At 74.6% G+C, this 55,374-nt stretch carries 51 protein-coding genes and 1 riboswitch (1 of these 52 cut by a window edge); of the genes, 30 read left to right on the forward strand and 21 right to left on the reverse strand.

Annotated elements, in window-relative coordinates; genetic code table 11:
- Window positions 1-186: 186 nt before the first annotated feature.
- A complete protein-coding gene (locus ACFXDE_RS13255) occupies window positions 187-687 on the reverse strand; it encodes a DUF4265 domain-containing protein (RefSeq protein ID WP_380493749.1) in 501 nt (166 codons plus the stop codon).
- Window positions 688-824: 137 nt separating this feature from the next.
- On the opposite strand from ACFXDE_RS13255, the gene ACFXDE_RS13260 reads away from it, so the two are divergent.
- Window positions 825-1,130 carry a hypothetical protein gene (locus tag ACFXDE_RS13260; protein WP_380493751.1) on the forward strand — a complete coding sequence of 102 codons (306 nt, stop codon included), beginning with the start codon at window positions 825-827 and terminating at the stop codon, window positions 1,128-1,130.
- A gap of 83 nt (window positions 1,131-1,213) precedes the next feature.
- Here ACFXDE_RS13260 and ACFXDE_RS13265 read toward each other — a convergent pair whose 3' ends face one another.
- Complete coding sequence (locus ACFXDE_RS13265; RefSeq protein WP_380493753.1) at window positions 1,214-2,689, reverse strand: FAD-dependent monooxygenase; 1,476 nt, start codon at window positions 2,687-2,689, stop codon at window positions 1,214-1,216.
- A complete protein-coding gene (locus ACFXDE_RS13270) occupies window positions 2,686-3,333 on the reverse strand; it encodes a PadR family transcriptional regulator (RefSeq protein WP_380493755.1) in 648 nt (215 codons plus the stop codon). The genes ACFXDE_RS13265 and ACFXDE_RS13270 overlap by 4 nt, the downstream gene beginning before the upstream one ends.
- 154 nt (window positions 3,334-3,487) lie before the next feature.
- Here ACFXDE_RS13270 and ACFXDE_RS13275 point away from each other — a divergent pair, with 154 nt between their 5' ends.
- The 3 genes from ACFXDE_RS13275 (at window position 3,488) to ACFXDE_RS13285 (ending at window position 6,389) form a co-directional block, all read left to right on the forward strand.
- On the forward strand, window positions 3,488-4,429 hold the full coding sequence (locus ACFXDE_RS13275) for a TIGR01777 family oxidoreductase (RefSeq protein WP_380493757.1): 942 nt from the start codon (window positions 3,488-3,490) through the stop codon (window positions 4,427-4,429).
- A 142-nt stretch (window positions 4,430-4,571) separates the two neighbouring features.
- Window positions 4,572-5,078, forward strand: coding sequence for a DUF664 domain-containing protein (locus ACFXDE_RS13280; protein WP_380493759.1), 507 nt, complete (start codon window positions 4,572-4,574; stop codon window positions 5,076-5,078).
- 57 nt (window positions 5,079-5,135) lie between these two features.
- Window positions 5,136-6,389 (forward strand): threonine/serine exporter family protein, encoded by a 1,254-nt coding sequence (locus tag ACFXDE_RS13285; protein ID WP_380493761.1) that lies wholly within the window; start codon window positions 5,136-5,138, stop codon window positions 6,387-6,389.
- Between the two features lie 69 nt (window positions 6,390-6,458).
- Here ACFXDE_RS13285 and ACFXDE_RS13290 read toward each other — a convergent pair whose 3' ends face one another.
- Window positions 6,459-7,172, reverse strand: a complete 714-nt coding sequence (locus ACFXDE_RS13290; protein ID WP_380493763.1) for an IclR family transcriptional regulator — start codon at window positions 7,170-7,172, stop codon at window positions 6,459-6,461.
- Between the two features lie 198 nt (window positions 7,173-7,370).
- A riboswitch (SAM riboswitch) is annotated at window positions 7,371-7,513 on the reverse strand.
- 113 nt (window positions 7,514-7,626) lie between these two features.
- Between ACFXDE_RS13290 and ACFXDE_RS13295 the strand changes: the two genes are divergently transcribed.
- The 4 genes from ACFXDE_RS13295 to ACFXDE_RS13310 all read left to right on the forward strand — a co-directional run bounded on the left by ACFXDE_RS13295 (window position 7,627) and on the right by ACFXDE_RS13310 (window position 9,757).
- Window positions 7,627-7,923: a hypothetical protein gene (locus ACFXDE_RS13295; protein ID WP_380493765.1), complete on the forward strand. Its 297-nt coding sequence runs from the start codon at window positions 7,627-7,629 to the stop codon at window positions 7,921-7,923.
- Window positions 7,924-8,142: 219 nt separating this feature from the next.
- Window positions 8,143-8,559: a hypothetical protein gene (locus ACFXDE_RS13300; RefSeq protein WP_380493767.1), complete on the forward strand. Its 417-nt coding sequence runs from the start codon at window positions 8,143-8,145 to the stop codon at window positions 8,557-8,559.
- Between the two features lie 5 nt (window positions 8,560-8,564).
- Window positions 8,565-9,239: a hypothetical protein gene (locus ACFXDE_RS13305; protein ID WP_380493769.1), complete on the forward strand. Its 675-nt coding sequence runs from the start codon at window positions 8,565-8,567 to the stop codon at window positions 9,237-9,239.
- A gap of 26 nt (window positions 9,240-9,265) precedes the next feature.
- Window positions 9,266-9,757 carry a hypothetical protein gene (locus tag ACFXDE_RS13310; RefSeq protein ID WP_380446430.1) on the forward strand — a complete coding sequence of 164 codons (492 nt, stop codon included), beginning with the start codon at window positions 9,266-9,268 and terminating at the stop codon, window positions 9,755-9,757.
- A 61-nt stretch (window positions 9,758-9,818) separates the two neighbouring features.
- Here ACFXDE_RS13310 and ACFXDE_RS13315 read toward each other — a convergent pair whose 3' ends face one another.
- The 3 genes from ACFXDE_RS13315 to ACFXDE_RS13325 all read right to left on the reverse strand — a co-directional run bounded on the left by ACFXDE_RS13315 (window position 9,819) and on the right by ACFXDE_RS13325 (window position 13,954).
- Complete coding sequence (locus tag ACFXDE_RS13315; protein ID WP_380493771.1) at window positions 9,819-11,177, reverse strand: serine/threonine-protein kinase; 1,359 nt, start codon at window positions 11,175-11,177, stop codon at window positions 9,819-9,821.
- A 244-nt stretch (window positions 11,178-11,421) separates the two neighbouring features.
- Window positions 11,422-12,492 (reverse strand): NB-ARC domain-containing protein, encoded by a 1,071-nt coding sequence (locus ACFXDE_RS13320; RefSeq protein WP_380493923.1) that lies wholly within the window; start codon window positions 12,490-12,492, stop codon window positions 11,422-11,424.
- A gap of 61 nt (window positions 12,493-12,553) precedes the next feature.
- Window positions 12,554-13,954: an amidase family protein gene (locus tag ACFXDE_RS13325; RefSeq protein ID WP_380493773.1), complete on the reverse strand. Its 1,401-nt coding sequence runs from the start codon at window positions 13,952-13,954 to the stop codon at window positions 12,554-12,556.
- A 187-nt stretch (window positions 13,955-14,141) separates the two neighbouring features.
- On the opposite strand from ACFXDE_RS13325, the gene ACFXDE_RS13330 reads away from it, so the two are divergent.
- The gene (locus ACFXDE_RS13330) at window positions 14,142-14,738 is read left to right on the forward strand and encodes a hypothetical protein (RefSeq protein WP_380493774.1); all 597 of its coding nucleotides are present in this window, start codon (window positions 14,142-14,144) and stop codon (window positions 14,736-14,738) included.
- On the opposite strand, the gene ACFXDE_RS13335 is transcribed toward ACFXDE_RS13330, so the two are convergent.
- Genes ACFXDE_RS13335 through ACFXDE_RS13365 form a run of 7 tightly spaced genes read right to left on the reverse strand, consistent with a single transcriptional unit; the run spans window position 14,711 to window position 21,965 of the window.
- The gene (locus ACFXDE_RS13335; RefSeq protein WP_380493776.1) at window positions 14,711-15,955 is read right to left on the reverse strand and encodes an acetyl-CoA carboxylase biotin carboxylase subunit family protein; all 1,245 of its coding nucleotides are present in this window, start codon (window positions 15,953-15,955) and stop codon (window positions 14,711-14,713) included. The genes ACFXDE_RS13330 and ACFXDE_RS13335 overlap by 28 nt on opposite strands.
- On the reverse strand, window positions 15,952-17,295 hold the full coding sequence (locus ACFXDE_RS13340) for an acyl-CoA dehydrogenase family protein (protein ID WP_380493778.1): 1,344 nt from the start codon (window positions 17,293-17,295) through the stop codon (window positions 15,952-15,954). Before ACFXDE_RS13340 ends, ACFXDE_RS13335 begins: the two co-directional genes overlap by 4 nt.
- Window positions 17,283-18,086 carry a tyrosine-protein phosphatase gene (locus tag ACFXDE_RS13345; protein ID WP_380493780.1) on the reverse strand — a complete coding sequence of 268 codons (804 nt, stop codon included), beginning with the start codon at window positions 18,084-18,086 and terminating at the stop codon, window positions 17,283-17,285. The genes ACFXDE_RS13340 and ACFXDE_RS13345 overlap by 13 nt, the downstream gene beginning before the upstream one ends.
- Entirely contained in the window at window positions 18,083-19,459 is a 1,377-nt protein-coding gene (locus tag ACFXDE_RS13350; protein ID WP_380493782.1) for a B12-binding domain-containing radical SAM protein, read from the reverse strand. The genes ACFXDE_RS13345 and ACFXDE_RS13350 overlap by 4 nt, the downstream gene beginning before the upstream one ends.
- Window positions 19,460-19,480: 21 nt before the next feature.
- On the reverse strand, window positions 19,481-20,176 hold the full coding sequence (locus ACFXDE_RS13355) for a hypothetical protein (protein ID WP_380493784.1): 696 nt from the start codon (window positions 20,174-20,176) through the stop codon (window positions 19,481-19,483).
- Window positions 20,177-20,178: 2 nt separating this feature from the next.
- Window positions 20,179-20,805, reverse strand: coding sequence for a 2OG-Fe(II) oxygenase family protein (locus ACFXDE_RS13360; RefSeq protein ID WP_380493786.1), 627 nt, complete (start codon window positions 20,803-20,805; stop codon window positions 20,179-20,181).
- A 41-nt stretch (window positions 20,806-20,846) separates the two neighbouring features.
- On the reverse strand, window positions 20,847-21,965 hold the full coding sequence (locus ACFXDE_RS13365; protein ID WP_380493788.1) for an aminotransferase class I/II-fold pyridoxal phosphate-dependent enzyme: 1,119 nt from the start codon (window positions 21,963-21,965) through the stop codon (window positions 20,847-20,849).
- A 148-nt stretch (window positions 21,966-22,113) separates the two neighbouring features.
- On the opposite strand from ACFXDE_RS13365, the gene ACFXDE_RS13370 reads away from it, so the two are divergent.
- Genes ACFXDE_RS13370 through ACFXDE_RS13405 form a run of 8 tightly spaced genes read left to right on the forward strand, consistent with a single transcriptional unit; the run spans window position 22,114 to window position 32,571 of the window.
- Window positions 22,114-23,598 carry a hypothetical protein gene (locus ACFXDE_RS13370; RefSeq protein ID WP_380493790.1) on the forward strand — a complete coding sequence of 495 codons (1,485 nt, stop codon included), beginning with the start codon at window positions 22,114-22,116 and terminating at the stop codon, window positions 23,596-23,598.
- Entirely contained in the window at window positions 23,591-24,724 is a 1,134-nt protein-coding gene (gene truD / locus ACFXDE_RS13375; RefSeq protein WP_380493792.1) for a tRNA pseudouridine(13) synthase TruD, read from the forward strand. Before ACFXDE_RS13370 ends, truD begins: the two co-directional genes overlap by 8 nt.
- The gene (locus ACFXDE_RS13380) at window positions 24,721-25,365 is read left to right on the forward strand and encodes a 2OG-Fe(II) oxygenase family protein (protein ID WP_380493794.1); all 645 of its coding nucleotides are present in this window, start codon (window positions 24,721-24,723) and stop codon (window positions 25,363-25,365) included. The genes truD and ACFXDE_RS13380 overlap by 4 nt, the downstream gene beginning before the upstream one ends.
- A gap of 11 nt (window positions 25,366-25,376) precedes the next feature.
- Window positions 25,377-26,699 (forward strand): acetyl-CoA carboxylase biotin carboxylase subunit family protein, encoded by a 1,323-nt coding sequence (locus tag ACFXDE_RS13385; protein WP_380493796.1) that lies wholly within the window; start codon window positions 25,377-25,379, stop codon window positions 26,697-26,699.
- Complete coding sequence (locus ACFXDE_RS13390; protein WP_380493798.1) at window positions 26,696-28,039, forward strand: MFS transporter; 1,344 nt, start codon at window positions 26,696-26,698, stop codon at window positions 28,037-28,039. The genes ACFXDE_RS13385 and ACFXDE_RS13390 overlap by 4 nt, the downstream gene beginning before the upstream one ends.
- On the forward strand, window positions 28,036-29,415 hold the full coding sequence (locus ACFXDE_RS13395) for a hypothetical protein (RefSeq protein ID WP_380493800.1): 1,380 nt from the start codon (window positions 28,036-28,038) through the stop codon (window positions 29,413-29,415). Before ACFXDE_RS13390 ends, ACFXDE_RS13395 begins: the two co-directional genes overlap by 4 nt.
- Entirely contained in the window at window positions 29,412-31,409 is a 1,998-nt protein-coding gene (locus ACFXDE_RS13400; protein WP_380493802.1) for a methyltransferase domain-containing protein, read from the forward strand. Before ACFXDE_RS13395 ends, ACFXDE_RS13400 begins: the two co-directional genes overlap by 4 nt.
- Window positions 31,410-31,443: 34 nt before the next feature.
- A complete protein-coding gene (locus ACFXDE_RS13405) occupies window positions 31,444-32,571 on the forward strand; it encodes a glycine amidinotransferase (protein ID WP_380493804.1) in 1,128 nt (375 codons plus the stop codon).
- 26 nt (window positions 32,572-32,597) lie between these two features.
- Here ACFXDE_RS13405 and ACFXDE_RS13410 read toward each other — a convergent pair whose 3' ends face one another.
- Complete coding sequence (locus tag ACFXDE_RS13410) at window positions 32,598-33,332, reverse strand: ArsR/SmtB family transcription factor (protein ID WP_380493805.1); 735 nt, start codon at window positions 33,330-33,332, stop codon at window positions 32,598-32,600.
- Between the two features lie 64 nt (window positions 33,333-33,396).
- Between ACFXDE_RS13410 and ACFXDE_RS13415 the strand changes: the two genes are divergently transcribed.
- On the forward strand, window positions 33,397-34,779 hold the full coding sequence (locus tag ACFXDE_RS13415) for an MFS transporter (protein WP_380493807.1): 1,383 nt from the start codon (window positions 33,397-33,399) through the stop codon (window positions 34,777-34,779).
- Window positions 34,780-35,050: 271 nt separating this feature from the next.
- Here the strand turns inward: ACFXDE_RS13415 and ACFXDE_RS13420 are convergent, their stop codons facing one another.
- A complete protein-coding gene (locus ACFXDE_RS13420) occupies window positions 35,051-35,452 on the reverse strand; it encodes a nuclear transport factor 2 family protein (protein ID WP_380493809.1) in 402 nt (133 codons plus the stop codon).
- 114 nt (window positions 35,453-35,566) lie between these two features.
- On the opposite strand from ACFXDE_RS13420, the gene ACFXDE_RS13425 reads away from it, so the two are divergent.
- From ACFXDE_RS13425 to ACFXDE_RS13440, 4 genes are all read left to right on the forward strand, one after another.
- Window positions 35,567-36,439 carry a LysR family transcriptional regulator gene (locus ACFXDE_RS13425; RefSeq protein ID WP_380493811.1) on the forward strand — a complete coding sequence of 291 codons (873 nt, stop codon included), beginning with the start codon at window positions 35,567-35,569 and terminating at the stop codon, window positions 36,437-36,439.
- Between the two features lie 140 nt (window positions 36,440-36,579).
- The gene (locus ACFXDE_RS13430) at window positions 36,580-37,074 is read left to right on the forward strand and encodes an SRPBCC domain-containing protein (protein WP_380493813.1); all 495 of its coding nucleotides are present in this window, start codon (window positions 36,580-36,582) and stop codon (window positions 37,072-37,074) included.
- A complete protein-coding gene (locus ACFXDE_RS13435) occupies window positions 37,071-37,433 on the forward strand; it encodes an ArsR/SmtB family transcription factor (RefSeq protein ID WP_380493815.1) in 363 nt (120 codons plus the stop codon). Before ACFXDE_RS13430 ends, ACFXDE_RS13435 begins: the two co-directional genes overlap by 4 nt.
- 54 nt (window positions 37,434-37,487) lie before the next feature.
- Window positions 37,488-37,961: an SRPBCC family protein gene (locus ACFXDE_RS13440; protein WP_380493817.1), complete on the forward strand. Its 474-nt coding sequence runs from the start codon at window positions 37,488-37,490 to the stop codon at window positions 37,959-37,961.
- A gap of 94 nt (window positions 37,962-38,055) precedes the next feature.
- Here the strand turns inward: ACFXDE_RS13440 and ACFXDE_RS13445 are convergent, their stop codons facing one another.
- Entirely contained in the window at window positions 38,056-40,398 is a 2,343-nt protein-coding gene (locus ACFXDE_RS13445) for an ATP-binding protein (RefSeq protein WP_380493819.1), read from the reverse strand.
- A 470-nt stretch (window positions 40,399-40,868) separates the two neighbouring features.
- Between ACFXDE_RS13445 and ACFXDE_RS13450 the strand changes: the two genes are divergently transcribed.
- Both ACFXDE_RS13450 and ACFXDE_RS13455 read left to right on the forward strand, forming a co-directional pair.
- Window positions 40,869-42,071 (forward strand): hypothetical protein, encoded by a 1,203-nt coding sequence (locus tag ACFXDE_RS13450; RefSeq protein WP_380493925.1) that lies wholly within the window; start codon window positions 40,869-40,871, stop codon window positions 42,069-42,071.
- Entirely contained in the window at window positions 42,068-43,291 is a 1,224-nt protein-coding gene (locus tag ACFXDE_RS13455) for a glycosyltransferase family 4 protein (RefSeq protein ID WP_380493821.1), read from the forward strand. The genes ACFXDE_RS13450 and ACFXDE_RS13455 overlap by 4 nt, the downstream gene beginning before the upstream one ends.
- Here ACFXDE_RS13455 and ACFXDE_RS13460 read toward each other — a convergent pair.
- Both ACFXDE_RS13460 and ACFXDE_RS13465 read right to left on the reverse strand, forming a co-directional pair.
- Window positions 43,209-43,865 carry a response regulator gene (locus ACFXDE_RS13460; RefSeq protein WP_380493823.1) on the reverse strand — a complete coding sequence of 219 codons (657 nt, stop codon included), beginning with the start codon at window positions 43,863-43,865 and terminating at the stop codon, window positions 43,209-43,211. The genes ACFXDE_RS13455 and ACFXDE_RS13460 overlap by 83 nt on opposite strands.
- Window positions 43,853-45,130 (reverse strand): sensor histidine kinase, encoded by a 1,278-nt coding sequence (locus ACFXDE_RS13465; protein WP_380493825.1) that lies wholly within the window; start codon window positions 45,128-45,130, stop codon window positions 43,853-43,855. The genes ACFXDE_RS13460 and ACFXDE_RS13465 overlap by 13 nt, the downstream gene beginning before the upstream one ends.
- A gap of 217 nt (window positions 45,131-45,347) precedes the next feature.
- Between ACFXDE_RS13465 and ACFXDE_RS13470 the strand changes: the two genes are divergently transcribed.
- The 3 genes from ACFXDE_RS13470 (at window position 45,348) to ACFXDE_RS13480 (ending at window position 48,895) form a co-directional block, all read left to right on the forward strand.
- Entirely contained in the window at window positions 45,348-47,108 is a 1,761-nt protein-coding gene (locus ACFXDE_RS13470; protein WP_380493827.1) for a ricin-type beta-trefoil lectin domain protein, read from the forward strand.
- Between the two features lie 226 nt (window positions 47,109-47,334).
- Window positions 47,335-47,868, forward strand: a complete 534-nt coding sequence (locus ACFXDE_RS13475) for a SixA phosphatase family protein (protein WP_380493829.1) — start codon at window positions 47,335-47,337, stop codon at window positions 47,866-47,868.
- Between the two features lie 253 nt (window positions 47,869-48,121).
- Window positions 48,122-48,895: an SDR family oxidoreductase gene (locus ACFXDE_RS13480; protein ID WP_380493831.1), complete on the forward strand. Its 774-nt coding sequence runs from the start codon at window positions 48,122-48,124 to the stop codon at window positions 48,893-48,895.
- Window positions 48,896-48,959: 64 nt separating this feature from the next.
- Here the strand turns inward: ACFXDE_RS13480 and ACFXDE_RS13485 are convergent, their stop codons facing one another.
- Complete coding sequence (locus tag ACFXDE_RS13485) at window positions 48,960-49,874, reverse strand: VOC family protein (protein WP_380493833.1); 915 nt, start codon at window positions 49,872-49,874, stop codon at window positions 48,960-48,962.
- 836 nt (window positions 49,875-50,710) lie between these two features.
- Here ACFXDE_RS13485 and ACFXDE_RS13490 point away from each other — a divergent pair.
- Genes ACFXDE_RS13490 through ACFXDE_RS13500 form a run of 3 tightly spaced genes read left to right on the forward strand, consistent with a single transcriptional unit; the run spans window position 50,711 to window position 54,653 of the window.
- Window positions 50,711-51,766: a ParB N-terminal domain-containing protein gene (locus ACFXDE_RS13490; RefSeq protein WP_380493835.1), complete on the forward strand. Its 1,056-nt coding sequence runs from the start codon at window positions 50,711-50,713 to the stop codon at window positions 51,764-51,766.
- The gene (locus tag ACFXDE_RS13495) at window positions 51,763-53,001 is read left to right on the forward strand and encodes an NAD(P)/FAD-dependent oxidoreductase (RefSeq protein ID WP_380493837.1); all 1,239 of its coding nucleotides are present in this window, start codon (window positions 51,763-51,765) and stop codon (window positions 52,999-53,001) included. Before ACFXDE_RS13490 ends, ACFXDE_RS13495 begins: the two co-directional genes overlap by 4 nt.
- A complete protein-coding gene (locus ACFXDE_RS13500; protein WP_380493839.1) occupies window positions 52,998-54,653 on the forward strand; it encodes an AMP-binding protein in 1,656 nt (551 codons plus the stop codon). The genes ACFXDE_RS13495 and ACFXDE_RS13500 overlap by 4 nt, the downstream gene beginning before the upstream one ends.
- A 21-nt stretch (window positions 54,654-54,674) precedes the next feature.
- Here the strand turns inward: ACFXDE_RS13500 and ACFXDE_RS13505 are convergent, their stop codons facing one another.
- Window positions 54,675-55,374, reverse strand: the 3' portion of a protein-coding gene (locus ACFXDE_RS13505; protein WP_380448769.1) for a thioesterase II family protein. The gene runs 26 nt beyond the window's last position; 700 of the gene's 726 nt are visible here — the last part of the coding sequence; its start codon lies beyond the right edge, outside the window; its stop codon occupies window positions 54,675-54,677.

Here is a 55,374-nt window from a genome sequence, read left to right on the forward strand (position 1 = left end):
GTGTTGGTGTTTGTGCCGTCCACCAACGACGCGCAGTTTGTTAGTTACGCGATCGTGTTGTTTTGCTTCTCAGCGCCCCTTCCGCTGCGCGGGTGGGGGCCCCACCCCCCGGGCGCGGCCCCCACGGCCTTTCGGAGGTCGGGGCGCAGCACGGTCCGCGCTCCGGCTGCTCGACCGGCCCCGCTGTCAGTCGTCGGCGGCGGCCCCGTCGTGCGCGGCCCAGGCGGCGGTGACGCAGCCTTCCTCCCAGTCCCACCGGCCCTCCGCGTCGCCGCGCTCCAGCAGGGCGCGGATGCCCGGCAGGTCGGCCGAGGGCGGGACGTCCAGCGCGACCATCCCGAACCGCTCGACGCCCTCGCCGGTCGCGCCGAGCCGCTGGAACTCGTCCAGCACGGACTGCCGGGCCCCGGCCGAGCCGCCGTCCTGCAGCACGATCAGCCGGACGGTGCAGTGGTCCGAGGCGTCGACGGTCTCCTCGGCCCAGCGCACGCCGTCGTCGTCGACCTCGACCCGGACGACGTCGCCGCTCGCGACGCCCTGTGCGAACCACGGGGCGTTGGCGACGCGGACCGTCCCGTCGCCGAGGTCCTCCGCCCACAGGCTCTCGACGCCCACCGGCGGCCAGCCGTTCTCGTCCACGTCCAGCGGGTAGTGGACCTTCACGTGGTTCTCGTTGCTGTTCGTCACGTCACCATCATGACCGTGCTCCGCGCGGGGTGAACGGCGCGACATCGGGTCCGCGGCCCCGAGCACCGATCCGAAGGTCGGGCAGGGTGTCGGGACACGATTGGTGCGTGGCCTTCGGCGCCTGGCAGGATCACCGGATGCACCGCTTCCACTTCCGCGGCTTCCGGACCTGGGCCTGGCTCCTGCTCCTGATCTGCGGGGCCGCTTTCGCCTTCGTGCAGGACGACCGGCCGCAGTACACGGGCGCGGCCGTGGGCGCCCTCTGTGCTGCCACCGTCCTGTTCGTCGTGTCCGCCCAGGAGGAGGAGCCGTGGGACGGCGCCCCTCTGACCCTCGGTGACCGTCTGGCCGGCCTCGCGTTCGGCGCGGGACTCTGGCTCCTGGGCGGGTTCCTGTTGCTCGGCTGCGTGCTGGCGGTGCGGTTCCTGGTCGGGCTGCTGTAGCCGACGAACCGCTGTAGCGGACGGACCCACCTGCGGGGGCGGTCGCGGCATCGGCACCGCGACCGCCCCCCGACGGTCGACGATCAGGCAGCTCCGTACCAGTGCTGGAGCGCCTGCCGGAGCCCGTCGGTCCCGTCGTCGTCCTCGGCGGTGCGCAGCCAGGCGGTGTGGCCGTCCGGGCGCAGGAGGACGGCGTCGAGGTCGGGGTGGTCGGGGCAGGTCGCGGTGACGAGGTCCACGCGGTCCGCCCATCCTGCGGCCGCCGCGCGGACGTCCGTTCCTCCCGTCAGGTCGAGCAGGACGCCGCGCCCCGGGGCGAGCAGCTCGCTGAGGCGGGTGCGGCCGTGGCCGGTGGTCAGGGTGAGGTCGGGGGCGAGGCGGCCCAGCCAGGGGTGGCCGGTGTCGGGGCGCGTCTCGTAGCGGGTGTCCAGGCCGGTGACCGTCTCGGCGAGGGCGCGGTTGCCGTCGGGGTGGCGGGCGACGCGGGCGAGCAGGTCGGTGAGCGGGGCGAACCGGTCGCCGGGCGCGCCCAGCTCGCCGAGCAGCACCTGGGCGCGGGTGTTCGCCAGCACGTGTGCTCCGGCGGCGTGGCGTTCGGCGTGGTAGCTGTCCAGCAGGTGGGCCGGGGCGGTGCCGCGGACGGTGGCGGCGAGCTTCCAGCCGAGGTTGAACGCGTCGTCCAGGGCGAGGTTGACGCCGATCGCCCCGGCCGGCGGGTGGATGTGCGCGGCGTCCCCGGCGAGGACGGTCCTGCCCCGGACGTACTCGGCCGCCTGCCGGGCGGCGTCGCCGAAGCGGGTCAGCCAGCGCGGGGCGCGCAGTTCGACGTGACGGCCGAGCGCTTCGTCCACGGCGGTCTGCAGCAGGTCGAGGGTGACCGGGGTGTCCTGGTCGGCGGGCGGCCGGCGGTCGGCGGTGATGATCCGCACGTAGCCCGGGCGGGGTATCGCGAACACGCTGCCGCCGGGGCCGGTGGTCACGCCGAACGGCAGCGCCTGCGGGCCGGCGAGCTCGACGTCGCCGAGGAGGGAGAAGCGGGTCGCCGCCGTGCCGGGGAAGCCGATGCCGGCCCGTTTGCGGACGGTGCTGCGGCCGCCGTCGCACCCGACCAGGTACGCGGCCCGGATGCGGTACTCGCCTCCGTCGGCGGACACGGTGGCGGTGACGGACTCGAAGTCCTGTTCCAGCGTGAGCAGTTCGTGTCCGCGCCGGATGTCGGCGCCCAGGTCGAGGGCATGCTGCTCCAGGACCTCCTCGACCCGGGTCTGCGGGATGCCCAGCGAGTACGGGTGGCCGGTGTGCGCGCCCGCGAGGGTGAGCGTCACGGGCAGGCCGGAGAACGCGGCGTGCGGGACCTGCCGGCCCTCGGCGATCAGCCGTTCGGCGAGGCCGCGCCGGGCCAGCAGGTCCAGGGCGCGGGCGTTGAGGTTGAAGCCGCGGCAATAGTCCGGCCGCCGCGGGTGGCGTTCGAGCACGACCGCGTCGACGCCGGCGAGCCGCAGTTCGCTCGCGAGTAACAGCCCGGCCGGGCCGGCTCCCACGATCAGCACCTCGGTCATCGGGTGGTGGTTCCCTTCTCGTCCGTCGGGTCGGACCAGGTCCAGCCCTGCTCGGTCCGTTCGGCCCGTTCGGCCCCGGGCCAGGCGAGGCTGCCGTCGCGGATCTCGGCGACCGTCCGCCGCGTCCAGGCCAGTTCGGCCTCCCAGGCGTGCAGCGCGCACTCGACCTCGATCATGAACAGCCGGGGGACGCCGCCGGAGCCGACCGTGTCGGCCAGCACCGTGCCCGTCTCCTCGATCCGCCGGGCCAGGTGCTCCGCCCGTTCGGCGAGCGCCTCCGCCGCCCCGTCCGGACCGAGCGCGCCGAGGTAGGACACCGCGGCCATGAACTTCGGGTACTCCGCGACGGGCGTGCGCAGCAGTTCGTCGATCCACTGGACGAACTCGTCCTGGCCCAGGCCGGTGACCGCGTACACGGTGCGTTCCGGCCGCCGGCCGTCGCGCGCCGTCTCGACCGGCTCGATCCAGCCGTGCCGCACGAGCGACTCGACTGTGTCGTACAGCGAGCCGGAGTTGACCTTGAAGCTGCTGTCCTTGTGCCGTTCCCGCAGGGTGGAGGCCATCTCGTACGGGTGCATCGGCTGTTCCTGCAGCAGGCCCAGCACGGCCAGCGCCAGCGTGTTGGAGATCTTTCGTTTCGCCATCGAGGTACTCGCCGATCTCTAGTCGGTCTCGGTTAGCCGGATCCGACTATACGGATCCGGCTAACCGATGTGAACCACCGATCGCGCGAAGCGGGATATTTGAACGCGTTCAATTGAGGCGCTAGGCTCGAAGCCCGAGATGAGGGGGGAACCCATGAAGATCGTCATTCCCGGCGGCTCCGGCGCGCTCGGCACCCTGCTCGACCACCGCCTGACCGCCGCCGGCCACCGTGTCGTCGTCCTCAGCCGCCGGCCCGCCGGGCCCCGTCAGGTCTGGTGGGACGGTCGGCACCTCGGAGCCTGGGCGACCGAGGTCGACGGCAGCGACGTGGTGCTCAACCTCGCCGGGCACAGCGTCAACTGCCGCTACACGGACGAGAACCGGCGGGCCATGATGGACTCCCGGGTGCTCTCCACCCGGGCCGTCGGCCGGGCCGTCGCCGCCGCCCGCCGCCCGCCCGCCGTCTGGCTCCAGATGAGCACCGCGACCGTCTACGCCCACCGCCACGACGCGCCCAACGACGAACTCGACGGCGTGATCGGCGGCGCCGAGCCCGACGCCCCGGCCTCCTGGCGGTACAGCATCGACATCGCCCGCGCGTGGGAGGACGCCCAGGCCGAGGCCGACACCCCGCACACCCGCCGCCTCGCGCTGCGCACGGCCGCCGTCCTCGGGCCGGAGCGCGGCGGGGCGTTCGACTCGCTCTCCTGGCTGGCCCGGCTCGGCGCCGGCGGGCCGATCGCGGGCGGCGCGCAGTACGTGTCCTGGATCCACGAGCGGGACTTCGTCCGCGCCGTCGAGTTCCTCGCCACCCGGGACGACCTCGCCGGCCCGGTCAACCTCGCCGCCCCGCACCCGCTGCCCCAGCGCGAGTTCATGCGCGACCTGCGGGCGGCCTGGGGCATGCCGCTCGCTCTGCCCGCCACGCGCTGGATGGCCGAGCTCGGCGCCTTCGCGCTGCGCTCGGAGACCGAGCTGCTGCTGAAGAGCCGCCGCGTCGTGCCGACCAGACTGCTGGACGCGGGCTTCGCCTTCGAGCACCCGGACTGGCCGCAGGCCGCCCGCGACCTGGTGCGGCGGCTGCGCGGGCGGTGACGGCCTCCGGTGCCCAGGCCGCCCGGGGCTGCCGGGGCCGCCGAGTGGCTGGGAGGTCTACGGCGGGACATGCTCGTCGGAACATGCTCGTCGGGGCGGCCGAGCCCCGGACGACCCCGATCGGGAGGCGACAGTGACGGGTGTGACCAGCGCCGATCTCCTCGTGGACGCGTTCGGCCGGATCCGGGAGGAGGTCGCCGGCGTCGTCGACGGCCTCTCCCCCGAGCAGCTCGCGTTCCGGGTGCGGGATCCGGCCAACTCGATCGCCTGGCTGGTCTGGCACCTCACCAGGATCCAGGACGACCACGTCGCCGACGCGGCCGACCGCGAGCAGGTGTGGACCGCGGACGGCTGGGCGGAGCGCTTCGCCCTCCCGTTCGCCGCGGCGGCCACCGGCTACGGGCACCGGCCCGCCCAGGTCGCCGAGGTCACCGCCACCGCCGAGCTGCTGCTGGGCTACCACGAGGCCGTCCACGCCCGGACGGTCGACTTCGTGCGCAGGCTCAACGGCCCGTCCCTCGCGCGCGTCGTCGACGAGTCGTGGAACCCTCCGGTCACCCTGGGGGTGCGACTGGTCAGCGTGATCTCCGACGACCTCCAGCACGTCGGCCAGGCGACCTACGTACGCGGGCTCCTGGGCGGGGGCTGACCGCCCGGAAGAAGGGCACGGTCGGACCGAATCGGGCGGGATGGGACGATACGTGCCATGTCACGCACGTCTCCCCCGGTCCGGGGCACCGCCGCCCCGCCCGACCCGCTCCGCCGCCTCCTGCTCGAACTGGGCGACGCCCTCCTGGGCGGTGGTCTGCCCGTCCACGACGTCGAGGAGGAACTCCACGGCCTGGGGCGGGCGCTGGGGGCGCCCGGGGTGCAGGTCGCCGCCCTGACCAACGGGCTGTTCGTCTCCCTGGGCCCGGACGACGCCACCGCGTTCCGGCCCGTCGGCGCCGCACTGCGCTTCGAGCAGACGGCCGACGTCCTCCACCTGGTGCACCGGCTGCGCGCCGGCGGGCTCGACGGGCCGCGGGCGCTCGCCGAGCTGGACGCGATCCGCCGGGCGCCGGCCCGCTGGCCGACGTGGGTGGCGGACCTCGGGGCGCTGCCGGTCGGGGTCGGGGTCTGCATGTTCCTGCAGCCGGCCGCCGCGAACGTGCTGGCGGCCGGGGCCGGCTCGCTGGTCGTCGCGGGACTGACCGTGCTCGCCCGGCGCCTGCCCTCCCTGCGGCCGCTGCTGCCCGTCACGGCCGGGTTCCTCGTCGCGCTGCTCGTCCTGGCGCTCGCGCAGGCCTCGCTGCTGGACGGCCCGCTGCGGACGATCGTCGCCACGCTGGCGATCCTGCTGCCGGGCGGGCTGCTGGTCACCGGCCTGTCGGAGATCGCCGCGGGCTCGGCCAGCGCCGGGACGGCCCGGCTGGTGTCCGGCGCGGTGCAGCTCGCGCTGTTCCTCGCCGGGGTGGCCGCCGCCACCACCGCGATCGGCATGCCCGCCTCGGCGCTGGCCAACGTGCAGGTGGCCAAGCCGAGTTGGTGGGTGATCGGGCTCGGCCTCGCGATCGCCGTCGCGGGCGTCGTGATCAACGTGAACACCCCGCCGAGCGCCGTTCCGTGGATCGTCGCGGTGATCGCGGTGAGCGTCACCGTCCAGGTCGTCATCGGCTCGGAGCACGGCGCGGCGATCGGCGGCCTGGCCGGGGCGGTCTCCGCCGCGGTCGCCGCCACCCTCGTGCACTGGCTGCCGGGCGGCCCGCTCTGGCAGGTGCTCTACCTGCCGGCGTTCTGGATCGTCGTGCCGGGCTCCTTCGGCCTGCTGAACACCGCCCAGATCGAGGTGGGCAACGGGGCCCAGTCGGTGCTGGCGGCCGTCTCGGCGGTCTTCGGGGTGTCGATCGGCACCCTGATCGGCTCGGTGATCAGCCGCATTCCCCGTCCGGCGCTCCTCACGCCGGCGCCTCGGACCTGAGCCGACGCCCCGGGCCTGGGGCCTCGGGCCTGAGCCGACGCCTCAGGCCCGGGGCCGGGGCCGGGCCGGTCACGGGTGGCGCAGCGCCTCGGTGAGGTGGTTCGCCGCCTCGATGACGGCCTGGGACAGGCGCGCGCCCGGATGCCGGGTGAGCCGTTCGATCGGGCCGGAGACGGTGACCGCGGCCACCACCCGGTTGGACGGCCCGCGCACCGGCGCCGACACGGACGCGACCCCGAGCTCGCGCTCGCCGATGGACTGCGCCCAGCCCCGCCGCCGTACGCCGCTGAGGGCCGTGGCCGTGAAGCGCGCCCCCTGGAGCCCCCGGTGGAGGCGCTCCGGCTCCTCCCAGGCGAGCAGGATCTGGGCGGCGGCGCCGACCTTCATCGGGAGCGTGACCCCCACCGGCACCGTGTCGCGCAGACCGGAGAGCCGCTCCGCGACGGCCACGCAGATCCGGACCTCGCCCTGACGGCGGTACAGCTGGGCGCTCTCGCCGGTGACGTCGCGCAGGTGCACGAGCACCGACCCGGCGGCGGCCAGCAGCCGGTCCTCCCCCGCCGCCGCCGACAGCTCGGCGAGCCGGGGGCCGAGGACGAACCGGCCCTGGAGGTCCCTGGTGACCAGCCGGTGGTGTTCCAGCGCGACGGCCAGCCGGTGGGCGGTGGGGCGTGCCAGGCCGGTGGCGGCGGCGAGTCCGGCCAGGGTGACGGGCCCGGACTCCAGGGTGGCGAGGATCGCGGTGGCCTTGTCGAGCACGCCGACGCCGCTCGTGAGCTCCATGGATGGGTACTCCAGTCTCGAATCCGCGGCCGACGGGTGGGTTCGGCACGCGGGGGCTCCCCGCGGGGAGCGCGGGGGTGGTCAGCGAGAACGGGCCGGAGAAGTCGGCCGGATGCCTGCGCCGGGCACGAGACGGGTACGCGGAAGGGCCGGGGCGGGAAGCGCCCGGGCGAAGGACAGCACAGAGAGCACCGTGTCTCCTCATCTTTCCCGCGCCACGTTGGCGACAGGCCGGAGTTGGCACTGATCCCGGACGGCACGGCGCGTACTTCGGACGCCGGGTCGAACGGGGAGTTGCCGGGGCTTCGTAGGGCCGGTCCCTCCACCCCTCTGGATGATTCGCGAGGAACGATACAAGACTCCCCGCCCCGCCCGCCAAACTCCCCCCTCCTCCTTCGTGGGAGCACGGCTCCCGCCGGGCCCGGTCGGCGGGGCTCTGGCATGATCGCCAGCCATGACCGACCTCGCGTTCGACGCCCTGCTCTGCGACCTGGACGGCGTCATCCGCTTCTACGACGGCGACGAGGTGACGCGGCTCGAACGGGCCACCGGCCTCGCCCCGGGCACGACGACGGAGATCGCCTTCGCCCCCGAGCGCGACCTCCCGCTGCTGCTCGGGCGGATCACCCGCGCGCAGTGGGCCGCGTCCATCGCCGAGGCCCTGGCCACCCACGTCCCCGCCCCGCAGGCCGCCGACCTCCACCGGCTCGTGGCGCCCGTCCTGGGCGAGGGTGGCACGGCCGCCCCGTAGAGCGTCCGCCTGACCGTCCGTCACATTCTGTTCTACTCAAGGAAGATCACCGAAACCTCCGTTCCGAATCGGGGCGCTCGCGTCGCGGATCCGGACATCTGTCACGGTTTCGAAGCGGCAGTGCCACGACTTCGCATATCCCTCACCGAGCCGCGACCGGAGCTCTACCGTTTTACCGACGGTCCCCTTCTCGACCGTCCCCGAGCGGAGGGCGAGCACATGAACGGTCGCCAGGGTCCGGTCGTGCGGTCGGGGGTGGTCGCCGTGGCGCTGTGCGCCGCCGCGGCCTGCTCCTCCGGCACGAGCCAGGCCCACGACGGCGTGCAGGACCTCGTGACCGGTACCGGGTTCGACACCGGGCAGCAGCGGATCACCGGGGCCTCGACCACGTTCCCGGTCGGCCAGACCGCCTACGTGGCCTTCATCACCGACGCGGGCGGCGCGGGCGGGACGGTACAACTCGACCTGGTCCGCGGCGGGCAGTCCGAACCCGAGGCACGCAGCCTGCCGGTCACGGTCGCCCAGGGCCGGCACGTCTACACCAAGCAGATCGACCTCGCCATCGCGGGGAGCGTCCAGGTCCAGGCGCTCTACAACGGCGTGGTGGTCAAGTCCCTCTCCCTGAAGGTCGGGTGAGGACCATGACGATCCGACCGGCGCGCAGCGCGGCGCCGCTCCTCGTGACCGTCGCGCTCCTCACCTCCCTCGTCGGCTGCGGCAGCTCCGGCCACGCGGCCGCCCCTCCGCCGAAGTGCGACACCTCCTACGTCTACACGAACGTCAAGGACGGCGGCACGGCGCTGGAGGTCGTCGACGCCCAGATGTCGCAGAACCAGACCGGCTCGACGGAGACCTGGTCGGTGAGCACCACCCGCGAACAGACCCTCTCCATCCAGGAGTCGGAGAGCACGACGGTCAAGGCCCACGTCGCCGTGGCGGGCACCGCGCTCGTCACCGGCGCCTCGGCCTTCGTCCCCGCGGCCGAGGGCCAGGCGAACGCCGTCTTCGACTACGAGCACCGGACCGACTCGTCCGTCTCCCGCACGTCGTCCAAGTCCACCAACACCAAGGTCGCCATCCAGGTGCCGCCCGGCACCACCGCCTACGCCCTGTACGGGGTCGTCATGAAGTGGACGACGGGCACCGTGCGGACCGACGCCTGCGGCGGAAGCACCGGCGGCGGCGAGACGAAGACCTTCATCCTGCCCGAGGCCTACACGTGGTGCAGCTGGTTCGTCGGGCCCGATTCCTTCACCGACGGCAACCAGAGCCCGTGCGAAGTGGTGCCCGGGCAAGGACCGCAGAGCCTCAACTGAACACCACCAGAGAAGGGTTCGGACCCGTGCAGCCCGTCAAGATCAGCGTCCAGTCCGGAGCGCTCGCCGCCATCGGCGTGATCGCGTTCATCGACAGCTTCCTCCCGTGGTACACCGTCTCCGAGAAGTCGGGCGCCACGGGCCTCCTCACCCAGTACGCGGCGAGCGGCAACGCCTGGGACGTGGGCGCCGGCGCCTGGATCCCGATGGTCGCCCTCGTGGCCGTCGGTATCATGGCCGCCCTCCCCGCCATCGGCCGCGGTCTGCCCGCCCGCCAGGGCCACGCCACCAATCTCGTGCTCGCGCTGATCGCCACCGTGATCGTCCTGCTGCGCTGGCTCACCTACCCGTCGATCCCCGTCGGCCAGTCCGCCTTCATCGACGCCGGCGCCGACGTCGGCACCTACCTCGGCGTCCTCCTCGGCCTCGCCGCCACCGGCGCCGCCTACCTCGGCTTCACCGCCAACGGGGGCACCCTGGACAGCTTCACCAAGATCTTCCGCACCCCGCCCGCATAGGCGGTCCTCTCGCAGGCAGGCCGGGGAGTCCTCGACTCCCCGGCCTTTGCGCACACCCGGGTCAGGCCGCGATCGCGCGGGCCGCCCGTCGGGTCTTGATGTCGCGGTAGCAGTACGCCGCGATGGTCAGGACGAACACGGTGAAGTAGGGCCACGTCTCCGAGAGGGCCAGGTGGCGGCCCCAGGTCTGGCTCACGAACACTGCGATCTGTCCGATGACGCCTGCCGCGGCCACGCGCCCCGTCACACGTGTCAGACCGGTGGAGCGCGCTTTGAGTACTGCCGTGTAAATCCAGGTGATCAGAACGGACGAAAGCCCGATTCCCATCCTGAAGGCCGTGAAGAGCAAGAACACCCACAGGCACACCGAGAGGAGTGCCTGCCCCAGGATGATCGACCACGCCGCGACGTCATAGCGGTCCAGCGCCCGCGTCGATCCGGTGTCCGGCCGTGGACGGGGGCTGCTCTCTCTGCGGGTGGGGGCCGGAGGCGGGAGCGGGGCCGTCGCTGCCGTGGAGGGGCGTCGGTCGGTCCGTCCTCCTGAGGGTGCGGGGCTTCCGGCAGGTTCGGAGGTGTCGTCGACGTGCCGTAGCGCCAGGGAGACCTCGGCGGCACTCGCGTACCGCCGGTCGGGGTCCTTCTCCAGCAGCCTCAGCACGAGGTCGTCCCACGCCGAGGGAACCCCCGTGGACACCGAGCTGGGTGCGGGCGGCTCCTGGGTGAGGTGTGCCGTGAGGTGTCCCATGGCGTCGGGGGCCTGGAAGGGGAGGCGGCCGGTGATCATCTCGAAGAGGAGGCAGCCGAGGGCGTACAGGTCGCTGCGCGGTTCCGGGTAGCCGCGTGCCTGCTCGGGCGCCATGTAGGGGGGTGTGCCCACGATGAACCCGGTCCGGGTGAGCCGGTCCCCGGTCGCGTAGGGGTCGGCCGCCCTCGCGATGCCGAAGTCGAGGACCTTCACCGTGCCCGACGGCGTGATGAGGACGTTGGACGGCTTGATGTCCCGGTGCGTGACTCCGGCCGCGTGCGCCGCGGCGAGCGCGTCCGAGATCAGTGCGCCCCATCGGGCCGCGTCGGCGAGGGCGACGGCGCCTCGGCGCAGCATCGTGTCCAGGCCCTCGCCCCGCACCAGCTCCATCACCAGGAACGGGGCCCGTTCGCTCCCCTCGCCGGTCTCGCCGAGGTCGTGGATGGTCACGATGTTCGGGTCCTGCAGTCGGGCGGTGATGCGTGCCTCGCGCAGGAATCGGGCGCGGGCCTCGTCCCCGCGGCTTCCGTCACCCGCGAGCAGGGAGATCACCTTGACCGCGACGCTGCGGCCCAGCGTCTCGTCCAGCGCCTCCCACACCTGCCCCATGCCGCCCTCGCCGAGCTGCCGCACCAGCCGGTAGCGGCCCCCCAGGAGCTGGTCCCGCATCATCATGCCCCGCCCGCTTCGTCCGCCTCGTCGTCGAGGACCGTCCGGCCCTCCGCCGACTCGCCCACGCTCCCCGGCTGCCGGCCCTTGGCCCTCTCGGCCTTTTGGCCCCTGGCCCTGCATCATGCCGTACACGCCGGATTGACGCGGGCGAACGGCCGAAGATCGACCGCTTGGGGGTGAGTGATCGTCACCGGAGGGGTGGGCAGCCTCCGGCGGATCCGCCGCGCGGCGGGAGGTGCCTTTCCGCCTATGGCGTGCCGACGGTCCGGTGGACACGTGGCGGGTGGTCTCCGGTCGAAGGGCGGCACAGGCGGCGTTCCAGGTCGGCGAGGTGCCAGGCCGGTCTCGACCGCAGGCGGGACGCGACGGCCGACACCGCTCCGGGGGCGTACCCGCAGGCCCGGAGGATCCGCCCGGCGGCCTCGGGCTCGGCGGCGACCCGGCCGGTGCCCACCACTCTGGTCAGGAGCAGCAGCGCCTCCTCCTCGGTGAAGGCGCCCAGTCGGTGCGGTTCGGCGTTCTCCAGGCCGGTCATGGTGTGCCGGCCGGTGATCAGCACCAGGCACGTCGGGGAGGCCGGCAGGAGCGCGCGGACCTGGCCGGTGGTGGCGGCGTCGTCCAGCACGACGACGGCCCGCTTGCCGTGCATCCGCTCGCGGAACAGGGCGGCGCGCTCGGCCGGTCCGGTCGGGACGTGCTTCGCGGGGACCTCCAACTGCCGCAGGAACATGCCGAGTACGGCGTCCGGATCGGCCGGTGGGTGCTCGGGGTCGCTGCCGCGCAGGTTGACGTACAGCTGGACGTCGGCGCACCGGCCGTCGCGGACGAGGCGGTGTGCGGCGTGCAGGGCGAGTTGGGTCTTCCCGATCCCGGCCGGGCCCTCGATCGTCGACACCACGGCTGACGCTCTGCCGAAGTGACGTATGAGCGCCGCGAGTTCGCGCTCGCGACCGGTGAACGTGGCGAGATCGGCGGGCAGTTGCCGCAGGACGCCGACCGGTCCGCCGGCCCGCGCGTCGGAGTGCACCCGCGTGCAGGCCGCCCGCCAGCGGGCCGCGTCGGCCTCCCCCACGCCGAGTGCCCGGACCACGGCCAGGACGAGGTCCTGGTCGAGCCGGCGGCGGTCCGGCTTGAAGACGTCGGCGACGGTGCTGTGGGAGACGGGCTGCGGCGGGCGCAGCAGCGGCCCGACCCGCTTGGCCAGCGTCCGGAGGGACGGCCCGCCCGCCCAGAGCCGCAGCCGTTCCAACGCCCGGATGAACTCGGCCAGATCGGCGGCCCCGGCCGGATCCGGCCCGCCCGTCCGCTCCTCCCGCATCACGGGGCGAGTGTAGGCGCCCGGTCCGACATCCGGGAGCGGGTGGGACCGGGGATGGCCTTCATCGGGCCTCCCCGTGACGACCGGTCGGATCGTGCCCGGTCGCCGGGTCCGCCGCCTCGGGCCGCAGGAGACCGTCGATCCGCGCCGCCACCGCGAGCAGGTCCCGGTCGGCCGTCCGCCGCCCGATGAGCTGGACGCCGACGGGGGCGGAGCCGGTGACCGGGAGCGGGACCGTCAGTGAGGGCAGGCCCGCGGTGGCCGCCGGCGAGGTGTTGCGGATCAGGGTGGGGAACGTCGGCACGTCACGGCCGTTGAGGGGCAGGGACTCCTCGTACCGGTGCAGCGGCCGGGCGCACACCGGTACGGTCGGGCTCAGGAGCGCGTCCAGGCCGTGGGCGGTGACGAGTTCGTCGTACGCGGCCTGCATCGCCTGCCGCTCCGCAAGCGCGCCGCGCAGGACGGCGGGGCCCGGGTACCCGGGGGCGGTGGGCAGTGCGGTGGCCTTGAGCGTCTCCGCGATGACCGGGTCGGCGACCGCGTCGAGCACGTCGGCGGGTGTGAGCCCGGTGCGGTGCCCGTCGAGGTAGCGGCCGAGCGCGGCGCCGAACTCGCCGAAGACGAGCGGGAACCCGACCCGGGAGTCGTACGCGACCAGGTGTGCCGTGTCCACCGGGACCCACTCCACTCCCGCCGCCGTCAGGCGGTCGACGGCCGCCTCCCAGGCGGTGCGGACCGGGCCCTCCAGGTCCTCGGTGAACACGTGCCTCGGCAGGCCGAACCGGAGCGGGCGGCCCGGGTCCCGCGGGATTCCGCTCTCCCCGGTGACGAGGGTGTCCAGCGCGATGAGCCGGTCCAGGCTGCGGGCCAGCAGCCCGGGGGTGTCCCGGGTGGTGGACAGCGGCGTGGCACCCGCCGAGGGGTAGCGCCCGGCACTGGGGCGCAGGCCGTAGATGCCGTTGAGCGCCGCCGGGATGGTGACGGAACCGCCGGTGTCCGTGCCGAGCCCGGCCTCGGCGACCCCCGCGGCCACCGCGGCCGCCGTCCCGCCGCTGCTGCCGCCCGCGAACAGGGCCGGGTCGGTGGCGTTGCCGACGGCGCCGAAGGTGTGGTTGCACGAGGTGGCCCCCAGGGAGAGCTCGTGCATGTTCGCCTTTCCCAGGACGATCGCCCCCGCGGCACGCAGCGCCGCGACGACGGGCGCGTCGGCCCCGGGGACGAAGCCGGCGAGCGCGGGTGTGCCCGCGGTGTTGGGCAGGCCGGCGACGTGGATGTTGTCCTTGACGACCAGGCACCAGGGCTCCCGGCTCCCGTGCGCGTCATGGCGGGCCGCCTCCGCGAGCGCCTTCCCGGCGTCCAGGGTGACGAACGCGTTGAGGTGCCCGACGGCGGCGGCCCGGCCGAGCGCGGCGGACACGACCTCGTGCGCGCGGCGCCGGCCCGCGGCTCCCGGTTCGGCCATGGCGTCGTCTCCTTCGTGCTCGCACGTGTCGAAGGCCGTGCTACCCCGCTCAAGCCGCGGTCATGCCCGGGACCACCCGGTGGCTCAGCACGCTCCGTACCACGGCGCGCACCGGTGCACGCGGGGAGCGCTGGTTCCACCGAGGCCTTTCGGTCCGAAATGGTCGAGGCCTTGGGACAATGGAGGCATGACGAATGATCAGTTGATGCGACAGCAGGACGAACTCCAGGTCGAGGCGGACGAGGTGAACAAGGATCTGGGGCTGGACGAGCTGCTCGGGCGGCTCGGGGATCCGGTGCGGGTGGGGAGTGCGGCGCTGGGGCTGATGGTGCGCCGGGACCTGGACGTCACGGTGGTGTGCCCCCGGCTCGACACGGGTGTGCACGAGGCGGTGGCCGCGATCGGGGCGCGGCTGGCGATGCACGAGCGGGTGCGGCAGGTGCGGTTCCGCAATGACACCGGCGCCTGGAACACCGATCCCGGCTACCCGGACGGGCTGTACCTCGGACTGGACTACCGGTCGCCGCGGAGCCACAAGTGGTCCCTGGACATCTGGTTCGTCGACGAGCCCGAGCGCCAGCCGGACCTGGCGCACCTGCGGACGCTGCCGCAGCGGCTCACCGCCGAGGCCCGGGAGGCGATCCTGCTGATCAAGCACGCGTGGGCGGAGAGCCCCGAGTACGGCCGGAGCGTGCGCAGCTGGGACGTCTACCGGTCGGTGCTGGACGACGGGGTGCGCACGGTGGCCGGGTTCGATCAGTGGCGGGCGTCCTCTTCGGCGTAGCCGCTGTCGGCGCGGGTGTCGGTGTAGGCGATCGAGGTGTGCGTCCGGATGAAGTCGAGCCGGGCGCGCACCTCGGCCTCGTCGCGTCCGCCGACGGCGTAGGTGACCAGGCCGGCGCCGGAGTAGCCGGAGGCCTTGAGGAGGTCGCCGGGCTTCGCGGTGGCGCGCCGGCTGATCAGCCAGTCGCGCGGTACCGCCTCGTCGTCGATCGCGGCGAGGCGTCCCGGCCTGCTGTACAGGACGAATTCACCGCCGGCCCGGTGGGTACGCGGGTAGCCGGTGGTGGGGCGTTCGCCGAGGGCCAGGCGAACCATGGCCTCGTAGAGGTTGACGCCGGTGAGGGCCTCGACGACCGGGACGACGCCGGCTCCACCGTTGCGGGCGGCCACCTCGTTGAACACGAGTGCGCCGTCGGCGAGTTCGAAGACTTCGAGGTGGAGCACGGCGTCGGTGACGTCGAAGGCCTTGACCACCCGCCGGGTGAACTCGGTGGCCCGTTCGACCAGGTGCGGGTCGTCGACGGTGACCGAGAGCATCGGCTGGTTGTCGACGTGGGACAGCGTGCTGGTCAGGTAGCGGAAGACGACGCAGGCGAGGAGCTCGCCCCGGTGCACGGCGACGTCCACGTGCAGCATCCCACCGTCGACGAACTCCTCGGCCTGGTGCCCGCCGAGGTCGTGACCGTCCAGCGCGTCCAGCGCGGCCCGCGAGTCCACCAGGTGGATGCCGGCGGACCCGCTGCCGAGCCGGGGCTTGAGCACGATCCGTCCGTGGCGGTCGAGGAGGCCGGCAGCGTCGGCGGCACGGTCGACGGGCAGCCAGTCGCACACCGGCAGGCCGCCCTCGGCGGCGGTCCGCTTCATCTCGGACTTGTCGCGAAAGGGCAGGAGCCGGGCGGTGGACGGGCCGGGGACGCCGAGTCGCTCGCGCAGGCGGGCGCCGGGCAGCAGCAGGTTCTCGCTGAAGGCGAGCAGGTGGTCCAGGCCCGCCTCCTGGTGCACCGCCCGCACGAGCGCGTCACGCAGGGCGGTGTCGGACAGGCGGACGCCGAGGACCTCGGCGCACTCGCCGGGCCGCGCCTGGCCGACCAGGGCCGTCCGGGTGAGCAGGGTGACGCGGTAGCGGTCCGGGTCGAGGACGGGCGAGCCGTCGGGCAGCCTGAACCGGTCGTAGCCGACCCGGTCGAGCAGGAGGACGTTCTCCCGGCGGGCGGTCACGGGGTCCCCTCCGGCGCGGCGGCCGGGACCGCCACGGGCGGAGCGACATGCGAAGCGGTGGGCGGAGCGTCGGCGAGGGCCAGGTCGGCGAGCACATCGGCCCACTCCTCCGCGGGGGCGTGGGGTCGCATGAACATCGTGGCCCGGACGTCCCTGGCGAGGCGTCCGAGCAGGTGCCCGGCGCGGTAACTGCCGCCCCCGCACAGCTGCATGGCGAGGTCGACGGCGTGCAGGGCGGCCCGTTCGACCACCGTGCCGGCCGCGATGCAGGCGCGCATGAGGTCGGGCCCGTGTGCGTCCGCGTCGTGGGCGTCCACGTCGAGCAGCAGGCAGCGCAGGACCCCGCGGGCCGAGACGAGGGCGGTCTCCAGCTCCGCCAGGGCCGCCGTCGCCCCTGCCGCGCCGGTTCGCCGACGGCCGGGTGTGCCGTCGCCCGCGCCGGAGGAGCCCTGGCCGTCCCCGGAGAGGGCGGCGAGGGCCGTCCGGTGCGCGGCCTCGGCGATCCCGAGCGGCACGCCCAGCAGCGGGGCGGCCACCCGCACCTTGCCGCCGAGGGCTCCGGTGCCCGGCCGTTCTCCCCAGCGACCGCGGAAGCCTACCGCCTCCCACGGCAGGCGCACCCGGTCGAACGCCACGGTGCCGCTGCCGGAGCCGCGCAGGCCGTGGCCGTCCCAGCTGTCGTGGACCTCGACTCCCTTGAGGTCGCCGGGGATCAGCACCGAGCCGATCATCGGACCGTCGGGGGTCTCCGCGCGTAGCCGGGTGTAGAAGTGGGTCGCCACGGGCGAGAGGGAGGCCATGGCCTTCCGCCCGGTGACGGTCCAGCCCCCGCCCTCGGGGACGGCGACGGTGGCGGGGAGCCAGGCGCTCGTCCCGGGTTCGGTGACGGTGGAGCAGACGATCATGCGGCGCTCGCCGATCGCCCGGGTCCAGCGGCGCTGCGGGGTGTCCCGGGCGGGCGCTGCCGCAGCGGTGCGGGCGAAGTGCATCGACAGGGCGAGGTGCATGAACACCGCGGTGGCCACGGAGGCGTCGGCCTCGGCGAGCCTGGCCGTGACGACGCCCAGGTCGTGCACCGAGTCCAGGCCGGCTCCGCCGTCCGCGACCGGCACGCAGGCGGCCAGCAGGCCGGCCTCCTCCAGGCGTCGCACGCTCGGCGCGGCGAAGCGGCCGGCCCGGTCGTTCTCGGCGGCCTGGTCGGCGAGGCGGCCGGCCAGGCCGTCGACGACCGCGCACAGGCGCTGCCCGGCGTCGGTGACGGGTCGCGGGTGGGCCGTCAGCGTCGGTGAGTGGGCCGCCGGCGGGGAGACCGTCGGCGGAGGGGCCGTCAGTGGGGACATCGCTGTTCCTGTCCGTGTCGTGGGCGGGGTGTCAGTGGGGGGCACGGCTGTTCCTGTCCGTCCGGTGTCCGGGCGGTCGTGGTCAGCGCCGAGCGCACCGCGTCCAGCGCGTCGGCGATCCGCCGCAGTGCGGGATGCGGGCCGGGGCAGTCCGACCGGTCCGACTCGTCGAAGCGGTCCAGCCGGTCCAGGACGGCGGTGCAGACCCGAGCGGGCGCCTCGTTGACGGTGGCGGCCTCGCGCCAGCGCGCCGGGAGGTGGTGGCGGCCGGCGGCCAGCTGGTGGTTGCTCAGGGCGAAGTCGTCGACGATGGCGGGCCGGTCCACCCCGAGGGCCCGCAACAGCACGGCGACCACGACACCCGTCCGGTCCTTGCCCAGTGAGCAGCCGATGATCACGGGGCCGGCGGCGGGCAGCAGCCGTGCCACGCGTTCGGTGGCCTCCAGGTACCGCGGCAGTGTGCCGAGGTGGCGGCGCAGCTGGTCCTCGGGGGTGTCGCCGTGGTCGCCGGGGGCCCGGTCGCGGACCGGGAGGCGGTGCCACGTCCAGCCGCGGGCGAGCAGGTGATCGGGGCCTCCGTCGCGGTCGACCTCGGGGTCGGTGCGCAGGTCGACGCAGGCGCCCGGGCCGAGGAGCCCGGTGAGTGCCTCGGCGCCGGCCGGTGACAGGGCGGACAGGGCGGAGCTGCGCAGCAGGACGCCGGGGCGCAGCCGAGCGCCGCCGGTGGTGGGCAGCCCGCCGAGGTCGCGCAGGTTGGGCAGGTGGTCGGCGAGCAGCTGCCGGTCGCTCACCGGGGCCGTCCGGCGTCGGCGGCGGGCGGGCGTTCGACGACCCGGAGGCGCTCGGTGGTGGGGATCCGTTCCGTGGCCGGGGTCCGGTAGTCGTCGCCGCCGTAGAGCAGGGCGAGGAATTCGCCCGGCTCGCGGCCGGTGGTGGCGCGGACGGCGTCCGGGTCGACGAAGGTCTGCCGGTTGTAGGCGCTGAGCTGGGCTTCGGTCATGTCGGCGCGCATCAGCTCGTAGGGGGTGTAGAGGGTGGGGCGGACGCGTGCGCCGAGGCCCTTGACGGCGGCCATGGTGTGCCGGGCGCCTTCCGGGGTGGTGCCGGGGAGACCGACGATCACGAAGCAGTTCAGCTCGATCCCGTGGGTGCGGCACCAGCGGGCGACCTCCTCGGTGCGGGTCTCGGCCCGGCGCTTGACTCGGGGCAGTCCCGGTTCGGCGTTCTCCTCGAAGGTCTCGACGCCGACGCTGATCCGGATGCAGCCGGCGGCGGCCATGCGCCCGACGAGTTCCTCGTCGAGGTGGTGCAGGGTGGTCGCGCACTTCCACGGGTAGCGGCGCGGTTCGGCTTCGAGGGCGGTGCACAGGTCGAGGACCCAGGACCGGTTCAGGGTGAAGGTGGGCGCGTAGAAGGCGACGTACTCGAAGGGCAGCCGGGCGAAGCTGTCGCGGATGTAGTCGACGGTGCGCTCGACGGTCAGCCGGCGTTCGCGCAGCCCCTGCATGGGCGGGACGTCGCAGAAGCTGCAGCCGACGGGACAGCCGCGGGCGACCGGGGCGACGAGTTCGAGCCGTTCGGGGATGCCGCAGAACTTGTTCTCGTCGGTGCGGTAGAGGTTCTCGTACGCGGTGTAGGGGATCTCGGAGACGTCCGGCAGGGCCCACTCGTTGGCGGGCAGCCAGGTGCCGGGGGCGCTCGGCCCGTGCCACTCGCCGGTGTGGCGCAGGTGCACGCCCGGCAGGCCGTCGACCGGGGGGCGGCCGTCGCGCGCCCAGTCGAGTGCGGCGGCGGTACCGGCCTCGTAGTCGCCGCTCGCGACGACGGCATCGAGGTCGAGCGTGTGGAAGAAGCCGGGGTTCTGGTAGCCGAGCCGGCCGACGGTGACGAGCAGGGCGTCGGGCAGCAGCGCGCGAGTGTAGTCGGCGGCCCGGCGCACGCCTTCGACGACGTCGTACTCGTTGACGATGACGACGGCCTCGTAGCGGCCCTGGTGGAGGCGGTCGGCCAGTTCCTTCCAGGTCCGGTTGAGCGCGCCGGCGTCGAGCGCGTCCACCTGGTGGCCCTTGGTGCGCAGGTAGGCGGCGACGGTGAAGACCGGCAGGTGGTGGCCGGCGTTGAAGTAGCTGGGGACGTGGGGTGGCCACAGGACCAGTACGCGCACGGTGGAGCTCCTTGTCGGGGTTCAGACCTCGCCGACGGCGTCGAGTTGACGGACCGTCAAAATCGTTGCGGACACGCCGGCCCGGCGCAGGTGCCGGCGCAGCCGGGCGCGGCGCCGGTGGGCGCGGCCCGGTCCGACGGCGATGACGAGGGCGGCGTGGGGGTTGTCGCGGGTGTGCTCGATCGCCGGCCACAGGGAGCGAGCCCGGAACCGGGCGATCTTCCACAGCAGCCGGGGGAAGTCCTGGGTGGCGGACACCGGGTGGCCCGCCTCGGCGCGGGCCCGGACCAGGGCGGGCAAGCCGTCGTGGTGGCCGCGGCGGATCGCCAGGGCGCGGCGCACGGCGCGGGCGGCGCAGGTGCGCGGCCGGACGTCGAGCAGCACGACGAGGTCGGCCCGGGCCATCCGCACGGGGATGGTCGGCAGGTGGTTGCCCTCGATGATCCAGCGGGGGCCGGCGGCGAGTCGGCGCTGCGTCCGTTCCCAGGCCCGCGGGTCGGGGCGGGTCCAGTCGGCTGCCCAGTACAGGTCGTCGAGGTGGTGCAGCGGCAGTCCGGTGGCGCGGGCCAGGCGGGCGGCCAGGGTGGTCTTGCCGGAGCCGGGGCTGCCGAGGACGAGGATCCGGGCGGACCGGTCGACCGTGGCGGGCCACGGCGGGTCCGTGGGGAGGGTCGGGTGGTGGCTCGGCTGGTGGGTTCGCCGGCGGGCCGCGGGCATGATCAACGGAGCCCGTGCAGGACGAGGGAGCGCCGCTCGCGGCCACGGCCGGCCGTCACCGCGCCGACCTGGTGCCAGGACCGGTCGGAGCGGACGAGCAGCGCGGAGGCGCCCAGCTGCGGCACCACGCGGTCGTGGACGGCGGTGGGGTCGTCCCCGTCGAGGATCTCCAGGCAGCCGCCCCAGCCGGCCTGCCAGCCGGGGTTGAAGTACAGGACGTGGCTGAAGAGCTTGTCCGCCCGGTCGGTGTGCGGGCCGAGCCAGTCCGTGTCGGCGTGCCGCACCAGGCGGATCTCGACGGCGGCGGCGACCGGCTGGTCGAGCAGCGCGGCGACCTGGCGGCGGTAGGGCTCACCGGCCAGGTCGGCGACCAGCCCGCGCCAGAGCGCGGGCAGGCCGGCCGGAACGTCCTGGCCGGGGCCGAGGAGCGGACGGGAGTAGTTGCGGTAGGTCTTGTCGCGGCCGGCCCCGGTGGCGTCGAGGCGCACGTAGTCGTCCTGCGGGAAGGTCGCGGCGAGCTCGGCCGCGGTGTCCTCTCCGTACAGCCGGCCGGGCGCGGTGGCGAGCCAGCGGTAGGGCGTGGTGCGGCAGGCGGCGGTGTCGGTCCAGTCGGGAGCGAGCACGGGCATGTCAGCGCTCCCGGCCGATGGCGGTCCTCGGCACGGACATCTCAACCCACCTGCTCGACGGCGGACTTCAGCACCGGAAGGAACCGCTCGATGGTGGCGGTGTCGGCGATGGTGAAGCGCAGCCAGCCGGCCAGGCCGGTGAGGTCGGACAGGTCGCGCACGCGGTAGCCCGCATCGGACAGTGCGCCGGTCGCGCGGCCGGCCGCGGCCGCGGACGGCAGGCGCAGCGACAGGAAGTTGCCCCCGGACGGGGCGACGGGCAGGCCCCAGGACCGCACCTCGGCCGCCGCGCCCGCGCGCACCTCGCGCAGTTCGCGCCAGACCGCCTCGAACCGGTCGTGCTGGTCGATGGCCACCCGGAGGGCCAGCAGGGCCGGTGCCGACACCGCGTGCTCCAGCGGAACGGCGGCCAGCTGGGCCAGCAGCCCGGTCTCGCCGCACAGGACCGCGACGCGGGCGCCGGCCAGGGCGTGCGACTTGGAGAGCGACTGGACCACCAGCACGTTCCCGCCGCGGCGGGCCAGCTGGGCCGTGAGCGGGCCGTCGAAGACCTGGTAACAGCTGTCGATCACCAGCAGGTGTCCGCGCTCGCGCGCCAACTCGGCCAGCCGGTCGAGCTGTTCACCGGTCAGGCGGCCGCCGATCGGGCCGTTGGGCACGCTGACCGCGATCAGCGCGCCACGGCTGGCGGCCGCCGCCTCGATCAGTGCGCCGGCCTGCGCGTCCAGGTCCAGGCCGGTGGTCGCCACCGGCCGGAGCGACAGGCCGAGCAGGTCCGCGGTCTCCGTCCACGCCGCGTAGTTGGGATGCTGGAGGATCACCTCGCCCCGGCCCGCGGTGCGGCGGGCGAAGTAGGCGCAGACCAGGCGCAGCGCGGTGTCCGAGCCGGGCGTGACGAGCAATTCGTCGGAATCGCACTGCACGTACGCGGAAAGTGTGTCGATTGTGGACCTACTGCGCGGATACTGCCGCAACAGGTCCGGCGTGAACTCCCTGGCGACCGCGTCGAGAAGCCTTTCCGCGGCGGGATGGACCAGCTCGTTGCTGCTCAGATTGAGCCGGGCGTCGTGCCCCCGCCGGTCGAAGAACGCATGCCTTACCTTTTCACCGTCGACGACGGTCAATTGTCCCCCAAGTTGCCCGGCCGCATTCACGGCCATCCAACCGGACGCTTCCGTCCGATTCCCAGGCAAGCACAGCTTCACATCCAAGTCAACGCGCCTCCGGATCGCGTAACAGTGGTTCACAATCAGTGTGGCGATGGCCAGTTGACGACGCAGGATCCCTGTTGACGATCACCACGGGCACATGTCAAGCTCCGTTGCCGACCCAACGGGGGGAGTGCTTCAGTTGACCGCACCGCAGGCTCTGCTATCCGTCCGCAATAACGACGCTCTGGTCGCCGACGGAATATCCCGAATCGCCGGGGAAACCCTTGTGTCCGGATTCAAACATTCACTGGTGACGGTGGTGTCCGCGGCCCTGGCGGCCCACGCTCCGGTACGCATCGACAACTGTCCGGACATCGCCGAGACCGAAGTGCTGGCCGAAATCGTCCGGCGGCTCGGCGGACGGGCCGACCGGACCGGCGGCTCCCTCACCGTGGACGCCGACGGTCTGCACACCGCCGAGCTGCCCGCCGACGCGGCGGCGATCCACGGCTCCGTGTACCTCCTGCCCGCGCTGCTGTCCCGGTTCGGGCGGGCGTCGGTCGCCGCCACCGGCGGCTGCCGCATCGGCGACGACCCCGGCGGGCAGCGACCCGTCGAGCAGTACGTCGGCGTGCTGGAACGCTTCGGCGCCCAGGCCGCCGTCCTCGCCGACGGTGGCCTGCGGGTGACCGCCGACAAGTTGATCGGCTGCGAGATCGACCTGCTCGACCACACCGCCGACCGCGCGCTGCGCACCGGCCCGCACTACTCCGGGGCGACCAAGATGGCGGTCCTCACGGCGGCCGTCGCCGAGGGCGTCAGCATCCTGCGCAACCCGTACCCGAAGCCGGACGTCACCGATCTCGTGGACGTCCTGCGGGAGTCGGGCACGGACGTCACCGTGCGCGCCGACGGCGCCCTGGTCATCGCCGGGCGCGGCGGCCGCGGCCTCGACCGGCCGGCCCGCCACGTCCTCGTGCCGGACCTCATCGAGGTCGTCACCTGGGTGTGCGCCGGCACCCTGCTCGGCGCCGGTCCGCTCACCGTACGCGGCACCGGGATGCGACGGGCCGTCACGGCCCTGGCCCCCGAGCTGGAGGTGTTCGACCGGCTGGGCGTCGACCTGAGCCTCGGCCCCGGAGCCGACCGGGGCGCCGACCGCTCCGACGGCGGCGACGTGCTCACCGTGCGCCCGGCGCAGCGGCTGCGCCCGGTGGACGTCACCGTCGCCTCGCACGGCGTGTTCAGCGACAGTCAGCCCTTCCTCGCCCTGCTCGCGGCGCTCGCCGACGGCCCGTCCACCATCACCGAGACCGTCTGGAGCGGCCGTTTCGGCTACGCGCCCGGCCTCGCCGCGCTCGGCGTGCGGCTGCGCCAGGACGACCGCACCCTCACCGTCGACGGCCCCTCGGCCCCGTCGCGCCCGGCACCCCCGGTGCACGCGCCGGACCTCCGGGCGGCGGCCGCCCTCCTCCTCGCGGCCCTCGCCGTGCCCGGCCCCACGGTCGTGACCGGCACCCACCACCTCCGGCGCGGCTACCCCGACCTCCCCGCCGCCCTGCGCCGGCTCGGCGCCCGCGTCCGCCCCGCCGATCTCACCGACCTCACCGGACCCGTCCAGAATGGAGACGCGCGTGCCTGACCAGGCCGTGCTCAAGCAACGCCCGCGCGACTTCCTCGTCCGCGAGGCCATGGTGGTCGAACACACCGGTCCCGCCGACGCGCACTGGCGCTACCTGCTGCTACGCAAGAGCGGCTACACCACCATGGAGGCGATCCGCCTCGTCGCCGCCGAGCTCTCCCTGCCCACCGCCGACGTCACCTACGGCGGACTCAAGGACGAGGACGGCATCACCGAGCAGCTGATCGCCGTGCCCGCCGGGGTCCCGCTGCCTGGGCTCGGCCCCGAGGGCTGGCGCGTCGCCGGCCGCGCCGACGACTGGCTGGACCTGCACCACCACGGCTACGGCGCCGAGCCGCTCGCCATCGGCCGGCTGGAGGGCAACGGCTTCCGCATCACCGTGCGCAACCTCGCCCCCGAACGCGCCGAGCGGCTGGCCGAGTTACGCAAGCACACCATGTTCTTCCTCAACTACTACGACACCCAGCGCTTCGGCGTGCCGGGCGGACCCAAGCGCACCCATCTCGTGGGACGGGCCATGCTCGCCGGCGACTGGGACACCGCCCTGCGCGAACTCGCCGGCCTGCGCGCGCCGGAGAGCCCGCAGGCCGCCCAATGGCGGGGCTCGGCCGAGGAGTTCTTCCGGACCCTCGACCCGCGCAACGCCTCCTTCTACCTCGCCGCACACGCCTCCGCCGGCTGGAACGCCGCACTGCGCCGGGTGGTCGACGACACCTGCGACCCGCACACCGTCACCGTCGAGCTCGACGGCCTGGAGTACCGCTACGCCGACCGGCCGCTCGCGGTGCTCGCGACGGCTCCCGAACTCCCCTACGCCAAATACACGTTCACCGACGGCATCCCGGCGGCCCGGACCTCCGCGCGCCCCACCGTCGTCCAGACCACCGTGTCCCTCTCCCCCGCGGCCCCCGACGAGCTCAACCCCGGACGCAGCCGGATCGGCCTCGGCTTCTTCCTCCCGTCGGGGAGCTACGCCACCGCCGCCGTCCGCCAGTTGCTGGCCCACCAGGCCACGGCCTCCGCCACTACGGCCTCCACCCCCACGGCCATCACCAGCACGGCCACCGCAACCACGGCCGCCACCAGCAGCACGGCCACCGAACCCAAGGCAGGAGAAGTCCGTTGATCAGGACCGAGCAGGAATTCGAGCAGATCACCAAGCCCTTCGCGATCCACCTCGCCCACGGGGTGCTGACCGACGACCGGATCCGCACGCTCTTCGCCACCGCCCCCGTCGACGGCTACGAGCCGGTCAAGGTCACCGACCCCGAGCACGACAAGCAGTACGCGATGAACCTGCTCTACCTCCAGGAGCACAACGAGCCGCGCCCCGCGGCCGCCGGTCTCTCCCCCGCCTGGGCCGAGCTCCTGGCGTCGCTGCGCAGCGAGGAGTTCGTCGGCTGGCTGGAGCGCGGCACCGGACTGCAGCTGCGTGAACTGCCCACCGACATCGCCATCTACACCTACCAGGCGGGCGACTTCATCTCCGTCCACAAGGACAAGCCGTACAAGGCAATCACCGCGATCCTCTACCTCAACCCCGAGTGGCCCGCCGACGGCGGCGGCGCGTACGAGGTGCGCACCAGCCCCGACCCGGCCGTTCCGCCGGTGCGCCGGATCCCGCCGACCGGCGGCCAGTTGCTCGCCTTCCCGCCGTCCGAGACCTCCTGGCACTCGGTGTCCGAGGTCGCCGCCGGTGTCACCCAGACCAGGCTCACCGTGCAGCTGGAGTACTGGCTGGTGGACAACCCCAAGCGCCGCTACTGATCGGACGGCCGATGACTCTCCTGCTGCTCAACCGACGGCCCCTGCTGGACCGCCTCGCGGCCTGGTTCCCCGACTGCGCCGAGGAGTTGGTCGTCGTGACCGACCCGTCGGCGCTCGGGGACGCCGGGCCGGCCGCGTGGTCCGGGCGCTTCCGGCACCTGGAGGTGGTCGACGACTACGCGGCACCGGAGACCGGGGAACTCGTCGAGCGCCTGGTCCGCGCGCACGCCGTCGAGCGCATCCTCACCACGGCCGAGAGCGACGTGCTGCGCGCCGCCCGTCTACGCCACCGCCTCGGCCTGCCGGGCCAGACCGAGGCGAGCGCGCTGGCGTACCGGGACAAGCACGTCATGAAGACCCTGGCCGGCGCGGCGGGCGTGCCGGTCGCCCCGATGCGGATGGTCCACGCCGGCGCCGAGCTCGCGGACTTCGCCGACGAGCACGGCCTTCCCGTGGTCGTCAAGGCCGTCGACGGCGTCGCCTGCCTGGGCCAGCGGGTCCTCACCGACCCGACGTCACTGCGGGAGCCGGCCGGCCCGTGGCCGGCGCCGCTGCTCGCCGAGGCCTGGATCGAGGGCGACACGTTCCACGTCGACGGCGTGATGGCCGGGGGCGCGGTGCTGTTCGGCCGCCCGTCCCGGTACCTGAACAGCCAGTGGCTCACCCACCACGGCAGCGCCCCGCTCGTGAGCGGCATGCTGGCCGCGGACGACCCGCTGTTCGCCCGGCTCCAGCGGGCCGTCCGCGACGTGGTGCGGGCGCTTCCCGGTCCGGAGGGGGCGTGCGCGTTCCACGCCGAGTTCTTCCGCACCGCCGACGACCGGATCGTGCTGTGCGAGATCGCCTGCCGGGCCGGCGGCGGCAGCATCGTCGAGGCGTTCGAGCTCGCCACCGGCGTCAACCTGCACGGCGCCTCCCTGCTCGGCCAGGCCGGACGCACCGCCGACCTCCCCCGACCGGGCACGGTCGTCCGGCACGGGTACGCGACGTGGTACCCGCCCGTCGAGACGGCCACCCTGCGGCGGCTACCGCAACACTGCCCGCTGCCCGGCACCGTCAAGTACGTGCCGAGCGGGCGGGTCGGGCACCGCTACCACGGGCCCGACTCGCCCTCCCACCGCGTCGCCGACCTGTTCTTCCGGCTCCCTGACGACGGCCCGGGCGACCGCCTGGTCGGCGGCCCCGGCAGCACCACGGACGGCGTCCTGGGCAGCACCCCTGGCGACCGGCTGACCGATCGCCTGCGGGAGGTCGACCGCTGGTGGGCCGGCGCGGCGCGGTGGGACTTCGGGAACGCGGCCGAGGCCCCCGTGGACGGGCCGGGGCCGGCGTGAGCGGCGACGCGGCCCGCACGGCGGGCGCGGCGGGCCCGGACGGCGACGCGACGGCCGACGCACTCGTCAGCCCGGCCAGGACCCGCCTCTACCTCGCTGCCCGCAGCATCGACGCCGTGGGCAGCGGTCTGTGGATGCCGATCTCCCTGTTCTTCTTCGTCCAGGCGCAGGGTCTGCCCGTTGAGCAGGTCGGCGCCGCCCTCACTGCGGGAGCGGTGTTCGGCCTGGTCGCCGGCCCCTTCGGCGGCTCCCTGGTCGACCGCTTCGGGCCCGGTCCCGTGGTGCTGGCCAGCAACGTGGTGCGGGCGGTCGGCTTCCTGCTCTACCCGCTGGTCGGGGCGATCTGGCAGGTCGCCCTGATCGCGGCGGCAAACTCGGCGGGCGACCGCGTCTTCTGGACCGCGAACACGCCGCTGCTCGCCCGGCTGGCCGGGGAGCGCAAGCTCGTCGGGGCGCTCGGCACCATGAGCATCGTCCGGATCGCCGGGCTGGGCGTCGGCGCCGGGCTGGCCGGCCTGGTCGGGCGCAGTACCGCCGGGCTGCACGCGCTGGCGTGGGCCAACGGCGTGAGCTTCGCCCTGGCCGCCGTCCTGGTGTGCGCGGTGCTGCGGGTGCGGGGGCCCGGGCCGGGTACTCCGCGAACCGACGACGAGAGCGGTGGCGACACCGCCGGCGGACCGGCGCGGAACTGGCAGACGGTGCTGCGGGACGGTCCGTACCTCGTGCTCTGCCTGATCCAGGTGCTGTTCACGTTCGCGGCCAACAGCCTGACGGTCGCGCTCCCCTTGGTGGCCGTCCGCACCCTGCGGGGGCCGGTGTGGCTGGCCGGCGCGTCCGTCCTGGTCGGCAACATCGTGCTGATGGCCGCGGTGAAGCCGGCGATCGCGTACGGCCGCCGCACCTCCCGCCTGCGCGCGCTGACCGCCGCCGCCGTCCTGTTCGCCGTCACGTTCCTGCTGATGGCACCCGCCCAACTGGCCGGGCCCGCGCTGGTGGTGCCGCTGGTGCTGCTCGTCTCCGCGCTCGGCGTGACCGCCGAGGCGCTGTTCGGGTCGGTGATGAGCGCCGCCGCTTACGAGGCCGCCCCGGCGGGTCTGAAGGGGCGGTACAACGCGCTCTTCCAGACCGCCTACGGCGCGTCCGGCGCGCTCGCACCGGCCGTCTTCACCGCCCTGCTCGCGGTGGGCAACCCGGTGCTGTGGCTGGCCCTGGTCGCCTCCAGCGCGCTCACCGTCCCGGTGCTGCGGGTCGCGGCCGCCCGGCTGCCCGGCGCCCACCTCACCCCGGCACCGCCGTCCATCGTCCCACCGGCCCCCGCCCCACTCCCGGAGAGCACATGAGCGCCAAGAGGAAACACCGGCCGCAGCCCGTCGGGGAGGTGGCGACGAAGGCCCTGCGGGACTACTGGTCCGGCCGCTCGGCCGTCCTGCTGTGGCCGTCCTTCACCCGCACGGCCCGGACGGTGATGGACCAGCTCACCGCCTGCGACGCCACGGTGGCCGGGATCGTCGTCGCGACCGACCCGGCAAAGGACACGCCGGTCGCCCCGGACGTCTTCAGCTGCGCTGAGCGGGGCCTCGACGTGCCGCCGGGCGACTTCTACGCCTGGCTGGCCGACTCGCCGCCGGCACTCGGCTCCTGGCTGGAGACGGTCGACCCCGGCCGCACCTGGACGGCGCTGGGCGACAACTTCCTGGAGACCGGCGACCTGTTCGGCCGCGCCGTGCACGGCTGGCGCCGGCCCGCCTGGTCCGAGTGGGAGGACAAGACCCGGATCGAGACCCTGTGGCAGGCGGCGGGCGTTCCGTCCCCGCGCCACGTCGTGACGGGGGCGGACGACCCGGCGCTGGCCGGTCACGCCCGGGACCTCGACCGGGGCTCGGGGGTCGTCGTCGCGATCGACTCCAGCCTGGCCCACTACGGCAACGCGACCGGGCTGCGGTGGGTCCGCGATCCGCAGGGCGATCCGCAGGCGCTCGCCGACGCGCTCCGCTGGGCGGGCGAGCGCGCCCGGACGGTCCGCGTGGCCGAGTTCGTCGAGGGCACGCCGTGCAGCGTCCTCGGCATGGTCCTGGCGGACGGGGTCGCGGTCTTCGACCCGATCGAGATCGTGACGCTGCGCGACCGGCACAGCGCGCGGCTGACCTTCTGCGGCTCCTCGACCCGTTGGCGGCCGGAGCCGGCAGCAGTCGAGGGGATGCGCGAGCACGTCCGGCGGGCCGGGCGCCGGCTGGCCGCCGACGCCGGCTTCCGCGGGATGTTCAGCGTCGACGGCCTGCTCGGCGAACACGGCTTCCTCGCGACCGAGCTGAACCCGCGCCAGGCCTCCGGCCTGGGCCTGCGGGCGGCCTGGCCCCAGTTCCCGGGCTACCTGTTCCAGCGCGCCGCGCAGGAGGCCGTGCCCGGGGTGGCCGATCTGCCCTGGCAGGACGTGGAGACGACGTTCCGCGACGCCGTCCGCCGATACCCTTCGCACAGTGTGACCATTCCGCTGCCGATCGAAGCGGACGAGGCCCACTGCGCGAAGGTGGTCGCCCGCGGCCTGACGCAGACCGCGTTCTACCGGCCCGACGGGCGGGGCGTCCGCCTCACGAGCCTCGTACCGCTGCCCGCGGACGGCCTCATCGGCCCGGGTGCGGCCGCGCTCGCCGGGCTGCTCGGCCGACCCGAACTCGAAAGCCCCGCCGACCGATCCCCTCTTGGAGGCCCCCGATGACCGGGCTGCCGCACTCCGCGCACGTCGTGATCGTCAACCGCTGGTCGCGCGCGGACTTCGCCGACTACGCGCGCTACGTCGACCACCGAGAGCACCGCGTCGGTTACGTCACCACCGCGGCCGGACGGGCCGCCGTGCCCGCCGGCGCCGCCGAGGTCGTCCAGGTCACCGACCTCGACGACCCGGCTGAGGTGCGGACGGCGGTCGCCGCCCTCGCGGAGCGGCACGGCGCACCGGACCGGATCGTGGCCATGCAGGAACTCGACCTGCTCACCGGCGCGGCCCTGCGGGAGGAGTGGGGCTGTCCGGGACCGCGCACCGACCAGGTGGTCCCGTTCCGGGACAAGTACACGATGGCGACCCGGGTTTCGCAGGCCGGTCTGGCGGTGCCCCGGTTCGAGCGGGTCACGCACGCCGCCCCGGTCCGCGCCTTCGCCGGGGCCGCGGGCTGGCCGGTCGTCCTCAAGCCGCTGGCCGGCCGCGGTGCCAGCGGGGTCCTGCGCCTGGAGAGGCCGGCCGACCTCGACGTCCTCACCCCAGCCGGATCCTTCGAAGAGCCCTACCTGGTCCAGGAGTTCAACCCGCACCCGACCTACCACGTGGACGGCCTCTTCACCGGCGAACGGCTCGCCGACCACCGCGTCTCCCGCTACGTCAACAACTGCCTCGCGTTCCGCGCCGACGGCGTCCCGCTCGGGTCCGTCGAGGAGGACGACCCGCGGCTCCTGCGGAGCGTCGCGGAGTTCACCACCAGGGCGCTGGCGGCGCTGACCGACCGGCCGACCGTGTTCCACCTGGAGCTCTTCGTCGACCGGGCCACCGGGGACTGCACCTTCCTGGAGGCCGCCGCCCGCGCCGGCGGGGCCGAGATCCCGGTCCTGTGGCGCGAGTCGCACCGGGGTGACCTGCTGGCGACGCTGGCCCGGACCCAGCTCGACCTGCCGGTCGCGGAGGTCGAGAGCCTCGACGAGGGCGTGACCGTCGACGAGGACGGAGACGTGGGCGGAGAAGGCGCCGGAGAAGTGGGCGGCTGGCTGATCGTGCCCGCCCCTCGGCTGCGCCCGTGCCGCATCACCGGCAGCAGCTCGATGCTCGACCGCAAGGACGGGCCGTACGCGGAAACGTTCCTGCCTGTCGGCCGCGTCCTGCCGTGGACCGACCCCTACCACCAGCACGTTGGCGGCCGGTTCCGCTTCCGCGGCCCGTCGAGCGACGCCGTCGAGGCGGGCATCCGCGCCACCGCGGCGGACTTCCGGATGACCGTGGCACCCGAGGTGCCGCGAAGCCCCCGCGGCACGGGCCCCGGGACCATCGCCCCCGACGGCTCCGCCGTGGACTTCTTCGCCGCGCTGCCCCCCGGCACCGGGACGGCCGCGGTCGTCCACGGCGCGATCCCCGAGCGCGGCTCCGTCCTGGAACTCGGTGCCGGCGCCGGCCGCGTCACCCACCCGCTCGTCGCGCTGGGCCACCGGGTGGTCGCCGTGGACGAGTCCGCCGAGATGCTCGCCCGCCTGACCGGCACCTCCCCCGGCCCGGCCGGTGGGGCCGGTGGGGCCGGCACGCGCGAGGTCGAAACCGTGCTGGCGCGCATCGAGGACCTCCGGCTCGACCGCACCTTCGACGCCGTCCTGCTCCTCTCCTCGCTCGTCAACTACGTGTCCCGCAAGCCGCTCCTGGACGCCTGCCGCCGCCACGTCGCGCCCCACGGCGCCGTCATCGTCCAACGCACCAACCCGGCCTTCTTCGAGGAGGTCGGCCCGGCCGAATGGGAGAACCGCGGCACCCGCTTCCGCAACTACGACGTCGAACGGCTCGACGACGGCATCGTCTCCTGCACCAAGGAGTACCGCATCGGCGAGCGGACCTGGACCTTCTCCGGCGTCTTCCACCACCTCGGCGACGACGAACTCCCCGACGTCCTCGGCGCCTCCGGGCTGCGCTTCGACCGCTTCCTCGACGAGCGGCGCACCTACGTCCTGGCCCGCCCGGCCTAGCGTGTCTTCATGAAAGGAACCAGGTAACACCTCCATGATCGTGAACTCGTGGAACGAGTGGGACCCGCTGCGCGAGATCGTGGTCGGCTCGGCCGACGGCGCGCACTTCGAACCCACCGAACCCGGCAACCGGCCCACCGTCCGCAACGCCCCCGCGGGCACCCCCTTCCCGACCGGCCCCAAGTCACCGGAGGCCATCGACCGGGCCAACGAGGAACTCGCCGGCCTCGCCGCCCTCCTCGAATCCCGCGGGATCACCGTCCGCCGCCCCGAACCGCACGACTTCGGCACCCCCGTGCGCACCCCCGACTTCGAGGTCCCCAACCAGTACTGCGCGGTCTGCCCCCGAGACGTGATGATCACGGTCGGCCACGAGATCATCGAGGCCACCATGTCCCGCCGCGCCCGCTACTTCGAGTACCGCCCCTTCCGCAAGCTCGTGTACGAGTACTGGAACGCCGACCCGCGCGTCACCTGGACCACCGCTCCCAAACCGTCCATGGACGACGACATGTACCGCCAGGAGTTCTGGGACTGGCCGATCGAGGAACGCCACCGCCGGATGCACTCCTTCGAGTTCTGCATCACCCAGGACGAGGTCGTCTTCGACGCCGCCGACATCAGCCGCTTCGGCCGCGACCTCATCGTCCAGGAGTCGATGACCACCAACCGCACCGGCATCACCTGGCTCAAGCGCCACCTCGAACCCCGCGGCTTCCGCGTCCACCCGGTTCACTTCCCCCTCGACTACTTCCCCTCCCACGTCGACTGCACCTTCGTCCCGCTGCGTCCCGGCCTCGTCCTGACCAACCCGGAACGCCCCCTCCTGGACCGGGACGCACGCCTGTTCCTCGACAACGACTGGGAACTGGTCGACGCCCCGCAGCCCACCACCGGCAACGACGAGATGCCCGACTTCTGCCAGTCCTCGAAGTGGCTCTCGATGAACGTCCTCAGCCTCTCCCCCACCACGGTGGTCTGCGAGGAGCAGGAGAAGCCGCTGCAGGACCTCCTCGACAAACTCGACTTCGAGGTCCTCACCGTCCCGTTCCGCAACGTCTTCGAGTACGGCGGCTCGCTCCACTGCGCCACGTGGGACATCCACCGCGAGGGCGCGCGGGAGGACTACTTCCCCAAAACCACCTACCGGCCGCTGGTCTGACAGCAGCACGCGCTGTGCTGCCGTCACTACCGACGGAACAGCCGGCTCGCCAGCGCCTCCTCCCCGGCCGGGGTCAGGCGCAGGGCGCGGGTGTTGGCGGCCAGGGTGATCCAGCCGGCGGTGGTGAAGGCGTCCAGGAGGTCGGCGCCGAGGCGGCCGACCAGGTGGTGCCGCTGCTCGGTCCAGTCCACGCAGAAGCGCAGCAGCGGACGGCGCCGGTCGTCGGCGAGGTGGCTCTCCGGCACCCCGAGGCCGGTCAGCACCGGTACGGCGGCCGGGCCGAGCCGGTACGGGTGTTCCGCGTCCGCGGGCCCGTCCTGCGGCCCGCCCGCGGGGACGAGTGCGCCGCTGTCCAGCAGTGCCTCGGTGACGGCGACGCCGAACCGCCCGGCGGCGTGGTCGAAGCACACGCGTGCCCGCCGCAGCGCCTCGGCGCGGTTGCCGGCGCGGAGCGTGCGGGCCACGGGCTGGGCCGGGGCGAGGGCGGCCAGGCCCTCCATGAGTTCGGCGATCCGGCGGTCGGCGAGCTCGTAGTAGCGGTGGCGCCCCGCCTGGCGGACGGTGATCAGCCCGGCCGCGCTGAGCCGGTTGAGCTGGGCGCTGGCGGCCTGGGCCGTGACGCCCGCGTGCTCCGCCAGCGCGCCCGCGGGCAGGCTGCGGCCGCCGGCGAGCGCCATCAGGATGCGGGCGCGGGTGCCGTTGGCGAACAGGCCCGCCACGCGGGCGATGTCGGGTTCGCCGGTGCGCGCGGGGGAGGTCATGCGGTCATTGTGCCCCTGGCACGCTTCCACGGGCGTGGAAGCGGTTCGCTGCGATCGTCGGGGCATGAATCGGAGAGTCCTGGCCGTGCCGCTCGCTCCCCCGACGCCCGTCCGCGTACGGCGACGCGTGCTCGCCGCGACGGGAGCCGCCTACGTCGTCGTCCTGCTGGACGCGTCGATCGTGACCGTCGCGCTGCCGGGCGTCTCCGGCAGTCTCGGCGTCGGCGTCGACGGGTTGCAGTGGGTGGTGAACGCCTACACGCTCGCCTTCGCCGCCCTGCTCCTGACCGGCGGCACTCTCGCAGACCGTTGGGGTGCCCAACAGGCCTACGTGGCGGGCCTGTTGCTGTTCACCGTCGCGTCCGCCGGCTGCGGCCTGGCGGCCGCCTTCCCCGCGCTGGCCGCCGGACGGGCGGTGCAGGGCGCGGGCGCGGCCGTCCTCGTCCCGGCCGCGCTCAAGCTGATCGACCAGGCCCATCCGGAGCCCGGACCGCGGGCCCGGGCGATCGGGGTCTGGATGTCGCTCGGCGCCGTCGCGATGGCCGCGGGGCCGCTGGTCGGCGGCGGCCTGATCTCCTGGCTCGGCTGGCGCAGCGTCTTCTTCGTCAACCTGCCGATCGGCCTCGCCGGGGTGTGGCTGGCGCGGAGCGTCACGGGGAGGGCCGTAGAGCCCGTGCCACAACGCCTGGACGTGGCCGGGCAGGTGGCCGCCGCCGTCGCGCTCGGTCTGCCGATCGCCGCCCTCATCCAGGGGCGGGACTGGAGCGCGGTGGCGGTCCTGGCCGTCCTGGCGGTGTCCGCCGCAGCAGCCGTGGCGTTCGTCGTCGCGGAGGTCCGCAGCCCGCACCCGATGCTCCCGCTGTCGCTGTTCCGCAGCCGCGTCTTCGCGGGCTCGGCCGTCGTCTCCGCGGCCTCGGCGCTGGTCTTCTACGGCCTGCTGTTCGTCTGCGGCCTCTACTTCCAGCAGGTGCGCGGCTATTCGCCCCTCCGGGCCGGGCTGGCGCTGCTGCCGCTCACCGCGACCGTCGCGGTCGGAGGCTTCGGCTCCGCCCGGGTGGCGCGGCTGCTCGGCCCGCGCTGGTCCATGTGCGCGGCCTTCGGCGCCTACGCGGCCGGGGCACTGGCCCTGCTCGCCGCCTCCCCCACCTCGCCCTACTGGCAGGCGGCGGCACCGATGGTGGCGATCGGGCTGGCCGGCGGCTTCATCTCCCCGGCCGCCACCGCCCCCGCCCTCGGCACCGTCGACAAGGCCCGCACGGGCATCGCCGCAGCCGCGCTCAGCACCGCCCGTCAATCCGGATCCGCCCTCGGCGTCGCCGCCTTCGGCAGCCTGATCACGACCGCCCACCCCTTCACCGGCGGCCTGCACGCCGTCCTCTACGCGATCGCCGCCGTCTCCGTCACCGCGGCGGCCGTGTGGGCGCGCACCTGGCAGCCGACGGGCTGAGGGGGCCCGGGACCGGAGCCGGTGCAGCACCGCCGCGTTGTCCGCCCAGTGCCGGTTCACCTGGTCGTACTGCTTCGTCATGGCGCTGCGGCCACTCGCGTATGCCTTGAGGGCGGCCGCCCCGGCGGCGGGCAGGGCGTCGAGGCGGTCCGGGACGGGCACGCGCGGCAGCGAGCGCTGCGGCACTGCGACGCTCCGGCGTATCGACGGGAGCCGGGCCGCCACGACGTGTGTCCTGCCCAGGCGACGTGCGAAGTCGCGAAGAGCGCCGTCAGACGAAGAACGCGTTCATGCCCGGCACGTCCGAGACGTAGGTCTCGATCGCGCCGATCCGCTCCCCGTGCAGGAAGCACACCGTGGCCAGGTGCTCGTCGAGCACTCGCCCGTCGCGCTCGGCGGTGTTGTGCAGGGACAGGGCGAGGTTGTCGCGGCTGAGCAGGGTGTGCCGGAAGTCGAAGTGCACGCCGTACGAGGCGATCAGCCGGATCCGCTCGATCACGGCGGCGGCGCCGCGGACGGTGCCGGAGACGGTGTTGTCGCCGGGCAGCGTCCACACGACGTCGTCGGTGAGCAGCGAGCGGATCAGGTCCCAGGCGGCCGTGGTGAGGCCGAGGCGGAAGCGGTCGGCGAGGGCGAGGCGCTGGTCGGCGCCGAGGGCGGTCGGGTCGGACATGGTGGTGAACCTCCGTCGCGGGGCGGGCTGTTGGTGGCGAGCCTCGCCGAGGGCCGCGGGGAACGGAAATGCCGTCCGCGACGGCGGACCATGCGCCGCGCGCATAATGGCGGGATGATCGCGGAAGAGCTGCGCTGGTTCCTGGCCGTCGCCGAGACCGAGCACGTCACCGATGCGGCCGCGCTCGTCGGCACCACCCAGCCGACGCTCTCCCGCGCGATCGTCCGGCTCGAACGGCGCCTCGGCACGCCCCTGTTCGACCGCGACCGCAACCGGCTGCGGCTCAACCAGGCGGGCCGGGTGTACCGGCGGCACGCCCAGCGCGCGCTCGACGAGCTGGAGTCGGCACAGGACCGGATCTCGGCGCTGCTCCCGGCGCCGGCCGACCCGCTGCGCCTGGCCTGTGCGCACTCGTTGGGCGCCTGGCTGCTGCCGGAGCTCCTCACGGCCTACCGGGAGCACGCGCCCGGCCACGCCGTCGACGTGCGCGAGGGCTCGGCGGCCGGCGTGCTCGACCTGCTGGCCGGCGGCGCGGTCGACCTCGCGGTCACGAGTCCGCAGCCGTCCCTGCCCGGGTACGGCTGGCTGCCGCTCGCCGAGGAGCGGCTGGTGCTCGCCGTCCCGCCCGGGCACCCGCTGGCCGGACGCACCGGGGTGGGCCTGTCCGAGCTGACCGACGGGCGCTTCGTGATCATGCGCCAGGACGTCGGGCTGCGCGAGGTCACCTGCGGCGTCTTCCACCGGTCCGGCCTGACGGCGCCCGTCGCGGCGGAGGCGGACACCGTCGCCGGGATCCTGGACCTGGTCGCCGCCGGTCAGGGGACGGCCCTCGTCCCGGCCAGGGCCGCGACCGGCCACCCGGGGGTCGAAGCGGTCCCGCTCACCGCCGCCGACGCCTACCGCTCCGTCGGCCTCACGTGGCGGCGCGGCCGCCCGCTGCCGCCGCACGCGCGCACGTTCCGCGTCCTCGCCGGCCGGGGGCGCTGAGCTCCCGGCCGACCGGGCGACTCCTCCCGTGGCCCGGCGGGCTCGGACCCCACCGAGCCGCAACTCTCAGGTTGCACCCAGGGGGGCGGCATGCAACTCTGGAGTTGCGTCCAACGCCACCGATGAACGGGAGCCCCCTCATGAGCGAGGACCGGATCGAACGCGAAACCCTGATCGAAGCCTCCCTTGAGCGGGTCTGGTCGCTGGTGGCCGAGCCCGGTTTCTGGGTGGCCGACAAGGCGAGCCTGCCCGGCACCGTGGCCAGGGAAGGCGAGGAGGTGGTGGCGAGGAACCCGGAGTACGGCGACTTCGCGGTGCGGGTGGAGAAGGTCGAACCGCCGACCTACCTGGCCTACCGCTGGGCCAGCGCGTTCCCCGGAGAAGAACTGCGCGAGGACAACAGCACCCTCGTGGAGTTCACGCTGACGCCGGAGGGCGGCAAGACGCGGCTGCGCGTGGTCGAGAGCGGGTTCGCGAAACTGGCCGGGTCCGAGGCACTGCGCGGCAAGGCGGTCGAGGACAACACCGGCGGCTGGCGCCAGGAGCTCGACGCGCTCAGGATGCGCGCCGAACAGCCATCCGCCCAGCCCTCCGCCCAACCGTCCGAACAGTCGTCCGAACAGCCCTCCGCGTGACCGACGAACCCGCCGGCGTCGCCGGCGCCGTCGAGGCGGTCGACACCGTCCTCGCGGCCCTCGCCGACCCGACGCGGCGCCGGCTGCTCGAACTGCTCGCCGCGCAGGGCCAGGCCACCGCGACGACGCTCGCCCGGCACCTTCCCGTCTCGCGCCAGGCCGTGGTCAAACACCTCGCCGTCCTGGACGCCGCCGGGCTGGTGACCGGTGGCCGCGTCGGGCGCGAGGTGCGCTACACGGTGCGGCCCGCGGCACTCGACGCGACGGCGCGGTGGATGGCCTCGCTCGCCGCCGACTGGGACCGGCGGCTGGCGCACATCAAACACCTCGCCGAAGCGGCGGAACAGGAATCGCCCTAGACGAGCCCTGACGGGTCACGTCCACCCGGCGCGACCCCGGAGAGGAGAATGATCATGTCCACGGAGAACCGACAGCTCACCCACGCCCCCGCCGCGTACGCGTGCATGGTGGTGCGCAAGCCCGCGACGGAGGCGTTCCAGGCCTTCGCCGATCCGGCCGTCACGTCCCGGTTCTGGTTCAGCAAGAGCAGCGGGCCGATGGTCGCGGGGGCCGAGGTGCGCTGGGAGTGGGAGACCTACGGGGCATCGGCCGACGTCCGCGTCCAGGAGGTGCGGGAGGGACGTCTGATCCGGTTCGAATGGGGCAACTACGAGCAGCCGACCACGGTCGAGCTGAGGTTCACCCCGCGCACGGCGCAGGCCACCTTCGTCGAGGCCACCGAGACCGGCTTCCGGGGCTCGGGGGACGACACCGTCCGCTGGGTGAACGACACCGTCGGCGGTTTCACCACCGCCCTGTGCGCGATGAAGGCCCTGCTCGAACACGGCATCGAGCTGAACGCCGTCCCCGACCACCACCCGGCCTGACCACCCGGGCCGCGTACGTGAGCCGCGAACCCGGCGGCGGGGCGGGCCCGCGCGCGGCCGGGGCGCGGAGGCCCTCCGCACCCCGGCCCGGGGTTCAGCCGCCCCCGAGCCGCTCCCGGACCGCCGCGGCCTGCTCGCCGTCGCCGAGGTCCTCGAAGAGGGCCAGCGCCTCGGTCCACGCCTCCCGCGCCGCCGTCCCGTCGCCGGCCGCGAGCTGCGCCTCGCCCAATGAGCGCACGGCTTCGGCGAGGAGCTGCTTGTCGCCGAGGAAGCGCAGGAGCTCGATCTGCTCCCGGTAGCCGCCGACCGCCCGCGCGGCCTCGCCCCGGGCCCCGTGCACCGTGGCCAGGTGGCCGAGCAGGATGGCCAGGCCGCGCCGGTTGCCGACCTTGGTGCTGTCGGCCTGGACGGCTGCGGCCACCGTCCGGTTGTCCTCCAGCGCGAGGAGGAAGTAGCGCTCGGCCTCGTCGAGGTCGCCCAGCGTCTGGTGGACGGTGCCGAGGCTCAGCCGGGCGGTCGCGCGGCCCCCGATCGCCCCGGACTTCTCGAACACCTCCAGCGATTCCTCGTACACCGCCAGGGCCTTCGGGTAGTCCTCGCGGAACTGGTGCACGCCCGCGATGTTGAGCAGGAGCGGTCCCATCCGCACCCAGTCCCCGAGTTCCCGCAGGATCGCGCTCGCCGCGCCGTAGCACCGCTCCGCGTCCTCCAGCCGCCCCAGCATCCGGTACGCCAGCCCCAGTCCGCCGGTGACGCGGGCCTCCACCGCCCGGTCGCCGAGCGCCCTGGCGGCCTCCACCGCGAGCTCGTGCCCGGCGGCGGAGTCCGGCAGGTGGTTGCGCAGCGCGGCGACGAACTTCCGCGCGACGGCCAGCTGCCAGACGGTGTCGTGGAGCCCGAGGTCCCGGGCCGCGAGCTGGACGGCGGTCAGGTTGTGCCACTCGCGGTCGAACCAGGCCAGCGCCTCGTCGTAGGAGTCGAACGTCGCCGGGCCGTGCTCGCTGGGCCTGGTGGGGAACGGGAGGTCGGGGGTGTCGACGGCCTTGGCCGCGTTGTACGCGGAGTGCAGGAACCACCGGCCGAGGCGTTCCACCGCCGCGTCGCCGTCGGCGCCCGGCTCCCGGGCCGCGGCCTCGGCGGCGTAGCTGCGCAGCAGGTCGTGCAGTTCGTACCGGCCGTAGGTCTTCTGCTGGAGCAGGTGCTCGTCCTGGAGCAGTTCCAGCAGCGCCTCCGCGTCCGGCTCCGGGAGGTCCGCCATGGCCGCGACGGCCGGGACGGTGTAGTCGACGCCGGGGTGGCGGCCCAGCAGGCGCAGCACGCGCTGCGCCGGGCCCGGCAGTCCGCGGTAGGAGAGGTCGAAGACGGGCCGCAGCGTCCTGCTGCCCGACCCGATCGCGTCCGGGGCCTGCCCGCGCAGCGCGTCCGCCAGGTCGGCCAGGCTCCAGGCGGGCCGTGAGCGCAGGCGTCCGGCGGCCAGGGCGACGGCGAGCGGCAGGTACCCGCACAGCTCGACGACCTCCCCGGCGGCCGCGGGCTCGGCGGCGACGCGTCCCGCGCCGGTGATCCGCGCCAGCAGGGCCGTCCCCTCGTCACGGCTGAACACGTCGAGCGGGAAGAGCGCGGCGCCGTCGAGCGCGGTGAGGCTGCGCCGGCTGGTGACCAGGACCAGGCACCTGGGGCTCGCCGGGATCAGGGCCCGCACCTGCTTCTCGTCGGCCGCGTTGTCGAGCAGCACCAGGGCGTCCCGGTCGGACATCCGGTCGCGGTACATCGCCGCGCGCTCGTCGAGGCCGTCCGGCACCTGCTTCGGGGGGACGCCGAGCCGGCGCAGGAAGCCGCCCAGGAGCTCGGCCGGGTCCGCGGGCGGGTGGTCGGGGTCGAAGCCGCGCAGGTTCGCGTACAGCTGGATCCCGGCGTACCGCCCGGCGGCGACGAGGCGGCGGGCGACGTGCACGGCCAGCGTGGTCTTGCCGACGCCGCCCATGCCCTCGATCGCCGAGATGACGACCGTCGGGGCGCCCCCGGGGGTGTCCGGCACGGCCGCGATGAGCGCGTTCACCTCCCGGGCGCGGCCGGTGAACGTCGCGAGGTCCGCGGGCAGGTGGCGCAGGACCGCGTCCGGTCCGCCCGCCCCGGCCTCTCCGTGCACGCGCACGCACGCGCGGCGCCACCGGTCGGCCTCGTCGTCCGGCAGGCCGAGCGCGCGGACGATCGCGACCACCAGGTCGAAGTCCAGGCGGCGGCGCTTCGGCCGGAAGGCGTCGACCACCGTGGACGCGGCCACCGGCTGCGGCACGGGCAGCAGCCGGCCCACCGACCTCGCCAGCTCCCGGTACGACGGCGCGCCCGCCCACGACCGCAGCCGCCCGAGGGCGTCGATGAAGTCCGCGAGGTCGTACGCCTCGTCCGGGTCCGGCACCGCCTGCCCGCCAACCACACGTCACCTCCGCTGGGACACGGCCGAGGCTCCTCGGCAACGGCCCAGTGTACGGAGCGTGTTGACGTGCACACAGGGTTTTGGGGATGCCGGCCCGGAGGGCTGGAGCCGCGAACCCCGGCAGGGACGTGCGGTAGGGACGTGCGGTAGGGACATGCGGTAGGGAAAACCCGACCGTCAGGTCTCCACCTGGCCGTCATGACCGCCGGGCTCCGGCTCGGTGGAATGGACGGGTGCTGATTCCCCAGGTCAAACCCCATCTCCGGTGGAACCGACGGCTGTTGTGGACGGTCGGCTGGCTCGCCGCCGCCGGGTGGGCGGCGGCCGTCGCCGCCGTCTCCGCCCTGGACACCCACCGGGTCTGGGGCGCGCTCGGCGCGGCCGGCTACCTCGTGGCGGCCGCCGTCTCCACCGGACCGGACCGGAACCGGACCCGTGCCGTCGCGGTGGGTGCGGCGCTGGCCGGGGCCGTGGTCGCGCCACTGCTGTACCTGCTGGCGACCGGCGCGGCGCAGAGCGAGGTCGAGGTGATCGAACGTTCCGGGCGGCTCCTCGTGGAGCACGCGACGCCGTACCTCGACGATCCGCGCTCGGTCGTGGAGGTGACCCCGTACCTGCCCGGCATGGCCCTGCTGGGGCTCCCGAGGGCGGTCCTCGGCGGCGACGGGCCGGTCGCCCGCGTGCTCGGCGACGCCCGGCCGTGGTGCGCGGTGGTGCTGCTCGGCTGCCTGTGGGCAGGCGGACGGGTCGTCACACCGGGGACGGGCGGTGCGTCCCGGGCTGTCACGCCGGGGACGGGCGGTGCGTCCCGGACCGTCACACCGGAGACGGGCGGTACGTCCCGGACCGTCACACCGGAGACGGGCGGTACGTCCCGGACCGTCACACCGGAGACGGGCGGTACGTCCCGGACCGTCACACCGGCGACGGGCGGTACATCGCGCGCCGTCACGCCGGGGACGGGCGGTGGGTCCCGGGCCGTCCTCGGGGCCCTCGTCGCCTCCCCGGTGATCGCCCTGCCCCTCGCCGTCAGCGGTGTGGACCTGCCCCTCGCCGGGCTGCTGTGCCTGGCCCTCGCGTTCGCGTCCCGGAATCGCCCGGTCGCGGCCGGGCTGGCCCTGGCCGCCGCGTGCTCGATGAAGTGGACGGCCTGGCCCGCCGTTTGCGTCGTGTTCGCGCTGCTCGCCCACCGGGCCGGGCTGCGGGCCGCCGTCCGCGGCGCCGTCACCGCGCTGGCCGGAACGGCCGTGGCCGTCCTGCCCGGAGTCCTGCTCTCCCCACGGGCCATGGCCGAGCAGGTCTTCGCCTTCCCCACGGGCCGCGGGGAGTTCGCGACCCCGGCGAGCAGTCCGCTCCCCGGGCGGCTGCTCGCCGACCTGGGGCCGGCCGGCTGGTACGCGGCCGTCGGCCTGCTGCTGGCCGCCGGACTCGCGATCGGTGTCTCGCTCGTGCTGCGGCCGCCCGGCCACCTGGTGGGCGCGGCCGATCGGCTCGCCCTCGGGCTCTCCGCCGCGTTCCTGCTCGCCCCCGCCGGACGTTTCGGCTACCTCGCCCTGCCGGTGCTGCTCGCCTGCTGGGCGCGGGCCGCCGCGCCCGCCCGTCCGCTCTCCGCGCCCGCCCTCGCCTCCGGCACGCGGGTACTCCCCGCCGCACTCAAGGACGTCCCCGCATGACCACCCTGATCGTCACCAACGACTTCCCGCCCCGCCAGGGCGGCATCGAGACCTTCGTCCACGCGATGGCGATGCGGATGCCCGGCCACGACGTGGTGGTGTACACCTCGCGCGAACCCGGCGCGGACCGGTACGACGCCACGCTGCCCTTCCCCGTCGTACGGGACCCCTCGCGCATGCTGCTGCCCACCCCGCGCGTCACCCGGCGGGCCCTGGCCATCGCCCGGGAGCACGACGCGGACCGGGTGTGGTTCGGGGCCGCCGCCCCGCTCGCCGCCATGGCCCGCGACCTGCGGCGCGGCGGCATCCGCCGGACGGTGGCCACCACGCACGGCCACGAGATCTGGTGGGCCCGCACACCGGGGGCGCGGCGCCTGCTGCGCCACGTCGGTGACCACGTCGACGTCGTGACCTACCTCGGCGAGTACACCCGCAGCCGCATCGCCCCCGCCCTCGGCCCGCACGCCCGCCTGGAGCGGCTCGTTCCGGGCGTCGACGCCGAGGCCTTCCGACCCGCCCACCCGGACGACGAGGGCGCCGAGCGGATACGCGCGCGGCACCGGCTCGCGGGCCGCAACGTGATCCTGTGCGTCGCGCGGCTGGTGCCCCGCAAGGGGCAGGACGTGCTGATCAGGGCGATGCCCGCGATCCTGCGGCGGGTGCCGGACGCGGTCCTCGTGATCGTCGGCCAGGGGCCGGACGCGACCCGGCTGCGCCGGCTCGCCGCACGGTGCGCGCCGGGGAGGGTGGTGTTCACCGGCGGGCTCGACCACGCCGCGACCGCCGGCTACTACGCCGCCGCCGACGTGTTCGCCATGCCCTGCCGCACCCGGAGGGCCGGGCTGGAGGCGGAGGGCCTGGGCATCGTCTTCCTGGAGGCGTCCGCCGCCGGGCTGCCGGTCGTCGTCGGCGACTCCGGCGGTGCCCCAGACACGGTCCTGGACGGCGTCACCGGCCGGGTGGTCGACGGCCGCTCCCCGGCCGCCGTCGCCGCGGCCCTCGCCGAGACGCTGACCTCGCCGCAGGAGCGGGAGCGACGCGGCGCGGCGAGCCGGGAGTGGGTGGCCCGGCACTGGACCTGGGAGGGCTCGGCGCAGCGGCTGAGCCGCTTGCTGGACCCGGACCTGCCGATCACCGTCACTGGCCGTGTCCTCGCAGGTAGGCAAGGACGGCGAGCACCCGCCGGTTCCCCTCGCTCGGGTCGACATCGAGCTTCATGAAGATGTTGCTCGCGTGCTTGACCACGGACGCCTCGGTGACCGTCAGCCGCCGGGCCACGGCCTGGTTGTTGAGGCCCTCCGCCATCAGCCCGAGCACCTCGCGCTCGCGCGGTGTCAGCCGCTGCAGCGGCGCGTCGGAGGCCTTCAGCAGCACCCGGATCACCTCCGGGTCGACGACGGTCTGCCCGCCGGCGACGCGGTCCAGCGCGTCGAGGAACTCGGCGACCTCCCCGACCCGGTCCTTGAGCAGGTAGCCGAGGCCGCCCCCGTCCGCCGCCGGGCCGGTGAACAGCTGCTTGGCGTAGGCGGTCGCCACGTACTGGGAGAGCACCAGCACCGGCAGGCCGGGGTGCCTGGCGCGCAGCTCCAGTGCGGCGCGCAGCCCCTCGTCGCGGAAGTCCGGCGGCATCCGGACGTCGGTGAGGACGACGTCGGGACGGTCCGCGTCCACCGCGCGCGCCAGCTCGGCGGCGTCGCCGACGGCGGCCACCACCTCGTGGCCCACCCGGGTGAGCACCTCCACCAGCCCGGCCCGGAGCAGGACGGCGTCCTCGGCGAGCACTACGCGGAGCACGGCACCTCCACCCGCAGCCGGGTCGGTCCGCCGACGGGACTGGTCACGATGAGCCTCCCCTTCAGGATCGCCACCCGGTCGGCCAGGCCTTGCAGCCCGGACCCGGCGGACGGGTCGGCGCCGCCGCGTCCGTCGTCGCCGACCTCCAGGACGAGCCGGTCGCCCACCAGGCGGCCGTGGACGGTGACCGCCGCGGCGCCGCTGTGCTTGGCCGCGTTGGCCAGGGCCTCGGTGACGGTGAAGTACGCCGTGCTCTCCACCGGGGCGGGCAGCCGGCGCGGCAGGTCGATGTCGACCGCGACGGGAACGGGGTTGCGCAGGGCGAGTTCCTCCACGGCCGCCGCCAGGCCGTGGTCGGTCAGCACCTGCGGGTGGATGTCACGGACCAGGCTGCGCAGCTGCTCCAGCGCCTGGCGGGCCTCCCCGCGGGCCCGGGCGATCAGCGGCAGCGCGGCGGACTCCTGCCCGCGCAGCTCCAGTTCGGCCAGTCCCAGGGTCATGGTCAGGGCGACGAGCTGCTGCTGGGCGCCGTCGTGCAGATCGCGCTCGATGCGCCGCCGCTCGGCCTCGAACGCGTCGACCAGCCGGGCCCGGGAGCGGGTCAGCTCGATGATCCGCCTGCCGAGGTCCTCCTCCCGGGCGGAGAGGAGGAGTTGGGCCGCCTTGACCTGCGCCCCGGCGAGCAGCCCGCCCGCGTACGCGGCCAGCACCAGGCCGACGAGCCCCGCCGCCGTGCCGGGCAGGCCGCCGACCGGGTCGGAGATCGACCGCCCAGGGATCAGCATCACCGTGTCGGGGGCGATCGCCCACACGATCACCGGGGTGACCAGCAACATCGCCGAGAACGCGAGGAGGGCGGTGAAGCCGAGGCCCGCCGCCGTGAACACGACGGCGTGCAGCAGGGTGTAGGACAGCTCCCGCCAGGTGGCGCGCTCCTTGAGCCGGGTCCGCAGCCACGGCCACGCGCCGGCCCCGGGGAGCGAGGCGTGCGGGTCGGGCAGCGGCACCGGCTCCACGATCCGCATCCGGCGGCGCTCCAGGGCGGCCACCGGGATCCCCACCACCGGGACGGCCGCCAGGACCAGCAGGCCCACCCCGACCACGGACAGCCCCAGCCCCACGGCCAGCAGCAGCGCGAGGACGACGAGCAGCAGGACACCGAGGACCGTGCCGCTCAGCAGGAACGCCCATGCGCGCAGCGGCCACAGGGACCGGAGGAAGCGGTCGGGGCGCCGGCGTACGGCCTCCCAGACGGCGACGGTCATCGTGAGGGCCCTCCCCGTGGGTTCGGGGAACGCCTCCCCGCATGCTCCGTACAAGATCCACTGTAACGGGTGGCGACTCCCGCCCTGCAGGAGCCTGTCGCCACTTGCACTGTAAATGCTCATAGTTGCAAATTCTGTCGCTCTTATTGACGTCAATGAGCAGGCACAGTGCACTGGTTGCGCACTCCTCCACAGCCCCCGACGCCAGGAGTCCGCCATGCAACCCTTACGCACGTCCTTCCGGACGGCCTTCCGCAGGCCCTTCCGCACGTCCCGGCGCAGACTCGCGGCCGGCGCACTGTCAGCCGCGCTGCTCGCCCTGCCGTTGACCGCCACGACCTCCCACGCCTCCCCCACCGCCACCTCCACCCCCACCGCCACCTCCACCTCCGGCGCCGGCGCCGGCCGGGCGCTCGCCGTCACCCCGCCGATGGGCTGGAACGACTGGGCCCACTACCAGTGCGGCATCGACGAACGGACCGTCACCGCCAACGCGGACGCCCTGGTCTCCACCGGCCTCGCCGCCAAGGGCTACACCACCGTCACCGTGGACGACTGCTGGATGTCCACCGCCCGGGACGCGAGCGGCAGCCTCACCGCCGATCCGGCCAAGTTCCCCCACGGCATGGCCTGGCTCGGCTCCTACCTCCACACCCGCGGCCTCGGGTTCGGCATCTACGAGGACGCCGGCTCCAGCACCTGCGGCGGCTACCCCGGCAGCGGCACCGGCGCGAACGGCGAACCCGACCACTTCGCGCAGGACGCCGCCACCTTCGCCGCGTGGGGCGTCGACTACCTCAAGCTGGACGGCTGCAACCTCCGGGTCGCCGCCGGCCAGACCCAGGAACAGGCCTACCGCCAGGCGTACGACGCCCAGTCCGCCGCCCTCCGGTCCACCGGCCGCGACATCGTGTTCTCCGAGTCCGCGCCCGCCTACTTCCAGAGCGGCGAGTGGGGCGACCGGAACTGGTACGACGTGCTCTCCTGGGTCGGCCAGGACGGCCAGCTCTGGCGCGAGGGCTACGACATCGCGACCTACGACGCCGCCCACCCCGCCGCGAGCCGCTGGTCCAGCGTGCTCGGCAACTACGGCTACAACCGCTGGATCGGCTCCTTCGCCTCCCCCGGCAACTGGAACGACCCCGACTTCCTCATCGCCGGCGACGGCGGCCTGACCGACGACGAGGCGCGCAGCCAGGTCGCCCTGTGGTCGATGACGGCCGCCCCGCTGATCCTCTCCTCCGACGTCTCCCAGCTCACCCCCGCGGGGCTGGGCGCGCTCGGCAACACCGACCTGATCGCCGTCGACCAGGACCCGCTCGGCCGGCAGGCGGGCGTGGTGTCCAGCACCTCCGCCGCCGACGTGCTGGCCCGGCCGCTGGCCGGCGGGGACCGCGCGGTCGCGGTGCTGAACCGCTCGGACAGCGCGCAGGCCCTCACCGTCCCGCTGGCGACCATCGGCCTGCCCGGCTGCACGGCGACGGCCAAGGACCTCTGGACCGGCCGGACTTCGGCCGTCTCCACCGCCCTGAGCCAGACCGTCCCGGCCCACGGCACCGCCGTCTGGCGGCTCACCCCCGGCACCGGCTGCGCCCCCGCCGTGCCGACCGGCCAGGTCACCGGCAACGGCGCCAAGTGCATGGACGACACCGCCAGCGGCACCGCGGACGGCACCCCGGTGATCCTCTACGACTGCACCGGCAACGCCAACCAGCGCTGGACCAGGACCGCCGACGGCACCGTCCGCACCCTCGGCAAGTGCCTCACCGCCACCGGCCCGTCGGCCGGCAGCCGGGCGGTGCTCGCCACCTGCACCGGCAGCGCCCTCCAGCAGTGGACCCCGGCCCCGGACGGCACCCTCACCGACTCCGGCCTCTGCCTCGACGTGACGGGCGGCGCCACCGCCCCCGGCACCGCACTGGAACTCTGGACCTGCGGCAGCCACCAGGCCAACCAGTACTGGTCCCTCCCGGTCTGACGGACCAGCGATCGACAGGGTGCTCTCCGCGGGCCGACCAGCCGCCTGCGGAGAGCACTGTCGGTGCCGGGTGCCATGATCGCGCACATGGGTGTTCTCTTCGGCTACTACGCCGCCGACGGTGACGAGCTCGCGCGGCGGGCCGTCGCGCGGGAGCAGCAACTCTACTGCTGGATCCGCCCGTAGCCGAGGGTCGCGCCGGGCCGGTCTGTGGCAGCGTGGAGGCATGAGCGACACGACCACGCCCCCGCCGCCCCGAACGCTGATCGTGCTGCGCCACGCGAAGTCCGCGTGGCCGGCGGGCGTGCCCGACGAGAAGCGCCCGCTGGGCCCGCGCGGGCGGCGCGACGCGCCCGAGGCCGGCCGGTGGCTGCGCGACCGGGGGCTGCTGCCGGACGCGGTGGTGTGCTCGCCGGCGCGGCGGGCGCGCGAGACGTGGGACCTGGCGGCCGCCGAGCTGCCGGGTGCGCCCTCCGCGACGGTCGACCCCCGGGTGTACACCGCGGACGCCGACGACCTCGTCGAGGTCCTGCGGGAACAGCCCCGCGACGCGATGACCGTCCTCCTCGTCGGCCACAACCCGGCCCTGGAGGACCTGATCCTCGACCTCGCCGCCGACCCGGGCGGCGAGGCCCTCGACCGCGTCCGGGAGAAGTACCCGACCAGCGGCCTCGCGGTACTGGAAATCGTCGGTGGGTGGGACGAGTTGGACTCGGCCCGCCTCCGCGACTTCGTCGTCCCCCGCGGGGCGCGCACCTGACCCGATCCCGCCCACGCCGGTCAGCGATCGATCGCCGGAGCAGCCGGCGGTCCTGGCGAACGAACACGGCCCACCCGAGGCTAACGGGCCGGCCGGGGGCGGATCAACGGCTCGGGGTGGGCAGGGTGTTCGAGTGCCGACGGGGAGCGGTTGAACGCGGGTGGGGCGTTCGGGGGCGGGGGTGGTGGGCGGGTGCGGGGGCGGTGTACTCGTTGCCGGGTCGGATCGGTGCGGACCTGGGGAGTTCTCCGTGGTGGGACAGCAGAGTGGGGTCCGGGTGGCCCTGGTGACCGGTGGGGTCTCGGGCATCGGGCGGGCGGTGGTGGAGGACCTGGTGCGACACGGGCACCGGGTGGTGGTGCTGGACCGGGAGGAGCCCCGGGAGCCGCTGCCCGACGGGGTCGCCCTGGTGCTCGGAGACGTGCGCAGCGCGGCGGACAACGAGCGGGCGGTGCGCACCGCGGTGGAGGCGCACGGCGGGCTGGACGTGCTGGTGGGCAACGCCGGGATCCACGACGGCGGGGTCGGGCTGCGCGACCGGCCGGCCGCCGAACTGGCCGAGCTGGCGCGGCGGGTGCTGGACGTGGACGCGGTGGGCTACCTGCTGGCGGCCCGGGCGGCGGCGGAGCCGCTGCTGGAGCGGCGCGGCGCGATGGTGTTCACGCTGTCCGACGCCTCGTACGTGGTGCGCGGCAACGGTTCGGGGGTCGCCTACGCGATGGCCAAGCACGCCGCGGTCGGGCTGGTCCGGCACCTGGCGGCGGACCTCGCGCCCCGGGTGCGGGTGAACGCGGTGGCCCCGGGCGGCGTGGTGACGGGGCTGCGCGCGGCGGTGGGGCCGGAGGGGTCCGCGGAGGTGTTCGGCGATCCGGACGGGATCAGCGCGGTGATCCGGGACTTCAATCCGCTGCGCGTGGTGCTGACGCCCGCGCAACTGGCGCCGCTGTACCGCTTCCTGGCCTCGGACGACGCGCACGGGATGACGGGCGAGGTGCTCCGCCCGGACGGCGGCCTGGACGTGCGCTGACGGGTGCGGGAGCACCGCCGTGGGGCCGGGCGCCGCAGGAGCGCCCGGCCCCGCGGGCGTGCCGTCACACCGGTGGGGGCGTCCAGGTGCCGGGGTCGGGGCGGCCGATCAGGGTCGCGGAGACGAGTTCGTCGCGCGCGTTGGCGGTGCCCCAGACGTCGGTGGTCTGGGCGTTGGCCGGATAGACCTTCGGGGTCCAGCCGTGCTCCTCGTCGATCACCTGGGCGGCGGTGGTGTACTCCAGTACGAAACCGGAGGACGGCTCCTGGAAATAGGAGAAGGTGTTCTGCCCGACGCCGTGCCGTCCCGGCCCCCAGACCGGGGCAATGCCCGAGCGCATCAGCGCGCCGGTGGCCCGCATGAACTCGTCGAGTCCGCGGACCTCGAAAGCCACGTGGTTGAGCGAGGTGTGCGGGGCGCGGGTGAAGGCGATGGTGTGGTGCACCGGGCCGGTGCGCAGAAAGCACATCACGTCCTCGACCCAGTCGGTCACCCGGAATCCCATGACCGTCTCGTAGAACTCGCGCGCCACCTGGATATCGGGCGTGTTGAGCACGACGTGGCCAATCCCCTTCGGGCGGGTCTCGCTCGCGGTCACGGGTGTGAACACCCGCCCCGCCACGTCGGCGGAGACCTCGACCGTCCGGCCGTCGCAGTCCAGGAACCGCACCGCGTGGCCCCCGCCGAGGTCCTGGCGCGGGCCGGGCTCGCCGAGCAGCCGGCCGCGCGGGTGGGCGGCCACCCGCGCGGCGACGCGGTCCACCTCGGCCGCCGACTCGGCCGCGAGCGCGATCAGGTCGACCCTCGGCTCGTCGGTGGCGCGCAGCCGGAGCACGTGGCTCTCGGGGCAGCCCGCACCGAAATAGATCCGGTCGCCGTCGCGTTCGACGACCTCCAGTTGCCAGCGATTCTCGTAGAATTCCGCGGCGCTCCGGAGATCCGGTACGCCCAGACCGACATGCCGCACGTGCAGGACCATGCTGCTCCCTGAGGACATTTCGAGGATTCACGCCGTGGAATAGCGCGGGAAATCAATGGATGAACTCGAACGGAACGGCCGGAGTTCGACCCGCTTCGCACCCTAGGCGGATTTCCCGGGGAAGTCGACGGTGGCCGAGCACCCGCTATTCGCACACGCATCCGCACGTACACCCGGCCGCGGATGCGCGCGGCCTGCACACCGCCACCCTCCGCCGTGCGCGCATTCTCATGAGGATTCGCACGCACATTCGCAGCCGGCCATGTACGGGCGCCGGGCCGCCCCGGCCGGATCCCGACGCTTCGGCGGCGGATCGACGCCAGTGGCGGGATTCCGCCACCAGCCCTGTCACACGGGCATCCTGACGTCCCGCAGGGCGCTTGAGGCCCACTCCGGGCGCGACGGACCGGGCCGCGCGCCCGCCGCCCCGGCGGCGCCCCACGGCCGCGAGCACACCGCGCACCCGATCGGCGCGAACCACGCCGACGTCGCTTTGGAATTGACCGAAGCTTTCCGTTGATTCGTCCGCCGCCGGCGCCCCCGGCGCCCGGGAACAGGATTGCCTACCCGGCCGCGGCCCGCCTCACACCCGGGGCCGGGAATTGTCCCGGGGCCGTCGGAGCCCTTGACTGTTCGCAGCTAAATCACGCATTGTCAGGAACATTGACGGGGGGCGACAACGGGATGCGGACGCTCGGCGGGCGCCGATCCACGGGTCGCCCCAGAAATTGGAAAATCCGCTGAACCTCAACGACTTCGGGAACGTTACCGCCTGAGCCGACCCAGGCGCGCGTTCCCGGACAACGGTTCCGTCACACACGGGGAGTAGCGTCGAGATGAGCACGACTCAGCCTTTCTGTCACGTCGGCGATCCCACCTCACTGCTGTTGTCGCTCCGGCACGACAAGCTGCAGCGGTCCGCCGTCACCGTCGTGCCGATCCGGGTGCTCCTCGACGCCGACTCGCCCAGACTGGAGGGCGAGGACGGCGAGCACGTGCGGCTGCTCGCCGCCTCCGACGCCACCCACCCGCCGATCCTGGTGCACCAGCCGTCGATGCGGGTGGTCGACGGCATGCACCGGCTGCGGGCCGCGGAGCTGCGCGGCCAGCAGGAGATCGAGGTCCGCTTCTTCCAGGGCAGCGAGGCCGACGTCTTCCTGCTCTCGGTGGCCGCCAACATCAAGCACGGGCTGCCGCTCTCGCTGGCCGACCGCAGCTCGGCGGCCCGGCGGATCTTCGCCACCCACCCCGCCTGGTCGGACCGGATGGTCGCCTCCGTCGCCGGGCTGTCCGCCAAGAAGGTCGCCGAGCTGCGCCAGGAGCAGGTCTCCCACCTGCCCAAGCTCACCAGCCGGATCGGCCGCGACGGCCGCTCCCGGCCGCTGGACTGCTCCCAGGGGCGGGAACGCGCCGTCGAACTGATCGCCAGCAACCCCCAGGCCTCGCTGCGCCAGATAGCCAGGGAGGCCGGCATCTCCCCGGCCACCGCGGCCGACGTCCGCGACCGGCTGCGCCGCGGCGAGGACCCGGTGCCGGCCCGGCGCCGCGGCGGCGGCGCCGAGCGGAACGCACCGCCGCGCGAGCCCGCGGCGCAGCGCCAGGAGCCCAAGTCCCCGGCCGAGTTGGCCGGGCTGTTCGACCGGCTGCGCAAGGACCCGTCCCTGCGCTTCAACGAGACGGGCCGCACGCTGCTGCGGATGTTCGACGCCTGCCACGCGGTGGTCCGCGAGCAGCAGGAGATCGCCCAACGCCTGCCCGCGCACTGCCTGGTGTCGGTGGTCGAGCTGAGCCACGGCTGCGCCGGGATCCTCCAGTCGCTGGCCGACAGCCTCCAGCGGGGCGACGCACCGCGGGCCGCCGGGCCGGTTCAAGCGCGGACGAGCGTCAGTTGAACACCGCCGCGGCGCAGCCGCCGTCCCCCGGAACCGAGGTCGACGTGGTCGTGGTCGGCGCCCGCTGCACGGGCTCCCCGCTGGCCATGCTGCTCGCCCGGCAGGGCCACCGGGTCCTGGTGCTGGAGCGCGACCGCTTCCCCAGCGACACCATGTCCACCCACTGGGTGCAGCGGCCCGGGATCGAACGGCTCGCCCGCTGGGGCCTGTTGGACGCCCTCGCCGGCACCGGCTGCCCGCCCCTGGAGCGGATCAGCCTGGACTTCGGCGGTCTCGCCCTGAGCGGCGCGCCGACCTCCGACGACGCGGCCACCGGCCCGGCCGTCACCTACGCGCCGCGCCGCACCGTCCTGGACCGGCTGCTCGCCGACGCGGCCCGGGCCGCCGGGGCCGAACTGCGCGAGGGCGTCACCGTGCTGGACGTGCTGCGCGAGGCGGACGGCGGTCCCGTCACCGGCGTGCTCGCCGGGACCGCGGACGGCGGCCGGTTCACCGTCCGGGCGAGGGTCGTGGTCGGGGCCGACGGCCGCAACTCGACCGTCGCCCGCGCCGTCGACGCCCCCGTGCTCGTCGACCGCGGCCCGCTCGCCGCGACCGCCTACGCCTACTGGACCGGGCTTGCGGTGGACGGCGTCGAGGCGCACTTCCGGTCGGGCAGCGGCCTGTCCATGTGGCCCACCCACGAGGGCCGCACCGTCGTCGCGCTCAGCCTGCGCCGCGAGGCGTTCCGCGCCTGGGGGCGCGACCGGCGGCGCGGCTACCTCGACGCGCTCGCGGGCTTCCCCGGCGCCGCCGGACGGATCGCCGCGGCCCGCCTCGCCGGCCCGGTGCGCGGCGCCGCCGGCCTGCGCAACTACTACCGCCAGTCGCACGGCCCCGGCTGGGCCCTGGCCGGCGACGCCGGCCACCACAAGGACCCGATCGCCGCCCGCGGCATCTCCGACGCCTTCACCGACGCCGAGAACCTCGCCGCCGCCCTGCACGACGCCCTCACCGGAAAGCTGCCGCCGGACCGCGCCCTCGCCCGCTACCAGGCCCGGCGGGACGCGGGCACCGCCGCGATGTTCGAGTTCGCGTGCCGCCAGGCCGCGCTGACCGGGGCGGACGAGCACCTGACCTCGGCCGTGCGGCAGGCGAGGGAGGACCCGGTCGCGGCCGGCCGGCTGCTCGGCGTCTTCGCCGGGGCCCGCCGCCTGGACGAGCTCCTCCCCCGCACCGCCCCGGGCACCCGGTGACGGCGCGCGGGCTGCTCGACTGGCTGGACGCACCGGACCCGGACCGCGGCATCCGCTTCCTCCGGCCGGACGGCACCTGGACGCGGCACCCGTACCCCGAACTGGCGGGCGCCGCTCACGCGGTGGCCCGGCGGCTGCGGGCGGCCGGCGTGCGGCCCGGCCGGGCGGTGGCCCTGGTGCTCGGCTCCGGGCCGGAGTTCATCGCGGCCTTCTTCGGCGCGCTGCTGTGCGGAGCGGTACCCGCGCCGCTGGCGCCGCCGGCGACCTACCAGGACGAAGACGCCTACCGCGACGGGCTGGCGGCCCGACTCGCCGTCCTACGACCGGCGGTGATCCTGACCGGCGCCGAAACGGCGGGCCTCGGTCCGCCCACCACCGCCGCCCCCGTGCTCGACCTGGCCGCCGCGTGGCCCGACGGGTGCGCCGCCGGCGCTGCTCCCGTGGGGACGCCCGCGACCGCGCTCGTCCAGTTCACCTCCGGCTCCAGCGGGCCGGCCCGCGCGGTCGTGGTCTCCGCGCGGGCCCTGGAGGCGAACCTGGCCGCCGTCCGGCAGTGGCTGCGCATGGGGCCGGACGACCCCACCGCCACCTGGCTGCCGTTCCACCACGACATGGGGCTCGTCGGCTGCCTGCTCACCCCGGTCACCACCGGCGCCGACCTGTGGGTACTGCGCCCGGAGGACTTCGTCCGCTCACCGCTCGCCTGGCTGCGCTGCTTCGGCGAGCACGGCGCGCGACTCACGGCGGCGCCCGCGTTCGGGCTGGCCCACGTGCTGCGCAGGGTCCGGCCGGAGGCGCTGGCGGGGCTGGACTTCGGGCGGTGGCGGGCGGTCATCACCGGTGCCGAGCGGATCGATCCGGCCATCCTGTCCGGCTTCGTGGAGCTGCTGGCGCCGCACGGGTTCCGCGCCGCGTCGATGCTGCCGGCCTACGGACTCGCCGAGGCCACCCTGGCCGTCACCGGCGTGCCGCTGGCCGAGGAGCCGACCACCCTGCGAGTGGACCGGAGCGCGCTGCGGACGGGCGAGCCGGTCCGGCCGGCCGCTCCCGGCACCCCGCCGGACCGACGCCTCGAACTCGTCGGCTGCGGAAGCCCGCTGCTGCCGGACGGCCGGATCCGCATCGTCGACCACCGGGGCGAGGAGCTGCCGCCGGGCCGGGTCGGCGAGATCGTCTGTGCCGGGTCCTCGATCGCCGACGGCTACCTCGGAGCCGCCTCCTTCGACCCCACCGGGCTCCGCACCGGGGACAGCGGCTTCCTGCACGAGGGCCGGCTCTACGTCCTCGGCCGCCTCGGGGACAGCCTGAAGCAGCGGGCCCGCACCGTCTTCGCCGAGGACCTGGAGGCGGTGCTGGCGGGCGTCGCGGAACTGCGGCACCGCCGGCCGGCCGTGCTGCTGGGCGCCCTCGACGGCGTCGACACCGCCGTGGCGGTGGTCGAGGGCCGGGAGGGGGCCTGGGTGGCGACGGCCGTCGAGCGGCTGCGGCGCGGGCTCGACGGCGCCGCGGTCGTGGTGGTGGCCGGTCCGTCCGGGCTGATCCGCCGCACGTCCAGCGGCAAGCCCCGGCGACGGCCGATGTGGGAGGCCTTCGCGGCGGGCACGCTGGGCGGGCGGGTGGTGGGCGGCACCGCGGGCACCCGACGCGCGTGACCGGCCCACCACCTGCGCTCCTCAGCCGAGTTCGGCCCGCAGCACGGCCGCCACCGCGCCCGGGTCCTCCAGCAGCAGGTTGTGCCCGCCGGGCAGCAGGCCGAGCCGGAACCCGCCGGTGGTGAAGCGCGACCAGGCCGCCACGTCCTCCTCCGCCACCGAGTGGTCCGCCTCGCCGAGCAGCGCGAGCACCGGCGCCCCGATCGGGTCGACCGCGAACTCGTGCCGCTCGATGGCCTCGTAGTCGGCCCGCAGCGCGGGCAGGACCAGCTCCCGCAGCTCGGGCTGGCCGAGGACCGCCTCGGGCAGGTAGCCGTCCCGCGCCACCTGGGCCAGGAACTCGTCGTCGGGCAGCCGCCAGGTGTGCACCGGGGGGATCCGGTCCGGCGCCTGCTGGGCCGAGAGGACCAGCCCCGACAGCAGCCCCGGGGGCAGCCGGCGGGCCGTCTCGTAGGCGAACACCGCGCCGCCGCAGTGGCCGTAGAACACCACCCGGCGCCCGTCGGCGTGCGCGGCGACCTGCTCGGCGAGGCCGTCGCACAGGGGGCCGAGCTCGGTGTACGGCTCCTCGTCCATCCGCGACTCGCGCCCGGGCAGCCGCACCGCCACCGCCCGGCAGGCGTCGCCCAGTCCCCGGCACAGCGGCTTGACCGCGGCGGCGCCCGCACCGGCGTGCGGGAACGCGTACAGCACCGTCGCGGCGGAGTCCTGCCCGGATATC

Source organism: Kitasatospora sp. NPDC059408, assembly GCF_042751525.1.
GTDB lineage: Bacteria > Actinomycetota > Actinomycetes > Streptomycetales > Streptomycetaceae > Kitasatospora.

Bases quoted from the DNA above. Each gene is read 5' to 3' on its own strand.
- ACFXDE_RS13260 (WP_380493751.1), top strand. From the start codon at position 825: ATGCACCGCTTCCACTTCCGCGGCTTCCGGACCTGGGCCTGGCTCCTG.
- ACFXDE_RS13265 (WP_380493753.1), bottom strand. From the start codon at position 2,689: ATGACCGAGGTGCTGATCGTGGGAGCCGGCCCGGCCGGGCTGTTACTC.
- ACFXDE_RS13270 (WP_380493755.1), bottom strand. From the start codon at position 3,333: ATGGCGAAACGAAAGATCTCCAACACGCTGGCGCTGGCCGTGCTGGGC.
- ACFXDE_RS13275 (WP_380493757.1), top strand. From the start codon at position 3,488: ATGAAGATCGTCATTCCCGGCGGCTCCGGCGCGCTCGGCACCCTGCTC.
- ACFXDE_RS13285 (WP_380493761.1), top strand. From the start codon at position 5,136: ATGTCACGCACGTCTCCCCCGGTCCGGGGCACCGCCGCCCCGCCCGAC.
- ACFXDE_RS13290 (WP_380493763.1), bottom strand. From the start codon at position 7,172: ATGGAGCTCACGAGCGGCGTCGGCGTGCTCGACAAGGCCACCGCGATC.
- ACFXDE_RS13295 (WP_380493765.1), top strand. From the start codon at position 7,627: ATGACCGACCTCGCGTTCGACGCCCTGCTCTGCGACCTGGACGGCGTC.
- ACFXDE_RS13300 (WP_380493767.1), top strand. From the start codon at position 8,143: ATGAACGGTCGCCAGGGTCCGGTCGTGCGGTCGGGGGTGGTCGCCGTG.
- ACFXDE_RS13305 (WP_380493769.1), top strand. From the start codon at position 8,565: ATGACGATCCGACCGGCGCGCAGCGCGGCGCCGCTCCTCGTGACCGTC.
- ACFXDE_RS13315 (WP_380493771.1), bottom strand. From the start codon at position 11,177: ATGATGATGCGGGACCAGCTCCTGGGGGGCCGCTACCGGCTGGTGCGG.
- ACFXDE_RS13320 (WP_380493923.1), bottom strand. From the start codon at position 12,492: ATGCGGGAGGAGCGGACGGGCGGGCCGGATCCGGCCGGGGCCGCCGAT.
- ACFXDE_RS13325 (WP_380493773.1), bottom strand. From the start codon at position 13,954: ATGGCCGAACCGGGAGCCGCGGGCCGGCGCCGCGCGCACGAGGTCGTG.
- ACFXDE_RS13330 (WP_380493774.1), top strand. From the start codon at position 14,142: ATGACGAATGATCAGTTGATGCGACAGCAGGACGAACTCCAGGTCGAG.
- ACFXDE_RS13340 (WP_380493778.1), bottom strand. From the start codon at position 17,295: ATGTCCCCACTGACGGCCCCTCCGCCGACGGTCTCCCCGCCGGCGGCC.
- ACFXDE_RS13355 (WP_380493784.1), bottom strand. From the start codon at position 20,176: ATGCCCGCGGCCCGCCGGCGAACCCACCAGCCGAGCCACCACCCGACC.
- ACFXDE_RS13360 (WP_380493786.1), bottom strand. From the start codon at position 20,805: ATGCCCGTGCTCGCTCCCGACTGGACCGACACCGCCGCCTGCCGCACC.
- ACFXDE_RS13365 (WP_380493788.1), bottom strand. From the start codon at position 21,965: ATGGCCGTGAATGCGGCCGGGCAACTTGGGGGACAATTGACCGTCGTC.
- ACFXDE_RS13370 (WP_380493790.1), top strand. From the start codon at position 22,114: ATGTCAAGCTCCGTTGCCGACCCAACGGGGGGAGTGCTTCAGTTGACC.
- ACFXDE_RS13385 (WP_380493796.1), top strand. From the start codon at position 25,377: ATGACTCTCCTGCTGCTCAACCGACGGCCCCTGCTGGACCGCCTCGCG.
- ACFXDE_RS13395 (WP_380493800.1), top strand. From the start codon at position 28,036: ATGAGCGCCAAGAGGAAACACCGGCCGCAGCCCGTCGGGGAGGTGGCG.
- ACFXDE_RS13400 (WP_380493802.1), top strand. From the start codon at position 29,412: ATGACCGGGCTGCCGCACTCCGCGCACGTCGTGATCGTCAACCGCTGG.
- ACFXDE_RS13405 (WP_380493804.1), top strand. From the start codon at position 31,444: ATGATCGTGAACTCGTGGAACGAGTGGGACCCGCTGCGCGAGATCGTG.
- ACFXDE_RS13410 (WP_380493805.1), bottom strand. From the start codon at position 33,332: ATGACCTCCCCCGCGCGCACCGGCGAACCCGACATCGCCCGCGTGGCG.
- ACFXDE_RS13415 (WP_380493807.1), top strand. From the start codon at position 33,397: ATGAATCGGAGAGTCCTGGCCGTGCCGCTCGCTCCCCCGACGCCCGTC.
- ACFXDE_RS13420 (WP_380493809.1), bottom strand. From the start codon at position 35,452: ATGTCCGACCCGACCGCCCTCGGCGCCGACCAGCGCCTCGCCCTCGCC.
- ACFXDE_RS13425 (WP_380493811.1), top strand. From the start codon at position 35,567: ATGATCGCGGAAGAGCTGCGCTGGTTCCTGGCCGTCGCCGAGACCGAG.
- ACFXDE_RS13430 (WP_380493813.1), top strand. From the start codon at position 36,580: ATGAGCGAGGACCGGATCGAACGCGAAACCCTGATCGAAGCCTCCCTT.
- ACFXDE_RS13440 (WP_380493817.1), top strand. From the start codon at position 37,488: ATGTCCACGGAGAACCGACAGCTCACCCACGCCCCCGCCGCGTACGCG.
- ACFXDE_RS13455 (WP_380493821.1), top strand. From the start codon at position 42,068: ATGACCACCCTGATCGTCACCAACGACTTCCCGCCCCGCCAGGGCGGC.
- ACFXDE_RS13465 (WP_380493825.1), bottom strand. From the start codon at position 45,130: ATGACCGTCGCCGTCTGGGAGGCCGTACGCCGGCGCCCCGACCGCTTC.
- ACFXDE_RS13470 (WP_380493827.1), top strand. From the start codon at position 45,348: ATGCAACCCTTACGCACGTCCTTCCGGACGGCCTTCCGCAGGCCCTTC.
- ACFXDE_RS13475 (WP_380493829.1), top strand. From the start codon at position 47,335: ATGAGCGACACGACCACGCCCCCGCCGCCCCGAACGCTGATCGTGCTG.
- ACFXDE_RS13485 (WP_380493833.1), bottom strand. From the start codon at position 49,874: ATGGTCCTGCACGTGCGGCATGTCGGTCTGGGCGTACCGGATCTCCGG.
- ACFXDE_RS13490 (WP_380493835.1), top strand. From the start codon at position 50,711: ATGAGCACGACTCAGCCTTTCTGTCACGTCGGCGATCCCACCTCACTG.